The organism is Micromonospora parva, assembly GCF_000718515.1.
Lineage (GTDB): Bacteria > Actinomycetota > Actinomycetes > Mycobacteriales > Micromonosporaceae > Micromonospora > Micromonospora parva.
Window position 1 is genome coordinate 1 of sequence record NZ_JNZS01000023.1, and the last position, 55616, is coordinate 55616.

Genomic DNA, 55616 nt, shown 5'->3' on the forward strand with positions numbered 1-55616 from the left:
GTGGGGTGGGGCGGGGCGGGTGGGGTGGGGTGGTTAGCTGCGGCGGAAGGCGTAGCGGCGGGCTTGGCCGGCCTGTTGGCTGCGGCCGCTGCCGGAGCGGTTGCCGCCGCCCTGCGGCGGACCGGCCGTCGGTGCCTTCGGCCGCCCGGTTGGCTTCGGCAGGTCTGCCACCTTCGGCGCGTCGACAACCACCGGCACGTCGACCGCGTCCGGCAGGTCGACCGGCAGCACCACCTCGTCCGGGACGGCCGCCGACTGCGCCAACTCCACCAGCGCCCCCGGCTTGGCCAGCGCTCCCGGCTCCACCAGCGCCGCCGGCTCGGCCAGCGCCCCGGGCTCCATCAGCGCCGCCGGCAGGGACGGGTCGCGGGACGGCAGGGCGGGTGGCAGCGGGCCGTGGCCGGCCGCCGGGTCGACGCCGAGCGGCGTCGCGCTGGGGGTACGGGTCTTCTTCGGGTTACGCCTGGCAGGCATCCGGGCCTCCTTCAGTGCCGACCGGCACGGCCGGTCCCGCGCAGCGGCGGTCGGTCGGATCGGCTGGTGACCGCCGTCGCGCGACGGTCGAGTGGGGAAGGGACTGCTCACCGGTGTCGGGCAGACCGTCGCCGCCGAACGGCGGGGAGGGGGATGCGGGACGCCCGGGAGCGCACGGACCGCGACGCGGGACGGCGGGCCGGCTCGGAAGTGGGGCGTCAGTTACGCATGTCCGTACCGTAGCCACTGCCGCACCGGCGCGCATCCGTTTTTCCTGGCACCATCGGCTCATGCTGATCGCGTTCTCGATCACCCCGCTCGGCGGTGACGATTCGGTGGGTGACCTGGTCGCTGAGGCGGTTCGGGTGGTCCGTGCGTCCGGCCTGCCCAACCGGACCGATGCCATGTTCACCACCGTCGAGGGTGAGTGGGACGAGGTGATGGCGGTGGTGAAGCGAGCGGTCGACGTGGTCGCCGCGCGGGCACCCCGGGTGAGTGTGGTGCTCAAGGCCGACGTCCGGCCCGGGGTCACCGACGCGCTCACCGGGAAGATCGCCCGTATCGAAGCCCGTCTCGCCGAAGGCTGACGCGCGCGGCGGGCAATGACGACAGGTTTCCCTGTGCGGGGCTCGCCGACCATCGTCGGGCGTCGAAACCGCCAGCGTCATCGTCCACATCACGTGCAGTAACGCGACGTCGGTCACTGGTCCGTATCGGCTCACATCACGGTAAGTTTCCAAACGCTGATAGTGGTGTGACGAGAGGTGGCGGCACGGATGGCTGATCAGGCGAGGGCTCAAATCGGGGTGACCGGGCTGGCGGTGATGGGTCGCAATGTGGCTCGCAACCTGGCTCGCAACGGCTTCACGGTGGCAGTGCACAACCGCTCGCCGGAGCGCACCCGCAGCCTGGTCGCCGAGCACGGCGACGAGGGCACGTTCGTGCCGGGCGAGACGATGGCCGATTTCGTGGCGTCGCTGGAGCGGCCCCGCGCTGTCATCGTGATGGTGAAGGCCGGCGCGCCCACCGACGCGGTGATCGACGAGTTGGTGCCGCTGCTCGACGAGGGCGACATCATCGTCGACTGCGGTAACGCCCACTTCGCGGACACTCGTCGCCGTGAGGAGGCTCTGCGGGCGCAGGGGCTGCACTTCAGCGGCACTGGCGTCTCCGGCGGCGAGGAGGGCGCGCTGCGCGGGCCGAGCATCATGCCGGGCGGTTCCGCCGAGTCGTACGCGAAGCTCGGGCCGATGTTCGAGAAGATCGCCGCCCAGGTGGACGGTGTGCCGTGCTGCATGCACGTCGGGCCGGACGGCGCCGGGCACTTCGTCAAGATGGTGCACAACGGCATCGAGTACGCCGACATGCAGCTCATCGCCGAGGCGTACGACCTGCTCCGGGCCGGCCTGGACGCGACGCCGGCCGAGATCGCGGAGATCTTCCGGGAGTGGAACAACGGCGAGTTGGAGTCGTTCCTCATCGAGATCACCGCCGACGTGCTGGCACACACTGACGCGGCGACCGGCCGCTCCTTCGTGGACATCGTGCAGGACCGGGCCGAGCAGAAGGGCACCGGTCGGTGGACCGTGCAGAGCGCCCTGGACCTGGGCATCCCGATCACCGGGATCGCCGAGGCGACCTTCGCCCGCTCGCTCTCCGGGCACGTCGACCAGCGTGAGGCGGCCCGCCGGGCGTTCCCCGACGCGGGTGAGAAGTGGCAGGTCACCGACCGGGAGACCTTCATCGAGGACGTCCGCCGGGCGCTGCTCGCTTCCAAGATCGTCGCGTACGCGCAGGGCTTCGACCACATCCGCGCGGGCAGCCAGGAATACAACTGGGACATCGATCTCGGGGGCACCGCGACGATCTGGCGGGGCGGCTGCATCATCCGGGCCCGCTTCCTCAACCGGATCCGTGAGGCGTACGACCAGCAGCCGGACCTGCCGACGCTGCTGGTGGCCCCGTACTTCGCCGAGGCGGTCAGCGCCGGTGTGCCGAGCTGGCGACGGGTGGTGGGCGACGCGACCCGGGCCGGGGTGCCGACGCCCGCGTTCTCGTCGTCGCTGGCGTACTTCGACGCGTTGCGCGCCGAGCGGCTGCCCGCGGCGCTGATCCAGGGTCTGCGGGACAACTTCGGCGCGCACACCTACCAGCGGGTGGACCGCGACGGCTCGTTCCACACCACCTGGGCCGGCGACCGCACCGAGTCCCCGGCGTAGCCTGCGCAGCACCCCCGCGCCCCGCGCCCCGCGCGCCCGGCGCCCCGCGCGCCCGACACCTCGGGCGCCCGACACCCCGCGCGCCCAGCGCCCAGCGCCCAGCGCCCAGCGCCCAGCGCCCAGCATGATCGTGCTGGATCCATGATGTAGTGGCCTCCGCGAAAGGCGGAGGCCACTACATCCATGTTCCAGCGTGATCATGGGAGGGCGATGCGAGCCGGCGGCGGTCAGGCGACCGTGGCGTGCATCTCCCAGACGAGGATCTCGGCCGGTTCGTCGGCGGTGACCCGTCGGCCACCGGTCATGGTGAGCCGGGCGGCGTCGCCGGTGCCGAGCGGGCCGCTGCCCTCCAGCGTCACGGTGCCGTTGGGCACGTAGAGGTGCACATAGGGCGCGTCGGGGATGGTGACCTCGTCGCCGGGCGCGAGGCGGGCGGCGTGCAGGGTCGCGTACCGGTTGCGGATGCGGATCGCGGACGCGCCGTCGTAGCGGTCCATCCCGGAGGCGATCGGCACCAGACCGCCGCGCAGCAGCTCGTCCTCGATCTCCAGCTGCTCGTAGCCGGGGTCGACGCCCTGCTCGTCGGGGAGCACCCACATCTGCACGAAGTGCACCGGGTCGCTGTGCGGCTCCTGGTTGTTCAGCCGCCAGGCGTCGTTCTTCTCCGAGTGCAGGATGCCCGTGCCGGCGCTCATCCGCTGGGCCAGACCCGGGTAGATCACCCCGGAGTGCCCGGTCGAGTCCTGGTGCACCAGCGAGCCGCGCAGCACCCAGGTCACGATCTCCATGTCCTGGTGCGGGTGGGTCTCGAAGCCGGCCCCCGGCCGGACCACGTCGTCGTTGTTGACCAGGAGCAGGCCGTGGTGGGTGTTGGCCGGGTCGTAGTGCCGGGAGAACGAGAAGGAGTGCTTGGAGTCCAGCCAGGAGATCCGGGTGGCGAAGCGATCATCGGCCCGCCGGATGTCGACGGCGGGCGCGGGTGCGGTCACCAGGCACGCTGCCCGGCGTCGGGGGTCGACGGCGCCCAGCCCAGGGCCGGCTCACCGATGGCCAGTTCGGCGATCTCACCGCTGCGCAGCGACGGCGTGTGGCCGAACTCGGCGCAGTGCTGCTCGGCGATCTCGGCGCAGATCTCGGCCACCTGCTCACAGATCGGGTCGCCCAGATCGGCGGCGTTCAACGCCATGATCATCTTGAATCGGAGATCCCGCATCTCGCCCCCCGCCGCCGTCGTCCCACCACCTCCGGACCCTACCCGCCGCCCTTGCGCAGGACCCCGAAACGAGCACACCACCCCGGCTCGGCACACCGCTTCCCACCCGCGCGTCGGCCGGCAACGTCGTCTCGCCATCGAGGGATACGACGGCGCCGCCCGCACGGGGTGCGGGCGGCGCCGGGGAGAGCTGGGGGGTTGGTCAGAAGAAGCGGCGGCGCTTGGCCTTCTGCGGACGGATCAGGTCCGCACCCTTCGTCAGCAACCGGGTCGCCCCGGAGGGACCACGCCGGGCCTCCAGGGTGTGGCTGAGCCGGCGGGCGCCGGCAGCGGCCAGCGGCACCGCGATCGCCATCACCGCCCACTGGGCAATGCGCTTCTGGATCATGTGGGTTCACCTCCGTCAGTGGCTCCTGACGACTCTGATACCCAGAGTGACGTGCGGGTAAGCGCGTCGGCTCAGATAACCGGGGCGACCGGGTTGGGCAGCGCGCCGCCGAAGCGTCGGTCCCGCTGCGCGTACAACTCGCACGCGTACCAGAGGTGGCGGCGGTCGAAGTCGGGCCAGAGCGTGTCCAGGAAGACCAACTCGGCGTACGCGGTCTGCCAGAGCAGGAAGTTGGAGATCCGCTCCTCCCCGGAGGGGCGCAGGAACAGGTCCACCTCCGGGACCTCCGGGTGGTAGAGGTACTTCGCCACGGTCTTCTCGGTGACCTTCGCCGGGTCCAGCCGGCCGGCGGCCACGTCCCGCGCGATCGCGGCGGCGGCGTCACCGATCTCGGCCTGCCCGCCGTAGTTCACGCAGAACTGCAGGGTCAACGTCGAGTTGTCGCGGGACATCTCCTCGGCGGTCTGCAGCTCGGAGATGACGCTCTTCCACAGCCGCCCGGACCGGCCCGACCACACCACCCGGACACCGAGGTCGACCAGCTGGTCACGACGGCGACGGATCACGTCCCGGTTGAACCCCATCAGGAACCGGACCTCGTCGGGCGAGCGCCGCCAGTTTTCCGTGGAGAACGCGTACGCCGACAGGTACGGGATGCCCATCTCGATGGCGCCCTCGATGGTGTCGAAGAGGCTGTGCTCCCCCGCCTCGTGCCCCTTGGTGCGGGGCAGCCCGCGGTCCTTGGCCCAGCGGCCGTTGCCGTCCATCACCACCGCCACGTGCCTCGGCACCGCCTCGGCGGGCAGCGCCGGGGGGCGGGCCCCGGACGGGTGTGGCACCGGCGGGGTCGGCTCGCGCCGGCCAGCCTTCTTCGATCGGATCACTCGGTCACTCCCTGTTCGCGCCGTCCGCCCCGGCCTCGACGTCGCCACGTGGCCGGAGCACCACGGCCCCGGTGCCTTCCGGCGGCGAGGCCGCGCCGGCCGCCGAGGGACCCCGGTCGACCAGCGGCAGCGAGCGTAGCGCGCGCTCCAGGTGCCACTGCAGGTGAGCCGCGACCAGCCCACTGCACTCCCGACGTACGGCGGCGTCGGTGGCGTCGGCGATCACCCAGTCGCCGGTGGTCAGCGCGGACATCAGATCGATGGTGGCCGGCGCGGGATGAGCCGCCCCGGGTGGCCGACAATCCGGACAGACCGCACCACCGGCCGGTACGGAGAACGCCCGGTGCCGCCCGGGCGTGCCGCAGACCGCGCAGGCGACCAGCGCCGGTGCCCAGCCGGCCAGCGACATCCCCCGCAGCAGGTACGCGTCGAGCACCAGGGTGGTGGCGTGCTCGCCCCGGGACAGCGCCTTCAGGGCGCCCACGGTGAGCTGGAACAGCCGCAGCGACGGCTCCCGCTCCACCGGGGTCAGCCGCTCCGCGGTCTCGGCGATCGCACTGGCCGCCGTGTAGCGCGGATAGTCACCCAGGAACCGTTTGCCGTACAGGTCGATGCCCTCGACCTGGCTGACGGTGTGCAACGAGCTGCCCTGGTTGCCCTTCGGGTCACCGGCGAGCTGGAGGTCGACGTGGCCGAACGGCTCCAGCCGGGCACCGAACTTGCTGGTGGTGCGGCGGATCCCTCGGGCCACCGCGCGCAGCCGGCCGTGCCGGCGGGTGAGCAGGGTGATGATCCGGTCGGACTCGCCGAGCTTCTGCACACGCAGCACCACCGCGTCGTCGCGGTAGAGCTGTCGGCGATACCCGGCCATCGGGCCATTCTCCCTCGGGGTGTGAAATCAGGGTTGGTTCGGGGTGCAAGCGCGGATGAACCCCGATGCGGCCGAGTCGTGCCCGGCCGTAGCGTGCTGCTCATGCAACTGCGCCTGACCCCCACCACCCCCCGCCGGCGTCGCGTCGCCGCTCCCGTCGCGCTGGGACTCACCGCCACCCTCATCGTGCTCGCCGGGTGCGACAACCTGTCGTTCCGCCGGCTCGACTACGACAACACCGAGGCGGTCCGGATCACCACGGTCCGGGTCTCCGGTGGCTCGGGTGACGTGGTGGTGCGGGGCACCGGCCCGGCGTCCGAGGTGCGGATCAAGCGGGTGGTGCGTTACCAGGGCGGTGAACCGGACAACACCCGGTACGAGATCAAGGGCACCGAACTGGTGCTGGACACCGACTGCGGCTCGCGGTGCAGCATCTCCTACGAGGTGACGGTGCCGGAGGGCGTGGCGGTGCAGGGCGAGACCAGCTCCGGCAACGTCGAGCTGAGCCGGGTCGGCGCGGTGGAGCTGCAGGTGAGCTCGGGCGACGTGCGGATCTCCGGCGCGTCGGGCGCGGTCGGGGTGGAGGCCCGCTCGGGCAACATCGAGGTGAGCGAGGCCACCGCGGCGGTACGGTTGCGTGCCTCGTCCGGGGATATCACCGCACGCCGGCTGGCCGGCACTGTCGACGCCGAGGCCAACTCCGGCAACGTCGACGTCCAGCTCGACCAGCCCGCCTCGGCCCGGGTGCACGCCTCCAGCGGTGATGTCACGCTGCTGGTGCCCCAGGGCAGCTACCGGGTCCGGTCCAACGCCGACTCCGGCGACGAGACCGTCACCGTCGCCGACAACCCGGCCGCGTCCCTGGTGCTCGACGGTTCGGCCAACAGCGGCAACCTCACGATCAGCCAGCGTTGAGCGTGACGCTGGCCTCCTCCCGGGCCACCCGCTGCGCCGGCACCACCGCTCGACCGCCGGTCGTCCCGGCACCGTCCGACGTGTCGCCGCCCGGCTGGGCCGCCTCGTCGGCGGGCTGCGCCGCGCCACCGGGGATCAGCTCCGGGCGGCGGCGGGCGGCGACGTCCTCGACCCAGCCGACGGCCAGTGTGACCAACCCGACCAGGGCGAAGACCAGCAGCACCCGGATGGCCAGGCCCACCGGGTCCTGGTGGGACCAGCCCACCACGTCGACCAGTGGAGTGAGCGCCACCACGAACGGCATGTGCCAGAGGTAGACGGTGAGCGCGCGCCGGTTGAGCACGGTGACCGCCCGCTCGGCCAGTCGGCTCCGGCTCAGCCAGGAGACCCCGGCCGGTGCCCGACCCAGCACGATCAGGATGAATGCGGCCGACCAGAGGGCGTTGCCGAGGTGGTTGTCGTTCAGGTCGTACCCACGCGGCCCGGGATGCCCGACGATCCAGGCACCGCCGCCCACGGCGAGAGCGAGCGCCAACGGGTACAGCAGCCAACCGGAAAGTCGGCGCAGCATCCCGGCGTGGTGGGCGAAGCCGAGCAGCCACGCTCCGAAGTAGAGCCCGAACTCGCGCAGCACCGGCGGCGCCGGGTAGATCCCCACCTCGATCATCACCAGCAGGAGGTACGGGGCGAGCAGGGTCGGCAGCGGAGCACGCCGGAACAGCCAGAACGCGACCGGTGAGGCGAACACGAACCACAGGTAGTCGCGCAGGTACCAGATGACGCTCAGCGCCAGCGCGCCCCAGTGGTTGGCCGGCGGGTCGGCCACCGGGAACAGCCACAGCAGCACCCGGGGGCTCACCGGCAGCCCGGTGAACAGCATCGCTGGCACGAAGACCACAGCGACCACCCACAGCGACGGCAGCAGCCGACGCAGCCGACGCCCGACCGCCGCCGGCCCGGAGCGGGTCAGCGAGGCGGCCATCAGCGAGCCGGCCAGCGCGAACATCACCGACATGGCGGGGAAGACGAGGGTGAGGGTCGCCCATCCGGTGACGTGGTAGACGACGACTCGAACGATGGCCAGGGAACGGAGCAGATCGAGATACCGGTTGCGCATCAGCCTGCATCTGGGTCGGGGACGCGGGGCGTAACTCCCCTACCCTGCGCGGTGCCCGCGCGAAACGGTCACCACCCCGACCAAACGTGATCCTTTCCACCCAGCTGACCGAAATGACCTCTGGCTAATCGAGATCCAACTGCCGGAACACCGACGATTGCGGGGCCGGCGGCTCAGCCGGCCCCGCAACCACCGTGAGGGACGATGACTGAACCACTGGCCAGCCCGATCCTGACCCTCGGTCCGCCGGGCGGTTACCACGCCCGGGTCGATGTCACCGAGCGTGCCGAACTGCGCCGCGTCGAAGCCCGACCGGACCACCCCATCCCCATCATGGGCGTGGAACGGTTCCGGGTCCGCTTCTGGGCCGCACGTCCGGGCGAGGGGTGACCGGATCACCCGGCCGGTGAATGCTGGTGGATCAGAAACCCAGCTTGCGCAGCTGCCTCGGGTCACGCTGCCAGTCCTTCGCGACCCGCACGTGCAGGTCGAGGTAGACCCGGCTGCCCAGCAGCTCCTCGATCTGCTTGCGGGCGGTGGTGCCGACCTCCTTGAGCCGACTCGCCTTGTGCCCGAGCACGATGGCCTTCTGACTGGGCCGCTCCACGTACAGGTCAGCGTAGATCTTCATGACCTGGCCCTCGGGGATCATCTCCTCCACGACCACGGCGATGGAGTGCGGCAGCTCGTCGCGGACCCCCTCCAGCGCGGCCTCCCGGATCAGCTCGGCGACCAGCACCTGCTCGGGGTCGTCGGTGAGCATGTCGTCCGGGTAGAGCTGCGGCGACGGTGGCAGGTAACTGGTCATCACGTCGACCAGGGTGTCCACCTGGTGCCCGGACACCGCGCTCACCGGCACGATCTCGGCGAACTCCCCCATCTCGCTGACCGCGAGCAGCTGCTCCGCCAGGCGACGCTTGTCCACCAGGTCGGTCTTGGTCACCACCGCCAGCACTGTCGCCTTCAACCCGGCCAGCTCACCGGTGATGAACCGGTCACCGCGCCCGACCGGCTCGTCGGCCGGGATGCACAGGCCGATCACGTCGACCTCGGTCCAGGTGGACCGGACCAGGTCGTTGAGACGTTCACCGAGCAGCGTACGGGGGCGGTGCAGGCCCGGCGTGTCGACGAGGACCAGCTGCGACTCCGGGCGGTGCAGCACCGCCCGGATGACGTGCCGGGTGGTCTGCGGCTTGTTCGAGGTGATGGCGATCTTGGTGCCGACGATGGCGTTGGTGAGCGTCGACTTGCCAGCGTTGGGACGACCGACGAAGCAGCCGAACCCGGCCCGGTACGGTCGCGCCTGCGGATCCTGCACCGGGCTCACTCGGTCACCGTGCCGAGCACCGTGCCGTCCGGAGCGGCCACGTGGACCGGCGCGTCGGCCGCGAGGTCCCGCACCGCCGCGTGCCCGGCACCGTCCAGCGTCGACGCCTCGGTCACCACCACCGCTGCCTCCAACCGGCTCGCCCCGGCCGCCACCGCCGAAGCGACAGCCAACTGCAACGCGGTGAGCGTCAGCGACGGCAGCGCGACACTTGCCGCCGCGTACGTCCGGCCGTCCTGGTCGCGGACCGCGGCACCCTCCACGGCACCGACCCGGGCGCGGGCTCCCCGGGCCAGGACGACGAGCTTGCCGTCCTCGGCGCTCAGCGCGCCCGACGCGGTGGGGGTGGGCCGGGCGACAGGCGCGGCGGGTGTGTCAGGCATCGGCGGGTTGCCTCTCGTCGTCTCGGTAGTTGTCCGTGTCGTCCCCGGGGCCGGCGTGCTCGCCGCGCCCCGCGGTGTCCTGCTCGTGGCCCGGCTCCACCCGGCTGACCAGCACGGTGTCGATCCGGTTGCGCCGGCCGGTGGTGCCCTCGGCGACCAGGCGGAGGCCGGCGACCTCGGCCTCGGCACCCGGGATCGGCACCCGCCCCAGGGACTGGGCGAGCAGGCCGCCAACCGTCTCCACCTCGTCGGTGGGCAGGTTGGTGTCGAACATCTCGCCGAGATTCTCCACCGGCAGGCGGGCGGTCACCCGCACCGAGGAGTCCCCCAGCCGTTCGACGGGCGGGCGCTCGACATCGTACTCGTCGGTGATCTCACCGACGATCTCCTCCAGGATGTCCTCGATGGTGACCAGACCGCCGGTACCGCCGTACTCGTCGACCACGATGACCAGGTGGTTGCGGGCCGCCTGCATCTCGGACAGCAGGTCGTCGACCGGCTTGGACTCCGGTACGAAGGTCGCCGGGCGCATCAGCTCGGCCACCGGCAACTGCTCGGCCCCCGGGTCTCCGCCGCGGGAGCGCCGGATCAGGTCCTTGAGGTAGAGCACACCCAGCACGTCGTCGACGCTCTCGCCGATCACCGGGATGCGGGAGAAGCCAGAGCGCAGGAACAGCGCCAGCGCCTGCGCGAGCGTCTTGCCCTCCTCGATCCACACCATCTCCGTACGCGGCACCATCACCTCGCGGGCGATGGTGTCACCGAGCGCGAAGACGGAGTGGATCATCTGGCGCTCGCCGTGCTCGACCACGCCGCGTTGCTCGGCCAGGTCGACCAGTTCCCGCAGCTCCACCTGGGAGGCGAACGGGCCCTCCCGGAAGCCGCGCCCCGGGGTGACCGCGTTGCCGATCAGGATCAGCAACGACGCGAGCGGGTTGAGCGCCCGGCCCAACCAACGGACCAGCGGCGCCACCGCACGACCCACGGCGTAGGCGTGCTGCCGGCCGAGGGTGCGCGGGGCGACGCCCACGACCACGAAGCTGACCACTGTCATCGCACCGGCGGTCACCAGCGCGGCCCACCAGCCGGCGCCCAAGCTGTCCACCGCGACGAGCGCCACCAGCGTGGTGGCGGTCAGCTCGGCGAGCAGCCGCAACAGCAGGAGCAGGTTGAGGTGCCGGACCACGTCGCCGGCGACGACCTGGAGGGTACGGGCGCCGCGCACACCGTCGCGGGCCAGCTCGGCGGCGCGGGCGGGTGAGACGGCGGCGAGGGCCGCCTCGGTCATCGCGATCAGGCCGGCCAGCACCACCAGGCCGGCCGCGAAGACGATCAGCTGGAAGTCGGGAAGGCCGGCGGTGGCGCCGGCCGCCAGTAACGGAGGAGTTGACATCACTGGGTGCGGGTCGACCGCCAGCTCGCCAGCAGCCGAGCCTGGAGCGCGAACATCTCCCGCTCCTCCTCCGGCTCGGCGTGGTCGTAACCGAGCAGGTGCAGCACCCCGTGCACGGTGAGCAGGTGCAGCTCGTCGGCCGACGCGTGCCCGGCGGTCGCCGCCTGCTTGGCCGCCACCTCGGGGCAGAGCACGATGTCGCCGAGCAGTGCGGGCTCGCCGCCGGCCGGTGCGGACTCACCCGGGCCGTGGTCGACGCTGCCCTCGTCCATGGGGAAGGCGAGCACGTCGGTCGGGCCGTCGCCACCCATCCAGCGGTGGTTCAGCTCGGTCATGTAGTCGATGTCGACCAGCAGCACTGACAGCTCGGCGAGGGGGTTGACCCCCATCTCGTCGAGGGCGTGCCGGGCGACGGCGAGCACGGCGTCGGTGTCGACGTCGACACCGGACTCGTTGGCGATCTCGATGGACAACTGCTTTCCTCTGCTTTAGCGGCGGCGGCCGGCCCGGCCGCCCTGGGCGGGTCGCCCAGGCACGGCGTGAACGCCCTGCGCCTGCTGATTCTCCCGCTCGGCGTCCCAGCGGGCGTACGCGTCGACGATCTCGCCGACCAGCCGGTGGCGGACCACGTCGGAGCTGGACAGCTGCGAGAAGTGCACGTCGTCGACGTTTTCCAGGATCTCCCGGACCACCCGCAGGCCGCTGCTCGTCCCGCCGGGAAGGTCCACCTGGGTGATGTCACCGGTCACGACGATCTTCGAGTTGAAGCCGAGCCGGGTGAGGAACATCTTCATCTGCTCGGGCGTGGTGTTCTGCGCCTCGTCCAGGATGATGAACGCGTCGTTGAGCGTGCGGCCCCGCATGTAGGCCAGCGGCGCGACCTCGATCGTGCCGGCGGCCATCAGCTTCGGGATCGTCTCCGGGTCGAGCATGTCGTGCAGCGCGTCGTAGAGCGGGCGAAGGTAAGGGTCGATCTTCTCGTTGAGCGTGCCGGGCAGGAAGCCCAGCCGCTCGCCCGCCTCGACCGCCGGACGGGTGAGGATGATCCGGTTGACCTGCTTGGCCTGCAACGCCTGGACGGCCTTCGCCATCGCCAGATAGGTCTTGCCGGTGCCGGCCGGGCCGATGCCGAAGACGATGGTGTGCGTGTCGATCGCGTCGACGTACCGCTTCTGCCCGAGCGTCTTGGGGCGGATGGTGCGCCCGCGCCGGGAGAGGATGTTGAGCGTCAGAACCTCGGCGGGCCGCTCGGCGCTGCCCTGCTCGAGCATGCCGACGGTACGCCGGACGGCGTCAGTGGTCAGGGTCTCGCCTTTCTCGATGAGTTCGAGGAGCTCGCTGAAGACCCGCTCGGCGAGAGCGTTGTCCGCGGGGTCACCGGTGATGGTGATCTCGTTGCCGCGGACGTGCACGTCACTGGTGACCGAGCGTTCGACGAGTCGGAGGATCTCGTCGCCCGCGCCGAGCAGATTCACCATGATCTTCGGGTCGGGCACGGTGATCCTGGTCTGCACCCGGGGCGGGCCGGGAGGTGGGGTGCCGGTCATAGGTCGGGCCGAAGGGCCCTGCGCCACCTGCTCTCGATCTCGGCGCCGGCCTGCTGGCCTGGCGTGCGGACGTTACACCCATCGTATCGGTTCAACACGGGCCGCATCGCGCCCATTTCCGCTGGCCGCGATCAACCCCCGGCCCGGAAGTCGTACCGGTCGAAGGTCTCCTGGTGGCGGGTGAACCGGTACGTCGCCCAGTGCATCCGGACCACCACGCCGGCCTCGTCCCGGGTCAGTCGCAGCAGCTCACCGGCCTCCCGACCGGAGACCACCCGGAACACGTCCGGCTGGTCCGCCAACGGGGTGAAGATCGCCGGCGGTCGTCCGGCCGGGTCGGCGACCCCGCGCGCCCGCAGGGTGCCGTCGTGCCAGGAGAAGACATACTCGCTGCCCTCGCCCCACCAACGGCCGAGCGCACCCCGCAGGGCCGCCGGAGCGGGTGCGCCGGGCCGCCAGGGCTCGATCTCGGCCGGATCGTGCTCGACCGCCGCGGCGAGCAGCCGGTGCGGCAGGTCGAACACCTCGGTCGCCGTGCCGGACGAGCCGAGCACCGCGGCGCCCATCGCACCTGCCGTGCCGTCACCACCGCGACGGCCGTACACCCCGGCGAGGAAGCCGGGCATCGCCCCGTCGTGCCCCACGTGCATCACCCGTTCCCCCTGTGGGATCAGGATCAGCCCGAGCCCGAAGCCCGCGCCCCAGAGCGTCTCGTCAGTGGTGGTCAACGGCCAGCGCATCTCCTCCAGGGTGGCCGGGGCGAGGACCGCGCCGGCCGGGTCCAGGGCAGCCGGGTCGGCCAGGAACGCCGCCCAGCGGGCCATGTCGGTGGCGGTGCTCCACAGCTGGGCGGCCGGGCCGACCGCGCCGAAGTCGGTCGGCGGTTCCGGGTGCGCCTCGTCGGAGTACGCGTCGACCAGGAACCCGGTGGCCGCCGTCGGCCGTGGGGTCACTGTGGTGTCGGTCAGCCCCAGCGGCGTCAGGATCCGCTCGGTGAGGGCCTGCGCCCAGCTCCCGCCCCGTAGTCGGGCGACAAGTTGACCGAGGACTGCCATACCCAGGTTCGAGTAGTGGAACCGGCGGCCGGTCGGCAGCACCCGCTCGGCGCGGTCCAGCTCGGCGACCAGTTGGTCGGCGTCCGGTGCGCGCAGGCTGTCCCAGACGTCGCCGAACGGCTCGCGTTGCAGGCCAGCGGTGTGCGACAGCAACCGGCGTACGGTCAGCTCACCGTGCGCCGGGAGGTCGAGGTGCCGGCCCACCGGGTCGTCCAGGTCCAGCAGCCCGTCGTCGCGGCACTGCAGGACCAGCACCGCGGTGAACGTCTTGGTGACCGAGCCGATCCGGAACTGGGTGCCCGGTCCCAGCGGGTTGTCGGTGCCGGTCCCGCCGACGGTACGGGTCCAGAGCGGTCGGTCGGCCCGGTGCAGCGCCGCCGACACCGCCGGCACCCGGGCGTCGGCCTGCACCCGCCGGACGAGTCGGTCCAGGTGCTCGTGCACGCGGCTGTCCGGCACGCTCACCCGAGGTCCCGGGCCAGCATCGGGCCCAGCGGCGCGCCACCGAGCAGGTGCGCGTGCACGTGGAACACCTCCTGCCCGCCGTACGCGCCGGTGTTGAACATCAGCCGGAAACCGTCGCCGAGCAGGCCCTCGTCCTCGGCCACGGCGGCGGACGTCGCCAGCACGTCGGCGGCGAGCGCCGGGTCACCCTGGGCGAGCGTCGCCACGTCGGCGTAGTGCTCCTTCGGAATGACCAGCACGTGCACCGGCGCCTTCGGGTCGATGTCACGGAAGGCGAGCGTGGTGTCGGTCTCCCGGACCACGGTGGCCGGGATCTCCCCGGCGACGATGCGGCAGAACAGGCAGTCGGATCCCATCGGGGCAGTGTAAGGAGTAACGGGCCGGTGCCGCCGTGGCGCGGTCCGCGCCGCCGGCCCGTTCGCCGGCATAGAAACGGCTGAGGCAGGATGGCCGGCATGACGGATCGGGCGGTACTCGTGACCGGGGCCTCGCGCGGGATCGGCAGCGCGGTGGCAATGGCGTTCGCGGCCAGCGGTGACCGGGTGGCCATCCACCACCGCGACTCCGCCGACGCGGCCGAGCGGCTGCGCGCGCGGCTACCCGGCGCCGGGCACGTGGTGGTCCGCGCCGACCTCACCGATCCGGACGCGGTCCGGGCCATGGTCGACCGGGCCGCGGAGCTGCTCGGCGGGCTGGACGTGCTGGTCAACAACGCCGGGACGTACGGCGACCGCGACGACCCGCACCCGGTCTTCGGCGCCTCGTACGAACAGTGGCAGAACCGCTGGCGGCAGGTGCTGGAGACCAACCTGACCGGTGCCGGCAACGTCATCTGGTGCGCCGCCCAGCACATGCGGGAGCGCGGCGGGCGGATCGTCAACGTCTCGTCCCGGGGCGCGTTCCGCGGCGAGCCGCACCAGCCGGCGTACGGTGCCAGCAAGGCGGGGCTGAACGCGTTGGGTCAGTCCCTCGCGGTGGCGCTCGCGCCGTACGGCATCACGGTGGCAACCGTCGCGCCGGGGTTCGTGGCGACCGACATGGTCACCGAGTACCTGCGCGGTGAGGAGGGCGCCGCCATCCGGGCGCAGAGCCCGTTCGACCGGGTGGGCGAACCGGAGGAGATCGCCGCGGCCGTGCACTGGCTGGCCTCGCCGCAGGCCACGTGGGCCTCCGGCACGATCGTCGACCTCAACGGCGCCTCGTACCTGCGCAGCTGACCTCGCGACCCGAACCCGCTGCGGCGTCCGCCCGACGGACCGGCGGTGGGCCGCGGCCCCCGACCGACCGGCGGTGGGCCGCGGCCCTGCGGGCCGACGGCGAACACCACATTGAGCGTGATGCCTGTCAGTCATCGTGATGACCCAGAGGCATCACGCTCAATCGAGCGGGCGGCTCCGATCCGGCCGGACCACAAGCCAGCGCGCGGCGGAACACCAGCGGCCGAAACGAGCGACGGGCCACCAGCGGCCGCAACGAGCGGCGGCGTCAGGGGTGGCCAGCTACCAGCGGCCGAGGCGGGTGGCGAGCACGCTGAGCGCGGCCACGCCGGCCGTGGAGGTACGCAGGACCTCCGGCCCGAGGCGTACCGGCCGGCCACCGGCCTCGCGGAAGGCTGTCAGCTCAGCCGGGGCGATGCCACCCTCGGGGCCGACGACGAGGACGATCTCCCCGGCCGACGGCAGGTCGACGCCGGTCAGCGGCTCCTCGGCCTCCTCGTGCAGCACGAACCCGGCGGCGGCACCGGCGATCCGGCGGGCCACCGTGGCGGTGGACTCGTCCGGCGCACCGGCCACCACCGGTAGCCACGGTCGGCGGGCCTGCTTGGCCGCCTCCCGGGCGGTGGCCACCCACTTCTCCCGGGCGCGTACGCCCCGGTCGCCGCGCCACTGGACCACCGAACGCGATGCCGCCCAGGGGACGATCTCGTCCACCCCGACCTCGGTCATCGCCTGCACGGCCAGCTCGCCCCGGTCGCCCTTGGCGATGCCCTGCACCGTCACCAGCCGGGGTACGGGCGCGTCCGCGTACCCCCGGGAGGTGACGGTGACCTCCAGGCTGCCCCGGCCGACGGCCGTGACCACGGCGGCGGCCGTGCCACCCCGGCCGTCGGCGAGCAGCAGCTCCTCGCCGACGCGCAGCCGCTGCACGGTGGCGGCGTGGTGCCCCTCCGGGCCGTCCAGGGTCAGCGTGTCGCCGGTGGGCAGCGCCTCGACCAGGAACAGCGGCGCGGACACTCAGGCGTGCCCGTTGAACGCGTCGCGCATCCGGGAGAAGAAGCCGCCCTGCTTGGACAGCTCGGCGACCTCCTCGCCACGGGTCTTGGCGAAGTCGCGCAGCATCTTCTCCTGGTCGGCGTCGAGCTTGGTCGGGGTTCGCACGTCCAGGTGGACGTAGAGGTCACCCCGGCCGGTGCCGCGCAGGTGCGGGACGCCTCGGGCGCGCAGCCGCAGCGTGCTGCCCGGCTGGGTGCCGGGCTTGACGTCGACCGGCTCCTCGCTGTCCAGCGTCTTGATGGTCAGCCGGGTGCCGAGCGCGGCGGCGGTCATCGGCACGGTGACCCGGCAGTGCAGGTCGTCGCCCTTGCGCGAGTAGACGTCGTGCGGACGTTCGTGGATCTCCACGTAGAGGTCACCGGCGGTGCCGCCGCCCGGGCCGACCTCGCCCTGCTGGGCCAGCCGGATCCGCATGCCGTCCTCGACGCCGGCCGGGATCTTGACGGTCAGCGACCGGCGGGTGCGCACCCGGCCGTCACCGGCGCAGGTGGGGCAGGGGTGCGGGATGGTGGTGCCGTAGCCCTGGCAGACGGTGCACGGCCGGGCGGAGACCACCTGACCGAGGAACGTCCGCTGCACCGACTGCACCTCGCCCCGACCGCCGCACGCCTCGCAGGTCGCCAGGTGCGTGCCGGCGGCGGTGCCGGCACCGGAGCAGGTGGTGCAGAGCACAGCGGTGTCGACGGTGATCGGCGCCTCGACGCCGAACGCCGTCTCGTGCAGGTCGAGTTCGAGTCGCAGGATCGCGTCGGCACCCGGGCGGGTACGCGGCCGAGGGCCACGGGCGCCACCCGCCGCGCCGCCGAAGAACGCGTCCATGATGTCCTGGAAGCCGACGAACGGGCCGGCTCCACCGGGGCCGCCCGGGCCACCGGCGCCGCCCCCCGGGGCGAGCGGGTCGCCACCCAGGTCGACGATCTGCCGCTTCCGGTCGTCCGAGAGGACCTCGTACGCGGCGTTGATGTCCTTGAACTTCTCCTGAGCCTCCGGGTCCGGATTGACATCCGGGTGGAACTGGCGTGCCAGCTTGCGGTAGGCGCGCTTGATCTCGTCATCGGAGGCTTCCCGGCTCACACCGAGAATGCCGTAGTAGTCCCTGGCCACTGCGTTCCGTGTCCTCATGTTCGTCTCGCGTTGCGCCGGTCGGCGGCCGCAGCCGGCCGCATCGGCCCTGACCAATCAGTTCTGGGCCAGCAACTCGCCCACGTAGCGTGCCACGGCGCGCACCGTGGCGATGTTGCCGGGGTAGTCCATCCGGGTGGGCCCCAGCACCCCGAGCCCGCCCACGATGGTGGTGCCCGGGCCGTAGCCGGTGCTGACCACCGAGGCGGCGCGCAGGTTGTCGAACTCGTTCTCGTCGCCGATCAGCACCCGGGTCGTGCTCGGCTCGGTCTCACCGATGAGCTTGAGCAGCACGACCTCCTCCTCCAGCGCCTCGAGGATCGGCCGCAGCGAGCCCTGGAAGTCGAGCAGCCCGCCCCGGGTGAGGTTGGCGGTGCCGGCGAGGGCGATCCGTTCCTCGTGCCGTTCGACGAGCGTCTCCAGCAGCACGCTGGCGAGCGTGGTCATGGTCGGTCGCAGCCCGGTCGGCGCTTCCTCGACCAGCGCCTGCACCAGCGGTGGCGTCTCGGACAGCCGGGCGTTGGCGAGCTTCTCGTTGATCAGTCGGCGCAGGTCGGTGACGTCGTCGGCGGGCACCGGCCCGGGCAGCTCCACGAGTCGCTGCTCCACCCGGCCGGTGTCCGCGATCATGACGAGCATCAGCCGGGTGGTGGAGATCGGCACCAGCTCCAGGTGACGCACCGAGGAGCGGGCCAGGCTCGGGTACTGCACGACGGCGACCTGCCGGGTGAGCTGGGCGAGCAGCCGCACCGTGCGGTGCACCACGTCGTCGAGGTCGACAGCGCCGACCAGGAAGCGCTCGATGGCCCGGCGCTCGGCCGGGCTGAGCGGCTTGACCCGGGACAGCCGGTCGACGAAGAGGCGGTAGCCGCGGTCGGTGGGCACCCGGCCGGCACTGGTGTGCGGCTGCCGGATGTAACCCTCCTCCTCCAGCACGGCCATGTCGTTGCGGACCGTCGCCGGGGAGACCCCGAGCTGGTGCCGCTCGACCAGCGCCTTGCTGCCGACCGGCTCCTGGGTGGAGACGTAGTCTTCGACGATGGCGCGGAGCACTGCGAGTTTCCGGTCGTCGAGACCCATCCTCCGCACCTCCTGTCGCACGTCGGCCGCCGGCGCCCTGGGCCGGCCGAGCCGTCCTGGCACTCGACTGTAGCGAGTGCCAGTCTACGTCGGCAGGCCCGCCGACGCGATGATCAACGGCCACCGGTCGGTGCGGCCCGCGCCACCGCACTGGGCCGATCGGCCCGCACTGCCGGGCGGTGTCGCTCTGGTGCGGCGTTGCCACGGGCCCCTACCGTGACATCCATGACTGAACCTCCTCGCCCTCCCGGTTCGGGTGAGCCCGGCAACTACCCGCCGGAGCCGACCTCCCCGGGCCCGTTCCCGTCGGCCGAGCCGCCCACCGCACCACTGTCGGGCGCACCCGGCCCGGCCGGCTATCCCCCGGCCGGTGGCTATCCGCCTCCCACCGGTGACCAACCGACGTCAGGTGGCTACCCTCCGGCAGGCGGCTACCCCCCGCCCGGGGGCTACCCGCCCGGCGGCTATCCGGCCGGTGGGGCCTACGGCAGCCCCGGCGGCGGCTACGCCACCAACGAGGACAAGACCTGGGCGTTGGTCGCCCACTTCGGCGGCGCGCTCGGCGCGCTGATCAGCTTCGGTCCGCTGGGCTTCGTCGCCCCGCTCATCGCCTACCTGGCCCGTGGCCAGCAGTCGCCGACCGTCCGGGCGCACGCCCTCGCCGCCCTGAACTTCCAGATCCTCTGGTCGATCATCGCGTTCGTGCTGCTCTTCGTGAGCTGGTGCCTGCTCTTCCTGCCCAGCATCGCCGTCGTGGTGATCCAGATCCTGTTCGGGATCATCGCCGGCGTGAAGGCCAACGAGGGCACCCCGTACCGCTACCCGATGACCGCCAACTTCATCAAGTGAACCGGGCCGGCCGCTCCCCCGGCCGGTTCGGCACACCGCCCGCCCTGCGCTCAGGGCAGCAGATCGCGGACGACCGCGTCGGCGAGCAGTCGCCCGCGCACTGTGAGCACCGCCCGGCCGGCGGCGTACTCGTCGGCGGCCAGCAGGCCGCCGGCCAGCGCCCGCTCCGCGCCGGCCCGCCCGGCGGCGTCGAGCACCGCCAGCGGGAGACCGCTGGCCAGCCGCAGCCGCAGCATCACGTCCTCCATGTGCGCCTCGTCGACAGTGAGCACCTCCCGGGCCAGCCCGGGAGACGCACCGGCGGCCAGCCGCTGGGCGTACGCGGAGGGGTGTTTGACGTTCCACCAGCGCACCCCGCCGACGTGGCTGTGCGCCCCCGGGCCGAGGCCCCACCAGTCCGCGCCGGTCCAGTAGAGCAGGTTGTGCCGGCACCGGGCCTGGTCGCTGCGGGCCCAGTTGGAGACCTCGTACCAGGAGAACCCGGCCGCGTCGAGCGCGGCCTCCGCCGCCAGGTAGCGGTCCGCGGCCACGTCGTCACTGGGGTACGCCAGCTCGCCGCGCCGCATCCGGGCGGCGAGCCGGGTGCCGTCCTCGACGATCAGGGCGTACGCGCTGACGTGGTCCACCCCGGCGGCGACCACCTGCTCCAGCGAGGCGGCGAAGTCCTCGGCCCGTTCCCCCGGAGTGCCGTAGATCAGGTCCAGGTTGACGTGCGCGAACCCGGCGTCGCGCGCCTCCAGGGCGGCGGCGGTGGCCCGGCCGGCGCTGTGTGTGCGGTCCAGGATCGCCAGCACCCCCGGGGAGGCGGACTGCATGCCCAGCGAGATCCGGGTGTAGCCGGCCGCCCGCAGCAGCTTCAACGATTCCGGGGTGACCGACTCGGGGTTGGCCTCGGTGGTCACCTCGGCGTCGGCGGCCAGCCCCCAGGTGCGGTCGATCCCGTCGAGGATGCGGGCCAGGTCGTCGGCGGGGAGCAGGGTGGGCGTGCCACCACCGACGAAGACGGTGTCGACCCGGGGCGGCGGGTTGTCGCCCAGCACCCGGGCGGCGAGCGCCAGCTCGGCCAGGACGGTGTCGGCGTACCCCTCGCGGCTGGCACCGCCGCCCAGTTCGGCAGCGGTGTAGGTGTTGAAGTCGCAGTAGCCGCAGCGACTGGCGCAGAACGGCACGTGCACGTACACGCCGAAGCCGCGCGCGCCGACCGCTGCGGTGGCGGTGGCGGGCAACGATCCGTCGACGGGGACGGTCTCACCATCTGGAAGGACGCCGGGCATGGCCACTAGTGTGCCCGGCATGACTTCTCCCGACGTCCTCGTGCGGGTCGCCACGGCCCGTGGGGTGACCACCCTCACCCTGGACAGCCCACACAACCGCAACGCGCTCTCCACCGCCCTGATGACCCAGTTGCTGGCCGGGCTGGCGGACGCGGTGGCCGACGAGGCGGTCCGAGCGGTAGTGCTCGACCACACCGGCCCGGTTTTCTGCTCCGGGGCGGACCTGAAGGAAACCGCCATGGCGTACGCCAGCGGGACGGTTCCGGCCGGCATGTTGGGTGATGTGCTCGCCGCGGTCTGGGAGTGCCCGAAGCCCGTGCTGGCTCGGGTGGCCGGGCCGGCGCGGGCCGGTGGCCTCGGCCTGATCGCCGCCGCCGACCTGGCCGTCTGCGCCGACGAGGCGACGTTCGCGTTCACCGAGGTCCGCATCGGGGTGATCCCGGCGGTGATCTCGGCGACCGTGCTGCCCCGGCTGCACCCCCGCGCCGCCGCCGAGCTGTACCTGACCGGCGACACCTTCGACGGTCGCCGGGCCGCCGAGATCGGCCTGGTCACGGCGTCGGTTCCGGCGGACGGGCTGGACGACGCCGTGCGCGGCTACTGCGACTCGCTGGTGCGCGGCGCGCCGGGCGCGTTGGCCGGCGCGAAGGATCTGCTGCGCCGGCCGGCCACCGCCGAGCTGCGTGCCGAACTGGCCCGGCTCTCCGCCGTCTCGACCGGTTACTTCCTGTCCGACGAGGGACGCGAGGGGGTCACCGCGTTCCGCGACAAACGTCCGGCGCGCTGGGTGCCCGCTCAGGACGACTGAGGGTCAGGGGCGCCGCCGGGAGCCGCGGCGCCCATGCTCGGCTCACCAGGCGGTCGCGCCGCCGTCGACCGGGTAGTTCGCCCCGGTGATGTACGACGCCCGGTCCGAGGCGAGGAAGACCACCAGCTCGACGACCTCCTCGGGGCGCGCGAAGCGCTTGAGCAGCGTCTTGGCGGTGATGGCGTCCCGGGCCTCCTGGTTGTCACCGAGGTCGCGTTCGCTGGCCGGGGTGAGGGTGGGCCCGGGGCTGACCGCCACGGCGCGGATCCCGTGCGGGGCGCCTTCGAGCGCGAGCTGTCGGGTCATCCCGATGATGCCGGCGTTCGCGGCGGTGTGACCGACCATCGGCGGCACGTGGCCGCCGATCGTCCCGGCGATGGAGGCGGCGCTGATGATGACGCCGCCGCCGCGCCGGACCAGGTGCGGCCAGGCGAACTTCGACACGAAGTACGGAATGTCGAGTTCCCCGGTGATGGTGTAGCGCCAGTCCGCCACGGAGAAGTCGGGCATCGGGCCGAAGCGGAGCGCTGCCGCGTTGTTGTAGACCACGTCCAGTCCGCCGTAGGCGGCGGCAGCGTCGTCGACGAGCGTGCGTACCTGCTCGGGGTCGGTGAGGTCGACCGGCGCGATGCCGGTCATCTCGCCCCCGGCGCGGCGGACGAGGTCGACCGTCTTGTCGTTCGCGGCGACCTGGAGGTCGGCCCCGACGACCTTCGCGCCCTCACGGGCGAACGTCAGCGCCGCGACGCGGCCCAGACCACCCCCGGTGCCGGTGATCAGCACGACCTTGCCGTCAAGCGTTCCCATGACACTCCTCCTCGTTCGGTGACCGACTCGCCCAGGTGGTGGCGGTCGGTCGGATTGACATGTCAACAGGGATAAGTCCTTGACTGGTCAATCGCTTCCCGCCATCGCGCACCCGGTGACACTCCCGACAGGCCGGCACCGGGCACGTGACAGAACCAGCGAGCAGGTGAGATCGCCACCGAAGCGGGAACGTCGCCAACCGGTACGCGACAACGGAGCCGACCCGAACCGGTCCGAGGCGCCCGAGTCGGGCCCGAACCGCTCGGACGACCCGGAGGGGGCGTGCGGGGACGTACGCTTGGCGGACTGTCGATCTGGGGGTGTGGGTGCGAACTCGGGCAACCGTGGCGGGTGGAGTGGTGCTCATCCTCGTCGCCGTGATCGCGATCTGGCTCGTCGTACGGCAGGTCGGCGACAACCTCACGCTGCCGCTGGTGGCGCGGAAGTGCACGGTGCAGGCCGATGGTCGGGTCGCGCTGGACGCCGACCAGATGGCCAACGCGGCGACCATCGCGGCGATCGGCGCGAAGCGTGGCATGCCCGAGCGGGCCGTCGTTGTCGCGCTCGCCACCGCGTACCAGGAGTCCGGATTGCGCAACCTCGCTGACGGCGACCGCGACTCGGTCGGCCTGTTCCAGCAGCGACCGAGCCAGGGCTGGGGCACCCCGGCGCAGATCCGCGATCCGCGCTACGCGGCCAACCGGTTCTACGCGGCCCTCAAGAAGGTGCGCGGCTGGGAGAAGATGCGCGTCACCGATGCCGCCCAGCGGGTGCAGCGCTCGGCGTTCCCCGAGGCGTACCAGAAGTGGGCCGACGACTCCGAGGTGCTCAGCCGGGCACTGCTCGGCGACGCCAGCGGCGCTGTCGCCTGCACCGTGGGGCGCACCCCGGCGATGTACGGCGCGGCTGCGGCGGCGCAGCTGACCCGCAACCTGGTGCTGGACTGGGGATTGAAGGGCACCGACCCGACCGACCCGACGGGGTTGGCGGTCACCCCGGGCGACCAACGCGACGGCTGGCGGTACGCGCACTGGCTGGTGTCACACGCCCAGGACCACGGGGTGAAGCGGGTTCGCTTCGGCGACCTGGAGTGGACCGCGCGCAACGGCTCGTGGGGCCGGGTGGACGGGCAGCAGAGCCCGGCCGGTCAGGTGGTGGCCGAGGTGTTCAACGAGGGTTGACCCGACCCGGATCTCCTAACCGGCAGTGACCGCACAATCCGGCAAAATGCATTAAACCCGGCTATTGATCGCCTTGATCTCACTCTGTGCGTTTCTCTCGCTGCGTGGGGTCCCGCTGCGACCCAATCCCCCAACACACCCTCCCCGATGCCTGGGCCACCGCGTTACGATCGGCGGCCTGTGCCAGAAAAGGTTTCACCTCATGGGGAGGGGTACGACGCGGTGTTCGATTACGGCGACCGGACCGGTTACGAACCGATCAGCGACATTGACCGCAAGGAGTTCCACGAGCAGGGTTTCCTCCTGCTGCGCAACGTCCTGACCGAGGACCACCGGGCGGCGCTGGAGGCGGCGGTCGACCGCGTCTACGCGGAGGAGCAGGCGAAGGGCACCACCAAGAAGGACGGCACCCTGCACCTGCTGGGCTTCCTGGAGCGCGACGAGCTCTTCGGTGAGCTGCTGACCCACCCGATCGCCTTCCCGTACATGTGGGGGCTGGCCGGCTGGAACATCTACACCCACCACAACCACCTGGACGTCACCCCGCCGGCCGCCGAGCCGGAGAAGCCGTACTGGGGTTGGCACCAGGACGGGTACCGGCAGAACTCCGACCCGGAGACGATGGACCCGAACCTGCCCCGGCCGATGTTCTCGCTGAAGGTCGCGTACGTGCTGTCGGACCTGTCCGAGACCGGCCGTGGCGCCACCAAGGTCATCCCGGGCAGCCACCTGTGGAACTCGCTGGACCGTCCCAAGGACCTCAGCGTGCACAACCCGGACCCGGAGGGCACGGTGGAGATCACCGCCAACCCGGGCGACGCGTTCATCTTCGACCGCCGGCAGTGGCACTCGCGCTCGACGAACCTGTCGACCATCACCCGCAAGATGCTCTTCGTCGGCTACACCTACCGGTGGATCCGTCCGCTGGACGAGCTGCACCCCGACGTGAACGGCGAGTGGTACCGCAACCGCACCCCGGTGCAGCGTCAGCTGATCGGTGAGGGCACCCACACCGCCAACTACTGGGGCATCAACTGGGACGGGTACGTCGACGACGAGATCCCGCTGCGCAAGGAGCTCAAGGAGCGCGGTCTGCTCGACCGCAGCATCCCCTGGCTGCGCTGATCACCTGCGTCTGAGAACGGCCCCCGCCATCGCTGGCGGGGGCCGTTCCCGTATCCGCTTCCGGGCCACCGGGCGCCGCGGTGTCGGTAGCGTGACGGGTAGGCAGAGCCGGGGCGCAGCGCCTGGCCGGGGCGCGGGGTGGCACAGGAGGCAGCCGCAGTGACGTCCGCTCCGCTCCCCCGGATCCTCCGCCGTCGCGGCGAGCCGGAATACCCGACCTTCCTGGAACTCTTCTTCGACCTGGTCTACATCTTCCTGCTCTCCCGGCTCTCCGCCAGCCTGGGCGAGGACCTCACCGTACGGAACGCGGCGCAGACCGCCGTCCTGCTGCTGGCCGCCTGGTGGGTCTGGGTGCTCACGGCGTGGCTCACCGACCTGTTCGACCCCCGACTGCCGATCATCCAGGCGACCGTCCTGCTGGTCATGCTCGGCACCCTGCTGATGGCGATCGCGACACCGCACGCCTTCGGCAGGTACGGGTGGCTCTTCGTCGCCGCGTACTTCGGCATCCACCTGGTCCGCGACGCCGTCCTGATCCCCGGCACCCGGGTCAATCGTCCGATCCAGGCCCGGAGCATCAGGGTCTTCTTCTGGTTCGGCGTGACCGTGGCGCCCTGGGTGGCCGGGGTGTTCGTGGACGGGACGGCTCGGCTGGCGCTCTGGTCGCTCGCGGTGGTGGTCGACCTCGGCTCGGCACGGTTCGGCTGGCCGACGCCGGGGCTGGGGCGCACCGAACTCGCCAGCCAGATCTTCACCGGGGTGCACCTCTCCGAGCGGCACCGGGCGATCTTCATCGTCGCGCTCGGCGAGTTGATCCTGAGCACCGGCATGGGGCTGGCCGGCAGCGGGTTCACCGCCGGTCAGGTGACCGCGAGCGCAGTCGCGTTCGTCAGCGCGGTCCTGCTGTTCCAGCTCTACTTCCAGCGCGTCCAGCGGATCCTGGCCCCACCGAGCGTCACGACCGTGGAGAGGGTCCGCTCCGGCACCTCCACCTCGTACACGCACCTGGTGATGGTGGCCGGGGTGGTGTTGGTCTCGACCGGCACCTCGATGGTCATCGCTCGGCCGTCCGGTCACACCCCGGTGGATGTGATGGTTGCCATCCTCGGCGGCCCGGCGCTGTTCCTGCTCGGCAGCGTGCTGTTCGATGCCGTGGTGACGGCCCGGATTCTCTGGTCCCGGGTGCTGGCGATCGTGCTGCTGGCGGGCGTGTTGCTGGGCGCGCTTGTCGCGCCCGGCGCGTTCCGGCTGCCGCCGTTGACAGTCCTGGTGGTGGCGAACCTGGTCCTGCTGCTCACCCTGGCCGGGGAAGGCCTGGCTGCACGGCGCAGACCGGCCGAGGTCACCACGGCGGCCCGATGAGAGGTCGCCCCACCGGCCGCGCGGAGTCTCACCCCAGCATCGGCGGCGCCGGGGTACGGGTGTGTCGTCGGGTGCTGGCCAGGTTCGCCACGGCGATCAGGGCCAGCACGATCATGGCGAGCAGGGCGACCAGGATCGGCGGCAGCACGGGCGTGGCCGGCGCCAGGCACCCCAGCAGCACCACGCCGGCCAGCCGGGAGCGCGAGATGCGTCCGAACACGGTGAAATCGAGGAGGCCCCGGCCGAGCAGGTACAACGCGGGGCTGCCGAGGATGACAGCGGCCCACGACGGCGGGGTCTCACCCAACGGTCGATTCACCACGAGGTCGCTGGTGACCGCCGCGCCGGCGATGCCGGCCACCATGATCAGATGGGTGATCGCGGCGGACTGGGTGAACAACGCCGGGTCGGTCGACCGGACGATCGCGTCGGTCAGCAGCTCACCGGCGCGGTAGATGTAGATCCGCCACATCAGCACCACCGTGCTGAACACCACGAGCAGCGCCCAGGCGCTCTCCAGCGTGTACTGGCTCCTGCTGAAGGTCGTCCCGGTCACGAAGATCGACACCCCGAGCGCGATGATGACGAACTGCCGGTAGCGCTCGGCCACCCGCGCGTGGACCAGCCGCCAGTCCCGGGGTCGTGAGCGGCCGATCCGGGGTAGCGGCCAGCCGCACACCGCCCCGACGTACTCGACGACGACCGCGAGCGCCCAGATCGGCAGCTGGCCCGAGCCGCCCACGAGCGCCCCGCCGATCCATCCGACGGCGGTGATGGACTTCCAGGTCTGGATCCGGATCGTCGAACGCCGCAGGGGCCAGCCCTTCGAGACGACAACGGCGTAGTAGGCGGTGGTGCTGAGGGGAATGATCACGAAGGTGATCGCGAAGAGCAGCGCACGATCGCCGTACGCGTCGGCCGCGGTCGCCGCCAACAGCAGACTGGCCGCCGCCACCCAGATGAGATGCCCCTGCCCTGATGGACGGCTCAGGTCGATGGTGTCCGCCGTCCACACGGTGAGCGCCCAGATCATCGTGAACGCGAGCAGCAGCACCAACGCCTCGGCGAGGCCGGTCCAGGTCAGGTCGTTGGCGAGCATGTTCGCCAGGGTGACCAGCGCGAAGACGTAGACGAGGTCGAAGAAGAGTTCCAGAAACGCCGGACGTTCCAGGTCCGGATCGGCGGGTGCCGCTGCCGTGGCGCCGCCGTCCGTTGCCATCGACATCGCGCTCCACCCGGCCTCCACCGCACGCCCCCAAAGGGGACAATACGGGCAACTGCTCGGGCTCGGCCCTGTCATCCGTTTCTTACCGTCCGCCGGTCACCCCGACACTGGCGTGTCGTCCCGGCGGCACGGGACGGTCAGGTGACGTCCCGGCGCAGGGGCAGCAACACGGCGATCGCCGAGGCGGCCACCGCGTACGCGGTGAGCAGGAGAGCCCCGGCCGCCGGTGGGAGGAGGTGGACGGCGCCGCTGCCGAGTTCCGCGGAGATGGCGTCGGCGACGTAGGTGAAATCGGTGAGCGCGGCGGTGGCTCCGCCGGGGAGGATCGGGTACAGCGTGTTGACGCCCGGGATCATCATCAGCACCGGCTCCCCCACGTACAGATAGCCGGTCACGACACACAGCGCCGCGATCTGGTGGTGGACGAGGGCGCCCACCCCGGCCCCGAGGAGCAGGTAGACCACCATCGCGACGGCGATACGGCCGAGCAGCGCCAGCACTGTGGTGGCTGGCAGACCGAGTGCGACGCCGCGGGCGGCGGCGACGGCGAACAGCGCCACCGCGGCGGTGCCCGCGAGGACGAGCCCATAGGCGAGACCGACCACCGCGTACGTGGCGAGTTTGGCGGCGAGCACCCGCCCACGGCGCGGCGCGAACAGGAAGGTGACCGCGGCGGTGTGGTGTCGGTGCTCGGAGGTGACCGCGAGGGCCCCGGCTGCGGCCGGCACGAACGCGGTGTAGCCGAGGATGCCGAGGATCGCGCGGAGGCCGGCCTCGGTGTCCAGACCGGGCATCGGCGGGTCGAAGTTCTCCGGCCCCGCCAGCGCCATGGCCCCGAACATGCCGCCGCCCAGCGCAGCGGCGGCGAGCAGCAGGCCGCCCCACATCCGGGTGGCCAGCAGCCTGCGGAACTCCGCTCTGATCAGGAGGTTCATCAGCTGACCGCCTTGTCCCTGGTGAGGTGGAGGAAGAGTTCTTCGAGGCTGGTGGTCTCGACGACCAGCTCGTGCACCCGCACGTGATGGGCGGCGGCGAGGTCGGCGAGGCCCGGCGCGTCCAGCCCCCGTACCCGCAGCCGGTCGGGCCCGGCGGCTTCGACGTGCGGTGCCGGGCCGCCGTTGGCGGGGCCGGCCGTCAGGACGGCAGCGAGCGCGGCCGCGTCGGGTGAGGTGACCAGCACCGCCGGCGGGCCGGCGAGCTGGGAACAGGGCCCGGCGGCGACGAGTTCGCCACGCCGGATCACCACGACGTCATCCACGAGCTGCTGGATCTCGCCGAGCGCGTGGCTGGAGATCAGGACGGTACGGCCCTCGTCGGCGAACTGGCGCAGGAAGCCGCGTAGCCATGACACGCCCTCCGGGTCCAGGCCGTTGCCGGGCTCGTCCAGCAGCAGGACGCGGGGGTCGCCGAGCAACGCTGTGGCGAGGTTGAGCCGCTGCCGCATGCCCGTGGAGAATCCTCGGGTGCGCCGGTGTGCGGCCTCGGCGAGGCCGAGCATGTCGAGCAGGTCGGTGACGCGGCTGTCCGGGTATCCGCCCATCGCGGCGTAGACGCGCAGGTGGTCACGGGCGGTGTGTCCACTGTGGAACGCGTTGGCGTCGAACACGGCGCCGACCGTGCGCGACGGCCGGGCCAGTTGGCCGTACGTCCGCCCGCCGATCGTGGCGGTGCCACCGGTCGGCGACACCAGCCCGGTCATCATGCGCATCGTGGTGGTCTTGCCGGCGCCGTTCGGGCCGAGGAACCCGGTGATCACGCCGGGTCGCACGGTGAAGCTCAGATCACGCACGGCGGTGACGTCACCGAAGCGCTTCGTCAGGCGCGACACCTCGATCGCGAGGTGGTCGCCGGTCACGCGCGGGCCGCCATGGCACGCGTGATCGCCTCCACGAGGCCCGGCGCGGCGGGGCTGGAGAGCACCACCTCGTCGAACTCGCCGTCGAACGCCGCCCGGTCCAGAACGAGGTGCAGCCCTGGTTCCGCCCGGCGGGCCGCCACGAGCTGCCGAGGACCCCCGTACAGGCCCCACACTCCGATCTTGGCGAAGCCGGACACCACGTATCCGCGGCGTGCGCCACGGGCCAGGCGGAGCGGGCTGTCCACCAGGGCGACGTGCCGCACCGCGGTGAGGGGCGGTGCGAACCGCTCCCGCCCGACCCAGACCCGCTCCCATCCGGTGAATCGAATGTCGATCACATCGTTGGTCACCATGACCGATGCCATCAGTCTTCCCCTCTCGTCGTGTCGGAGTCGTCAGTCGACGCGGGTGCGCGCCTGTCGACCGTCGGCAGATCGGTGGGCAGCAGGACGGTCGCCAACAGTCGCGGTATCCGCCCGCCGCCGGGTTGGTTGCCGAGCAACGGGCCCACCAGTGCGTTGAGCCCGGCGGCGAACTCGCCCAGTTCGGCGTCGGTCAGGTGCAGCACGAGTTGCTGGTAGCCCACGCCGTCGGCGGTGAAGTCGATCCGCTCCCGGGTGAGATAGCGGGAGAACTCCGACAGCAGGCTCGACATGAACGCCGTGAAGTAACGGGCGTGGTCCTCCCGCGTAGCCGTGGCGAGGGCCGCAGGGTCGAGCGTCGCGCCGCGCGCGGGCAACGCGTACACCCGCTCGACGGCACCGCGCACCCTGCGTTCATCGATCACCTCGACCAGCCCGGCCTTGACCAGGATCGCCAGGTGCCGGTACATCGTGGCCTGTGGGACATCGGGCAGCAGCTCAAGCAGGCCCTGCGTGGTCAGGCGGGTGCCCGCGACCGCACGCAGGATCCGGATCCGCACCGGGTGCAGCGCCAGGTCCGCCCAGCGTTCTCTCGACATCTCCACGCCCGAACGTTATCACTATTGATAGTGATAACAAAGCGTGGCGTTCCACCCGGGTGGGCCCTTCGGCCCTCGATGTCAGTTACGGGTGGCGAGACGCCGGCGGACCTTGTCCCGGATCGACTCCGGCAGGTCGGGTGCCTCCAGCAGGCGGGGCAGCAGCTCCGGCTCTAGGGTGGTGGCCCGAAACACCTCACCGATGGTCACCCCGTGCGCGGGCCGGTCCACCACGTCGACCGGGTCACCCGGGCCCACCTCCCCCTCGCGAAGCACCCGCAGGTAGGCACCGGGCAGCGCCCGGACGGTGAACCGCTTGATCAGATCCGGTACGCCCCAGAAGCCGGCGAAGGTGGCGCACGGCGTTCGCGGCTTGGTCACCTGGAGCACTGCCGATCCGACCTGCCACTGCTCACCGATCACCGCGCCGGTCAGGTCCACCGCGTACGTGGTGAGGTTCTCGCCGAAGCCGCCGGGCCCGATACCGCGCCCCAGTTCGGTGGCCCACCAGGCGGCGTCCTCTTCCGCGTAGGCGTAGACCGCCTGGTCCTCGCCCCCGTGGTGGGCCCGCTCGCCGATGAAGTCGCCAACCACCCCGTCGACGCGGAACAGCACAGGCGAGTCCACCGACCGCTTGTCGATGCCGCTGCGCCCGCTCGCGTCGCCGGCCCACTCCGCCTCGGTCACCACGCCGAGGTTCACCGCTGCCACCCTGCCCGTCATGACGGTCAGCCTAGCGGGGGCCGGCGGGGTCGACCCGCCCTCAAGATCGTCTACCGGTACCGGGGCGACCCTCAGCCCTTGACGGCGCCGGCCACCAGACCGGAGACCATCCGACGCTGCACCAGCAGGAAGAAGATGATGACCGGCAGGGTGAACAGGGTGGACGCGGCCATCACCGGACCCCAGTTGGTGTCGTCGCGACCGAAGAAGAAGGTCATCGCCACCGGCAGCGTGTAGCTGCCCTGGTCGTTGATGAACGTCAACGCGAAGATCAGCTCGTTCCACGCGGTGATGAAGGAGAAGATGCTGGTGGCCACCAGGCCGGGCGCGACCAGCGGGAAGAGCACCCGGCGGAAGGTCTGGGCCCGGCTGGCCCCGTCGATCGCCGCCGCCTCCTCCAGCTCCTTCGGCACCGCCGCGACGAAGCCGCGCAGCATCCAGACCGCGAACGGCAGCGAGAAACCCAGGTACGTGAGGATCAGGCTGGGCAGGGTGTTGTAGAGCCCCAGCCGCTGGATCATCAGGAACAGCGGGATGACCAACGCCTCCAGCGGGATCATCTGCACCACCAGCAGCATGATCAGAAAGCTGGTCCGCAGCTTGAAGCGGAACCGGGCCACAGCTGTCGCGGCGAGCAACGCCACCAGACCGCTGAGCACCACTGTCGAGACGGCGACGAGTGCGCTGTTGAGGAAGAAGTCGAGGAAGCTGACACCGGGGATCAGGTTGCCGGTCAGGATCTCCCGGTAGTGCTCAAGCGTCGGGTGGGTCGGCACCGGCTGCGGGGTGGCCGAGAAGATCTCCCTGCTCGGCTTCAGCGAGGTGGAGATCATCCAGTAGACCGGGAACGCCGCGAAGAGCGCGACCAGCAGCCCGGCGCCGTTGAGGGCGACCTTCTTCACGACTCGTCCTCCTGCCTGAGCACCATGCGTACGTAGAAGCCGGTGACCACCAACAGGATCAGCGTGAGGATGACCGCGATGGCCGCGCCGAGCCCGTACTTCGGCGGCGGAGAGAACGCTTCGGCGTACGAGTAGATGGCAAGCATGAACGTCGGCCGGTCCTGGGTGCCGCCGGCCAGCACGAACTGCTGGGTGAAGACCTTGAAGTCCCAGATCGTGGAGAGCACGATCAGGATTCCGAAGACCGGGCGCAGCAACGGAAAGGTGATCTTCCAGAAGACCCGCCACGGGCTGGCGCCGTCCACCCGGGCCGCCTCGTGCAGCTCACTCGGCACGCTCTTCAGCCCGGCGAGCACGCTCACCGCGATGAACGGGAACGAGTGCCAGACCACCACCAGCGTGAGGATGGCGAAGAAGAGCAGTGGCGAGTTGAACCAGCCGTAGCCGGTCCAGTCGCTGCGCCCGAACAGGCCGTTCGAGAGCCCGTCCGGCAGCGCGTTGAACAACCAGGTGACCAGGCCGCTCGTATCGTCGAAGATCCACTTCCAGACGATGGTGCCGGTCAGCGCAGGCGTGGCCCAGGCGAGCATCACGCAGCTCGCCACGAACGTCGCCATCTTGCGACCGAGCCGGTTGAGCAGCAACCCCACCAGGGTGCCGAGCACCATCGTGAGCAGCACGTTGGCCGCGGCGAACAGCACCGTGTTGCGCAGCACGGTCAGGAAGAACGGATCGGAGAGAATGTCGGTGTAGTTACCGAGCCCCACCCACGGCCACTCCCGATCGCCGCGTAGTTGCCGGACGCTGTTCAGCCGGTAGAAGGACATCACCACCACCTGGCCGAGCGGCCAGAGCAGCAGCACCCCGATGATCAGCAGGGCGGGCAGGAGCAGCAGGTAGGGCAGGCGGTCCACCCGGCGACGGCGCCGCGCGGGGGTGTCCCGCGCGGCGGCCGCCTCCGGCACCTCGGTCAGCGTGCTCACTTGGCGTTGAGGATGCTTTCCATCTCGGTGGCCGCGTCGGCGGTGGCCTTCTCGACCGTCTTCTGACCCTTCATCACCGAGCTGTTCATCGCCTGGGTCACCGTCTTCGTCCGGCTGACCTCCACCCACTTCGGGGTGAGCGGCGTGAGCTTGGTGTTCTGCATCGTGGTGGCGAACGCCGCCATCACCTTGTCGTTCGCGTACGCGTCACCGGACACCAGATCCTGGTAGACCGGGAAGAAGCCGAGGCTGCTCGCGAAGCTCTGCGCGTTCTTCTTGTTCAGCAGCACGGTCAGGTAGTCCCAGGCCAGGTCCTGCCGCTCGCTGTCCTTCCAGATCGCCACGTCCGAGCCGCCCGCGAAACCGGGCGCCGCCTTGCCGTCCGGGCCGGGGATCGGGAACGTACCCCAGACCTTCTCGATCTCGGGGTTGTCCTTCTTGATGGCACCCTGCTGCCAGCTGCCGGCGAAGGCCATCGCGGCCTTGCCGGTGGCGAACTGGGTACGCGCGTCGATCTCGTTCCAGCCCGCGGCGGCCGGCGGGGCCACCTTGTGGACGGTCACCAGGTCGGTCCAGAACTTGACCGCCCGCTGCGCCTCCGGCGTGGTGTAGCCGGACTTCCAGGTGCCGCCCTGGTTGCTGGCGATCTCACCGCCGGCTCCCCAGAGGAAGGAGTAGAAGGGCAGCTCGGAGTTGCCCGGCAGGGCGATGCCGTAGGTGCCCTTCTTCTTCGCCTGCACGGCCTTGGCCACGCTGACCAGGTCGTCCCAGGTCTTCGGGGGCTGCACGCCAGCCTCGGCGAACCAGTCGGTGCGGTAGTAGATGGCCCGCACACCCGCGTACCAGGGCACGCCGTACTGCTTGCCGTCGAGCTGCGCGTTACGCACCAGGTCGGGCAGCAGGTCCTTGCCGTCCGCCCAGCCACCCATCCGGCTGCTCACGTCGGCGAGCGCCTCCTGGGCGGCCCACCCCTGGGTCTCGGTGTTGCCCAGCTCGGTGATGTCCGGTCCCTCACCGCCGGCGAGCGCGGCCTGGAACTTCTTGGGCGCCTCCAGCCAGGGGATGTACTGCACGACCACATCGGTGTCGGGGTGCTTCTGACGGAACTCGGCCTCGACCCCGTCGAGGAAGGAATTCTGCGCGTCCCCGCCCTCGCCCATCATCCAGACCGTGAGCTTGCTGTCGTCGGCCGCGTCGTCGCCGGAGCCCCCACAGCCGGTCAGCACCATCGCGGCCGAGGCCACCATGGCGGTGACCGGGGCCAACCGCTTCCACCTGTTCACGCCACTTCTCCCCTCGCGCCGCCTGGAACTAACCTTCTCCGCCGCACCCTAGTACGGAGAATTCCTTTACGACAGTGGGTGGCGCTGGCCGAAGCGTGGCGAACGTACCGCAGCGCCCCACCGGCGGGCACTCCGACGTCGGGCCAAAGTTGGGCGCTTCAACACGAAAGAGCGCCCGGCGTGGCCGGGCGCTCTTTCGAGTGGTGCTGTCCCACCGGTGGTGGGGTGTTACCAGATGATGCCGGGTCGTTATCGGGTGATGCTGCGGCGGCGACCCACGCCGGCCACCAGCGCGACAGCGATCGCGGCCACCACGACCTGCACCAGCAGCTCGCCCCAGTCGACACCGTTGGTCTCGGTCGCGATGCCGATGGCCCGCGCCAGGACGGTGCCCAGCAGTGCCGCACCGACACCGATCAGCAGGTGCAGCCAGATCGGCATGTTCTGCCGGCCCGGAACGACCAGGCGGCCGAGCGCGCCGACGATGAGACCAACAACGATCGCAGTGATGATGCCCCACACGGTGAGCTCCACGGCCACCCTCCTTCAAGAATGTCTGACACACGGTGCGTGTGCTTCCTGTCGTGACCGTTAATTGCCCGACCCACCCAAATTCCAAACCGACTTCACTCACCAAACGATCACGATCTGGCCGACAGGAGCACGTTCCACCGCAGGCCCCGACCCCCGCCCACCGCCCACCGGCCTCCGGACACCGGACACCGGCCCCGGCCTCCGGGCACAGACAACCGGCACGGGCCACCCGGCCCATTCCCGGCCAGCCCGGCCACCGGGGACCCACCCACGACCACTGGCCGCGTTCAACAAGGGGTCGCCGCATTCGGCGGTGTCGTCGTTCGACCGGAGCTGGCAGAGATACGGGGCTGCGGCGTGCCAGTGCGGCGACCCGGAACCCCCGGCTCCCCCGGGAACCGAAACGATGACCGCGGTCCGGCTCGCCGCACGCCTGGCAAGTCGCCAGCAGACTCGGGAGGCTGCGCCGCGTAGACCGCGAGCTGCACGCCGCGGACCTTCGGCCGCACAGACAGACATCGGGCCGCCTGCCGAAACGTCGGGCGGGAGGCCGTCGCGACGGTACGAAGACGGCGACGCCCACCCGTGGCGGGCGGAACGTCGATGGGCGCCCGACCTGTCGGCCGGGCGCCCATCGATGGTGTCGCTGGTAAGGGTTGGTGCCGTGGTGTTACCGGGTCACGCGGCGGCGGCCACCCACACCGGCCACCAGCGCGACAGCGATCGCCGCGACCACGACCTGCACCAGCAGCTCGCCCCAGTCGACACCGCTCGTCTCGGTCGCGATGCCGATGGCCCGCGCCAGAACGGTGCCCAGCAGTGCCGCACCGATACCGATCAGCATGTGCAGCCAGATCGGCATGTTCTGCCGGCCCGGGACGACCAGACGGCCGAGCGCGCCGACGATGAGACCAACAACGATCGCAGTGATGATGCCCCACACGGTGAACTCCACGGTCGCCCTCCTTCTAAGAATGTCTGACACACGAGCTGTGTGCTTCCTGTCGTGACGGCTAAGTGCCCGGCCCCCCGAAAACCCAAACCGACTCACCCCGAAGAAGAGCGTCACTCGTCGATGCTCCAGCGACGCGTCGATTGGCCCGTGAGTGCGTCCACACAGGTAGGAGGCGGTTTCGTCGACCCACCGACCCGACGACAGCGACGGAAAAAATTGCCGCACCGACGGTCGCACCGCCGCACCACAGCGCCGAGCCCCAGCACCCCGCGCCCCAACACCCGCACCACAGCGCCCCGCGCCACAGCGCCGACGCTCCCAGCACGAAGCACCCCGCCCCCCGCGCCAGTGGAGACGGTGCCGACGCCGACGCCCACACCACGCGGGGCGACCGGGACGCCCTGAAACGCGACGCGCCCGGGCGTGTGACACCCGGGCGCGTACAGCGTCGTGAACTACTTCTTGCCGGCGGCCTTGCCGTCGCCGGAGTCGGAGGAGAGGGCGGCGATGAAGGCCTCCTGCGGCACCTCGACCCGGCCGACCATCTTCATCCGCTTCTTGCCTTCCTTCTGCTTCTCCAGCAGCTTGCGCTTGCGGCTGATGTCACCGCCGTAGCACTTGGCGAGCACATCCTTGCGGATCGCCCGGATGGTCTCGCGGGCGATGACCCGGCTGCCGATGGCCGCCTGGATCGGCACCTCGAACTGCTGGCGCGGGATCAACGTGCGCAGCTTCGCGGCGATGGTGACGCCGTAGTTGTACGCCTTGTCCTTGTGCACGATGGCGCTGAACGCGTCCACCGGCTCGCCGTGCAGCAGGATGTCCACCTTCACCAGGTCGGACGCCTGCTCGCCGGAGGGCTCGTAGTCCAGCGACGCGTAGCCCTTGGTGCGGCTCTTCAGCTGGTCGAAGAAGTCGTAGATGATCTCCGCGAGGGGCAGCGTGTAGCGCAGCTCCACCCGGTCCGCGGAGAGGTAGTCCATGCCGAGCAGGGTGCCGCGCCGGCCCTGGCACAGCTCCATCACCGCGCCCACGTAGTCGTTCGGGGTCAGCACGGTGGCCCGGACCACCGGCTCGTACACCTCGGCGATCTTGCCGGTGGGGTACTCGCTCGGGTTGGTCACCACGATCTCCTCGCCGTCGTCCGTGATCGCCCGGTAGACGACGTTCGGGGCGGTGGAGATCAGGTCGAGGTTGTATTCGCGCTCCAGCCGCTCCCGGATGATCTCCAGGTGGAGCAGGCCGAGGAAGCCGCAGCGGAAGCCGAAGCCGAGCGCGCCGGAGGTCTCCGGCTCGTAGTCCAGCGCGGCGTCGTTGAGCTTGAGCTTGTCCAATGCCTCGCGCAGGTTCGGGTAGTCGGACCCGTCGATCGGGTAGAGGCCGGAGTAGACCATCGGCTTTGGGTCCTTGTAGCCACCCAACGCCTCGGCCGCCGGCCGGCTGTTGATGGTGACAGTGTCACCGACCCGGGACTGCCGGACGTCCTTCACGCCGGTGATCAGGTAGCCGACCTCGCCGACGCCGAGCGCCTCGGCCTTGACCATCTCGGGTGAGATGACGCCGATCTCCAGCAGCTCGTGCACGGCGCCGGTGGACATCATCTTGATCCGCTCGCGGGCGCTGATCCGACCGTCGATGACGCGGACGTAGGTGACGACGCCGCGGTAGACGTCGTACACCGAATCGAAGATCATCGCCCGGGCGGGCGCCTCGGCGTCGCCGACCGGTGGGATGAACTGCCGGACGATCTCGTCGAGCAGGTGCGGGACGCCCTCGCCGGTCTTGCCGGAGACCCGGATGCAGTCGGCGGGGTCGCCGCCGATGAGGTGGGCCAGCTCCTCGGCGTACTTCTCCGGCTGCGCGGCCGGCAGGTCGATCTTGTTGAGCACCGGGATGATGCGCAGGTCGTTCTCAAGGGCCAGGTAGAGGTTGGCCAGGGTCTGCGCCTCGATGCCCTGGGCGGCGTCGACCAGCAGCACAGCGCCCTCGCAGGCGGCCAGCGACCGGGACACCTCGTAGGTGAAGTCCACGTGCCCCGGGGTGTCGATCATGTTGAGCACGGCGTGCTCGCCGGCCCGCTCACCCTCGCGGATCGTCCACGGCATGCGGACGGCCTGACTCTTGATGGTGATGCCGCGCTCGCGCTCGATGTCCATCCGGTCCAGGTACTGCGCGCGCATCTGCCGGGGGTCGACCACGCCGGTGAGCTGCAACATCCGGTCGGCCAGGGTCGACTTCCCGTGGTCGATGTGGGCGATGATGCCGAAGTTCCGGATGCGACCGGGGTCGGTGGCACCAGGGGCGTTCGCGCCGGGATCGAGCTTCGGTGGCACAGCGGTCCGTTCTGGTCGGCTGACGTGAACAGGCCGGCGCGCCGCCGACCCCCTCTATGTTCCCACGCCGCCGGGGTGCCCCCACTGCGCGGGCGATGGATCGGCCCGAGAACCCCTCACTCCATCGGCGGCTCGACGAAGAGCGCGGCCAGCCGGGGCAGCCGCCGGCGCGCCTCGTCCTCGTCGTCGAAGTCCCAGAAGTCGTTGAGGTCGGGCGTCCGCACCGGGTCACGGTCCGCCGGCAGGTCGGTAGCGGTGGCCTTGCGGTACGCGTCCCAGGGCACCGAGAGCATCTGCTCGGCGGAGAACTCCTCGCCGGTGAGCGAGGCCGCCCGCACCTGGGGCAGTTCGGCCAGCGAGTCCGGTTCGGCGACAGCGCGGGCGAAGACGGCACGCCCCTGCGTCATCAGCCAGCCCCGGAAGTGTTCGAAGCCGTCGGCCGAGGCACCACCGTTGATCAGGTACGCCGCGCCCCACAGATCCGCCTTGTGCGAGGCGGCGAGCACCCGCGTCTGATGCCGCGCGTACCCGATGATGTCCTCCGGGTCGCGCTCGGCGAGCAGCGCGACGGCCCGCGCGGCGACCGGGCCGGGCTCACCACCGCCGCCCGCCCGCGCCTCGTCGATCAGCTGCCAGAAGTCCTCGGTCCTCATGGCTTGGCAGTCTGGCAGTGCCGCCGCGCGTCGTGCACGTACCCCAGGGCAGCATGGTGGGGTGTCCTCGCCCCAACTGCCGCCGGTGCCGTACCACGCGAGCGCCCAGCGCCCGTCGTGGCCGGCGTTACCGGCGGCGCTGCGGGCCGCGGTCGCGGACCGGCTCGGCGCGCCGGTGGTCACCGCCCGGGTCGCGGGCGCGGGCTTCACCAGAGGTTTCGCCGCCGTGCTCGACACCGCCGACGGTGCTCGGGCCTTCGTCAAGGCCGCACCCGCCGCCGAGCAACCGCATCTGGTCGACTGGTACGCCCGAGAGGCCGCGATCCTCGACCGGCTGCCGGTGGACCTGCCGGCGCCCCGCCCCCGGTGGACCCTCTCCGCGGCCGGCTGGTTCGTGCTGTGCACCGACGCCGTCGACGGGCACACCCCGAGCCTGCCCTGGGTGCCCGCCGAGCTGGACGCCACCCTGGCCGGGTACGCGCAGATCGCCGCCGCCCTGGCCGACCCGCCGGCCGAGCTGACCGCGCTCGGCCTGCCGCGCCTGGCCGACCTGGCCCGGTCGGACATCCTCTGGTGGGAGGAGGTCGCCGCCGGTCGCGAGCCGACCCCACCCCTGCCCGCGCCGCTGCTGGCCCGGCTGCCCGAGCTGGTGGAGTTGGAGTCGCTCCTCCCCCGGTACGCCGCCGGGGCGACCGGTCTGATCCACGGCGACCTACGGCTCGACAACGTGTTGATCGGGTCGGACGGCCGAGCCTGGTTCTGCGACTGGACCTGGGTCTGCTCCGGGCCCGCCTGGTTCGACCTGGCCGGCCTGCTGCTCACCGCGTACGCCAGTGGGCTGGACGCGGACCGGCTCTTCGCCACGCACCCGGCGTGCGCGGGCGCGCCCGCCGACGCGTTGGACGCCGCGCTCGCCGCGCTCGCCGGCTACTACCTCACCGGCGCCACGTCCGCACCGCCCACGGCCTCGCCGCACCGGCGCGCACACCAGCGATGGAGCGGCGAGCAGTCGCTCAGCTGGCTGGCCGACCGCCAGGGCTGGCAGTGACGGCGGCCCGGCGGCCCCGGCGGCCCGGCGGCCCCGGCGGCCCGGCGGCCCCGGCGGCCCGGCGGCCCCGGCGGCCCCGGCGGCCCGTGATCGACTCGGGTTTCTTGAAGTCGGGCTGTCAGCCGTGGTCGGATGGCCCGGTTTGCAGGAAGGCGAGTGGATCAAGCGTCGAGCGTCCGGATGAGCCCGCGAACCGGGCGGAGGCGGTTTCGGCCGAGCCGTTTTGGCTCGTCCCGGGCGACCTGGTAACCTGGCTCTTCGCGCAGCGGTGACGCATGTTCGTCATCATGCGCAATAAGCTGACCAACCCGAGCTATCAAGACGAGGCTGTCGCGTGGCGAACATCAAGTCCCAGATCAAGCGCAACCGGCAGAACGAGAAGGCCCGGCTGCGCAACAAGTCGGTCAAGTCGTCGCTGAAGACCGCCGTCCGGAAGTTCCACGAGGCTGCCGAGGCCGGTGACGTCGAGAAGGCGACCGCGCTCATGCTGGACGCCTCTCGCAAGCTGGACAAGGCCGTCAGCAAGGGCGTGATCCACTCCAACCAGGCCGCGAACCGCAAGTCCGCGATCGCAAAGCGCGTGGTGGCGCTCTCCGCCTGACGACTTCACCGTCAGACTGATTCGGAAAGCCCCGGGCCCAGGCCCGGGGCTTCCGTGTGTCCTGGTAGTCGTCGGTCGGCCGACGTGCCTCCTCGAACAGCGCCGGCCCAGCGGCCGGCCGGGCTTCTCCGGGCCGGCCGTTCGGTGCGGGCCCCTGCCGGGGTCGGTGCTCAGTCTGACGGGTTGGCCCGCCGCTGCGGTGGCGGCGGGTCGGCGGTGATCACCACGCCGGGAACGCTGTGCGAGATCCACTCCACCCGGGCTCGGCCGACCACCGGTTCCATCTGCCGGCGAAACCGGTCCCGTTCCTGCTCGGGTACGAGCGCGGCGGAGCGGACCACGACCGCGGCCACCATGTCGTTGAGCTTGACCATGGCCGCCACCACGACCGGCAGCACCAGCACCGCCCACCAGCTGACCAACTCGGCGAGGGCGAGCAGGACCGCCAGGGCGATGGCACCCTCGAAGAAGAGGAAGCACAGCACGCCACCGGGGTTGACGAACCGCAGGCCGAGGAGCCGGGCGTAGAGCGGCCGGTACCGCTCCTCGTCCACGGACATGGTGGCCCACACTGGGCGGTTCGCCCCCGTCACCTGGTGCTGCCCTGCCGGGCCGCCGCAACCGAGAAGACCGCACGTTCCAGGGCGTACGCCCGGTCGTCGGACCCGCCCTTGACGGCCGCGTTGCACTCGGCGGCGACCTGCATGGCCCGGACCAGTCCCTCCGGCGTCCAGCCCCGCCCCTGTCGCTGCGCCCGCTCGATCTTCCAGGCGGGCATGCCGAGGCTGCTGGCGAGCTGGTACGGGCTGCCCCGCCCGGCCGACGCCACCCGGGCCACCGTCCGCACCCCGTCGGCCAGCGCGTCGGCGATGGGCACCGGGTCGACCCCGACGTGCAGGGCCCACCGCAGTGCCTCGAGCGCGGCCGGCACGTCGCCGACCATTGTGGCGTCCGCCACGGTGAAGCCGGTCACCTCGACCCGACCCCGGTAGTAACGGGACACCGTCTCGGCGCTGATCCGCCCATCGGTGTCGGCGATCAGTTGGGAGCAGGCGGCGGCCAGCTCGCGCAGGTCGTTGCCGACGGCGGCGATGAGCGCCTCGGCGGCGTCGTCGGTGCACTTCCCCCCGGCCCGGCGGATCTCGTCACGGACGAAGGCCACCCGCTCGCGGTGCCCCTTGAGCTTGCCGGCCGGGACCACCGTTGCGCCGGCCGCCCGCAGGCCGTCGGCGAACGCCTTGCCCTTCGCGCCGCCCAGATGCAGCACCAGCAGTTGGACGTCCGGGTCGGGGTTCTTCGCGTACGCCAACAGCGCGGCGACCAGGTCCTTGCGGGCATCCTGGCCGGAGCGCAGGATCAGCAGCCGCCGTCCGCCGAACAGTGAGGGGCTGAGCATCTCGGCGATCTCACCGACGGTGAGCGCACTGGCCTGGTACTCGCGGACGTCCACCTCGGGGTCGACGCCGCGAACCTTCGCGACAGCTTCGGTGACCGCGCGCGTGGCGAGCAGTTCCTCGTCACCGAGGACGAGCAGAATGGGGGCGAGGCTGGCGGGGGTCACGTCGCCCATATTCGCACGGCCTGCGGCGGGATCGTGCCTGCTCATTCGCTGCTTGGTCGGCGCAGCCCGCACACAGTGCAAATCAAGACATCTAACTCAATTCCCTCCTTAATCCGCAAATCGTTCATCGAATCGGAGTGCGGCTCAGGGCTGCCGGCCCGCGGGCAGACCTCGCCGGGCCACCGCCAGACCGTTGCCCGTTCGGACCGCCGCCACATCGCCGTCCGTGTCGGTGCGCAGCACCCGGACGCCGCCGCTGTTCAGGCGGGCGAGCAGCCCCGGGCTCGGGTGCCCGTAGGTGTTGCCGGTGCCCACCGGCACGAGCGCCACCGCCGGCCGCACCGCGTCGAGGAAGCCCGGGTCCTGATACGCCGAACCGTGGTGCGCGACCTTCAACACGTCCGCCCTCAAGTGGCCGGGCGCCGCCCGGGTCACCATCGCGTGCTGCTCCTCGGTCTCCGCGTCGCCGGCCAGCAGGATCCGCACCCCGGCCACCGTGGCGCGCAGCACCAGTGAGTTGTTGTTCGGGTCGGATCTGGTCCCCGCCAGCGGGTACGGCGGGCCGAGCACCAACAGGTCGACCCCGCCCACGGGATGGCGAGCGCCGGCCACGGTGGTCAGCAGCGCGGCCCGCCCGCCGGTGGCCGCCGCCCGGACCAGGTCCCGGCCGCTCTCCGGGTCCGTCGATGACGGCGTCAGCACGGCACCCACCCGCCGCCCCCGGAACACCCCGGCCACCCCGCCCACGTGGTCCACGTGAAAGTGGCTGATCACCAGCAGCGGCACCTCCCGCACGCCGAGCCGACGCAGGCAACCGTCCACCGCACCTGGTTCCGGCCCGGCGTCCACCACCACGGCCCGGCCGCTGCCGGCCGGAAGCACCACGGCGTCGCCCTGCCCGACCGCACAGGCCACCACCACCCAACCGGCGGGCGGCCAGCCGGCGGCCACCAGCCGCACCGGCAGGGCACCCAGCACCGCGGCGACACCGACCACCGCGACCAGCCGGCGGACGAGTGGTCGGCGCACCGCGATCAGCAGCGCGACTGTCAGCCCGGTCAGCAGCAGGGCCCCCGGCACCCCACCCGGCCACGGCAGGGTGCCGCCCGGCAGCCGAGCCCCCTGCCGGGCGATGAGCACCAACCACCAGGCCGGCCAACTCGCCAGCCACGCGACGAACCCGGCACCGGCCGGCCAGATCGGCGACACCAGTGCCGCCAGCACGCCCAGCACTGTGGCCGGCGCGATGGCCGGCACCGCCAGCAGGTTCGCCGGCACCGCCACGAGGCTGACCGTGCCGGAGATGCCGGCGACGACCGGGCCGCAGGCAAGTTGGGCGGCCGCCGGCACGGCCAGCGCCTCGGCCAGCCCTGTCGGTACGCCTCGCCGCCGCAACCCGTCCCGCCAGCGCGGCGCGAGCAGCAGCAGGCCACCGGTGGCCAGCACGGAGAGCGCGAACCCCGGGTCCCCGGCCAACTCCGGGTCGACGAGCACCAGCACGGTCACGGCAGCGGCCAACGCGGGCAGCGCCGCCCGAGGACGACCGGCGGCGAGCGCGGCGAGCCCGATCGCCCCCATCGTGGCGGCCCGTACGACGCTCGGCGACGGGCGGACCAGGATGACGAACCCCACCAGCGCCACCGCACAGAGCGCGGCGGCGAGCCAGGGACCGGCCCGTGCCCACCGGGCCAGCAACAACACCGCACCCACCACAATCGCGACGTTGGAGCCGGAGACCGCGTTGAGGTGGGTCATCCCGGTGGCTCGGAAGTCCTCCTCGACGGCGGGCGGTAGTCGGCTGGTGTCGCCCACCACCAGACCGGGCAGCAGCCCACCGGGGTCGTCGGGCAGCGGCGCGCAGGCGCGTTGCAGGCCGGTACGCAGCACCCCGGCGGCCCGCTGCGCCCAGGACGGCGCGCCGTGCCGCTGCGGTGGACTGTTGGTGCTGAGCACCGCCGCGGTGAGGTCGCCTCCGCGCGGAACGCCGAGCCGGCCGTCGGCGGTGAGGCGCTGCCCGGGCAGCAGGCCCCGCCAGGCCGGGTCGGTCGTCAGCACGAGCAGCCGCACCGACGCGTGGATCCGCCGGCCGTCCGGGCCGGTGAGCCGGACCAGCTGCGTCGACACCAGCAACATGCCCGGCCGACCGGCGCTCCGGATCGGGCGGGGGTCGTCCCGGACGACAAGGTCGGCGGTGACCGGAGCCCGTTGCTCGGCGAGGGCCCGGATCGGCGGCGCGTCGCGGACGGCGAGCCGGGCGGCGGTGGCCGCACCACCGCAGACCACACCGAGGCCCACCGCCACCGCCACCCACCCGTAACGCCGCACCACGGCTTGGGGACCGCCGAGGCGGCCCAGCAGGTGCCCGGCCCCAACCGTCGTCAGCCCGGCCGCCGTGCCGGCCACCAGCAGCACGGTGCGGCTGCCGAGGTGCAGGCCGGCGAGCGCGGTGAGCCAGGCCGCCACGGCGAGCCCCGCCAGTCGCAGGTCCGGCGGCTCGGATCCGGCCCGACCAGCCGGGGGCGCGGTCTGCGACTGCTCGACCGGAGGGCCGGGCTGGGCGATGCGAGGCGGCGGTGGACCAGCGGCGGGCCCGCTCACACCGTCACCAGATCCTTGAGCTGCTCGTAACGGGCATCGCCGATCCCGTCGACCTGGCGTAGGTCGCCGACGGACGTGAACCCGCCGCGCTGATCCCGGTGGGTGAGGATGCGTTGGGCGAGCACCGGACCCACCCCGGGCAGTGCGTCGAGCTGCGCCAGCGTCGCGGTGTTGAGATTCAGCGGCCCGACGGCGGATGCCGCACCGCCCGCCGCCGGCCCGGCCGCGCCGCCCGGCACCGGCGGTGGTGTCACCCCGACCACGATCAGCTCACCGTCGGTGACCTTGCGGGCGGGGTTGAGCAGCGCCACGTCCACCCCGGGCAAGGCGCCCCCGGCCGCCTGCACCGCGTCAGCGAGACGGGACCCGGCCGGTAGACGTACCAGACCGGGCTTGCGGACCTTGCCCGCGACCGCCACCACCACCTCGCCGGAGCTGGACACGCTGGGGCCACCCGACGGTGCAGCCGACGCGGCGTCGCTGAGCAAAGGGGCGACCGGTTCCGACTGTGGCCGGGCCTGCCAGGCCCAACCTGCCGCAGCCAGGACCACCACCACGGCGACCACCGCCAACGCCCGCACACCGCGTCGCCCGGGGTCGAACGCCCCCGGGCCGGGCAACCGCGACCCGGGTGGGAGCGCGAGGCCGCCCGACGCCGGCTCCGCGACCGGCGCGGCAGGCTGGAAAGGCAGCCCGTCCGCAGGCAGCGCGCCGACCAGAGACGACGGGGGTACGCCCGTGAGCGGCGCCGCCGGCCGGGGCGACGGCGCGACAGCCGCCTCCGTCAGCCGGCGCAGGCGCTGGCGTACCTCTGTCTCCTCGTCGTGCGACACAGCGCGACGCTATGGCGGCGGCCGGGACGGTAGAGGGTGACGACGGCATCCTGTGGACAACCACCCCCACTGTGGACAACGCCCTGATCATGCCCCGATCTGCTATGGCGGAGCCGAATCGCCGCGCGTGGCCTGGGTAACCGGGCTCCAGACCACGCGCATGCTGAGGGTGACGCCGTCGCCCCCTACAGGTACGGCCGGGTGATGATCTCGATGGCGTGGCCGGCCGGGTCGAAGAAGTAGAAGCCCCGCCCACCGTGCTCGGTGTTGGTCTCCCCCTCCCGCTTCAGCTGCGGGTCGGCCCAGTACGTGATGCCACGCCCCTCGACGAACGCCAGGCACCGCACGAACACCTCGTCGTCGACGAGGAACGCGTAGTGCTGCATCTGGATGTCCACCGGCGGCTCGGCGAACTGGAGCAGTACGCCGTCGTCCAACCGCACGTTGGCGAACGGCCCCCACGAGGGGGCCTCCGGCAGGTCGAACAGCTCGCGGTAGAACGCGGCCGAGGCGCTCTTGTCCTTGCTCGCGATGATGGTGTGGTTGAACGTGACTGTCATGCGTACGGTCTTCTTTCCGGTCGATCCGATGACCCGACCGCAGGCCCACAGCGTTCACCCAGCCACGCAGATGACGAAGCCCCGGGGGCACCGACGCCCCGGATCCCGCACGAGAGACGCGGACGACGCGTCGATCTCGGCGTGGTGGCTGAAGTAGCCAGAACCTCCGGGGGGTAGGCCCATCTGGGGCGCGCACGGAGGCTAACACAGCGGCGCGGAGCAGCTGCCCCCCGAGAACCTGTCAGCGGGCCTCCGGGTCGAGGCCGAGCACGGCCCGTCCCCCGTCCACCGGCAGTGTCACCCCGTTGATGAAGCTCGCCGCGGGTGACAGTAGGTACGCGACCGCCTCGGCCACCTCGTCGGTACGCCCGATCCGGCCCACCGGGTGCAGCCGGTTCAGCTCGGTGGTGATCCACTCAGCCTGGGACGGCTCCTGAGCGGCCAGGAACTCTGCGTGCCGTTCGGTGGCGATCGAGCCGAGCGCTACCGCGTTGGCGCGGATGCCGTGCCGTCCGTACTCGACGGCCAGCGCCCGGGTCAGCCCCTCCACGGCGGCCTTCGCCGTCGCGTACGGCAGCGCACCGGGCACCGGTCGGCGGGCCTGGTGCGACGAGACGTTGACGATCGCGCCGCCGCTGGCGTGGGCCAGGAAGTGGCGGACGGCGACCGCGGCGCCCACCACCGCCGGGCGCAGGTTCACGGTGATCAGGTCCAGCACCGTGTCGGCCGACGCGGAGTGCAGCGCGGCGTCGCGGAACACCGCCGCGTTGTTCACCCAGCCGGTCAGCGGCGCGGCCCGGTCCGCCAGCTCGACGGCGCGTTCGGCCACCTGCTCGTCGGCGGCGTCGCCGAGAACCGCGACGAGCCGATCGGCGGCCGGGTGGCCGGCCAACCAGTCCACAGCCTCGGCGTCGCGTTCCAGGACGACGACGGTGGCACCGGTGGCCACCAGCCGTTGCACCACAGCCCGGCCGACACCGCGCCCACCCCCGGTCACCACGTACGACGTGGGCACTGCTCAGCCCTGCGGGCGGCGGTGGACGACCACGCAGGCCAGCCCTGGCCCGGCGTGCGCCGCGATGACGGCACCCGCCTCGGAGACGTAGGTGTCGTGCAGCCGGTCGCCGAACCGTTCGGTCAGCGCGGCACGCAACGCCTCGGCCCGTTGCGGTGCGGCCAGGTGGTGCACCCCGAGGTCCACGTCGTCGTCGCCGGCCGCCTCGACGGCCAGGTCCACGAGGCGGGCCACTCCCCGGCTGGCGGTGCGGACCTTCTCGCGCAGCACGATCGCCCCGTCCGGCATGTGCATAATCGGCTTGACGGACAGCGCGGTGCCGACCAGCGCCTCGGCGGCGTTGATCCGGCCGCCGCGACGGAGGAACTCCAGCGTGTCGACGTAGAACCAGACGGTGGTGCGGGCCACGGCGGCGAGCGCCGCGTCGCGTACCACGGCAAGATCGGCGCCGGCCTGGGCTGCGGTGGCGGCGGCGATGGCGGGAAAGCCCAGTCCCATGCCGGTCGAGCGGCTGTCCACGACCTCCACCCGGCCGTCCAGGTCGGCGGCGGCCAGCCGGGCGGCCTCCACGGTGCCGGACAGCGCGGCGGAGAGGTGCACCGAGACGATCCCGTCGGCGCCGGCGTCGAGCAGTTGGCGGTACGTCCGGGCGAACTGCTCCGGTGCCGGGCGGGAGGTGGTCGCGGTGACCCGGCGGGCGCTCAGTGCGACTGTCGCGTCGGACGGCTGGGTCTCCACCCCCTCCAGCCCTTCCGCGCCGTTGAGGACGACGGTCAACGGCACGACGGTCAGCCGGTGCGCCTGCACCAGCTCGGGCGGAAGGTAGGCGGTGGAGTCGGTGACAACCGCGACGGGCATGCCCGGCACGCTAGCCGATCGAGGCCGCGAACGCCGAGGCGCGATTGCTCAGACCGCGTCGACGGCGACCGGTGCGGTGATGAGGCCGACGTTGTGCGCCCGCAACTGCCATCCACGGACGTCGTCGTGACGCAGTTCGGTCCAGTGGCAGTTGGCCAACGAGCCGACGGTGCGCAGCACGGCATTGTCCCAACCGAGCAGGTGACCGATGCCCTGCCGGGAGCCGCCACCGTGCGTGGCGATCACCACGGTGCCGCCCGCGGCCGCTTCGGCTGCCTCCTGCAACGCGACACCGACCCGTTCGCCGAGGTCGTGCAGGGGCTCCAGGCCCGCCCCCGGGTCGGGGTCGCCGGCTCGCCAGCGCGCGTACTCGTCGGGAAAGCGCGCGGCGACCTCGGTGAGGTGCAGACCCTGCCACTGGCCGAAGTGCCGCTCACGGAGCCGGGCGTCGGTGCGGACCGGCAGCCCGGTCAGCGCCGCGAGCGCGGCGGCGGTGTCCGCGGCGCGGCTCAGGTCGCTGGCCACGATCGCGTCGGGCCGCAGCGCCGCGAGCAGCGGGGCGGCGGCGCGGGCCTGGTCGCGGCCCAGCTCGTTGAGGGGTACGTCGGTCTGCCCCTGGACGCGGTTGGCGGCGTTCCAGTCGGTGTTGCCGTGCCGCCAGACGATCAGTCGGCTCATTCGGCGGCGGCGGACCCGCTGGCGTCGGCCTCGACCAGGTCGCGATCGACGAACGGGATGGTGGGGCAGTCCTTCCAGAGGCGGTCGAGCCCGTAGAACTCGCGCTCCTCGGTGTGCTGGACGTGCACCACGATGTCGACGTAGTCGAGCAGCACCCAGCGGCCACCGCGCTCGCCCTCGCGCCGCACCGGCTTCGCCTTCTCCGGAAGCTCCAGCAGGCTCTCCTCGATGGCGTCGACGATGGCCAGCACCTGACGCTCATTGGGGGCGGCGGCGAGCACGAACGCGTCGGTGATGGCGAGCTGGTCGCCGACGTCGATGATCGTGATGTCCTGCGCCTTCTTGTCGGCGGCGGCCTGGGCGGCCGCGATAGCCAGCTCGTGAGCGCGTTCGGAAACTGTCACCGTTCTCCTTCGATCAAGCGTGCGATCCTCCAAGCGTCTCATACCCGACGGCATCGCGATCGTGCAGTTCTGCCCGGTTAGCTGCACAAACCTGGGCATAACGGGTGCGCTCAGCGCTGATAGAGGCTCCGCTTGGCGATGTACTGCACCACACCGTCGGGCACCAGATACCAAACCGGCTCACCTCTGGCGACCCGGGCGCGGCAGTCGGTCGACGAGATGGACATCGCGGGCACCTGGATCAGGCTGACGGTGTCCGCCGGAAGGTGCTTGTCGCTCAGCGGGAAGCCGGGCCGGGTCACCCCGATGAAGTGCGCCAGCTCGAAGATCTCGTCCAGGTCCTTCCAGGACAGGATGCGTTGCAGGGCGTCCGCGCCGGTGATGAAGAAGAGCTGCACCTTCGGGCCGTACTCAGCCTGGAGGTCACGCAGCGTGTCGACGGTGTAGGTGGGTCCGCTGCGGTCGATGTCGACCCGGCTGACCTGGAAGCGGGGGTTGGAGGCGGTGGCGATGACGGTCATCAGGTACCGGTCCTCGGCCGGGCTGACCGGCTCGTCGGCCTTCTGCCACGGCTGGCCGGTGGGGACGAAGACCACCTCGTCCAGGCCGAACCGGTCCGCCACCTCGCTGGCCGCGACGAGGTGCCCGTGGTGGATCGGGTCGAAGGTGCCACCCATGATCCCGATCCGCCGGATATCTTCCTCCACCCAGTGATCGTAGGCCGAGCGTCGTTGACGACCGTCCCGGCCCGGCACCGTCGGCCCGTGCGTCGCCGGACATCGGTGCGACAGGGGGTCGCGGCAGCCTGCACGGCGGCGTATATTCGTAGACGAGTAGCCGTCGACGAGCGAGGGGGTCGTCGTGCCGAAGCGGCGCAAGGTCGGCAACCTGCTGGCGCTGGCCGTGCTGTCCGCCCTGGTCCAGCGGCCCATGCACCCGTACGAGATCGCCACCGCACTCCGCGCCTGGGGCAAGGACCAGGACATGGAGTTCAAGTGGGGGTCCTTCTACACGGTGATCGGCAACCTGGACAAACACCACCTGATCGAGGCGGTGGAGAGCCTGCGCGAGGGCCGCCGCCCGGAACGCACCGTCTACCGGATCACCGACGCCGGGCGGGCGGAGCTGATCGACTGGGCCCGCGAGCTGGTCTCCACCCCGATGGCGGAGCACCCCCGCTTCCGGGCCGGGCTGTCAGTGCTCGCCGCGTTGCACCCCGACGAGGCCACCGACCTGCTGCGGCAACGGCTCTCCCGGCTGGAGGACGCGATCCGCCAGGACCGCGAAACGCTCGACGCGCACCTGCGGGAGATTCCCCGGCTGTTCCTGGTGGAGTCGGAGTACGACCTCGCCATCCGGGACGCGGAGGCAGCCTGGCTACGGGCCCTGCTCGCCGAGCTGACCTCGGGAAGCTACCCCGGCCTGGACACCTGGCGGGCCTTCCACGAGACCGGCGAGATGCCCGCCGAACTGACCGATCTGGCCGAGAGAACCAGCACCGACAGCCGCGGGGGTGATCCCACCGGCTGAAAGAACGGCCCCGGCGAGGTGCGCCAACACCTCACCGGGGCCCTGACCCCGAACCGACGCCTGGGAAGGCACCCGGCCCGAAGCGGCAACCACGAGGATAACCGGGCTCCCTCCCAGGTCCGCGTGCCCGCGCACCGACCACACCAGGTCCGCGCGTCGGCACCGACCACACCAAGGGAGAGACCATGACCACGGTACGAACCGCGACCGTCATCGGCGGTGGCATCGCCGGGCCGGTGACAGCGCTCGCGCTGCGCCGCGCCGGCATCACCGCAACCGTCTACGAGGCGTACCCGAGCACGGCCACCGGCATCGGCGGCACCCTCGCCCTCGCGCCCAACGGGATGGCGGCGCTGCGGACGGTCGGCGTCCACGACGCGGTGACGGCGATCGCCACACCGATCGGACGCAACGCCCTGGCTGTCGGCCGCCGACGCATCGACCTGCCCACCCTGACCGGGGTGCCGCCGCTGCACGTGGTGCACCGGGCCGAGCTTCACCAGGTGCTGCACGATCAGGCGTCCGCTGAGGGCGTGCCGTTCGCGTACGGCAAGCGGCTGGTCGCCGCCGAGCAGACCGGCGACGGCGTGATCGCCCGTTTCGAGGACGGCAGCACCGCCACCGCCGACATCCTCGTCGGCGCGGACGGAATCCGCTCCACGGTCCGGAGTCTCATCGACCCGGCCGCGCCCGGCCCTCATTTCACCGGGTTGCTCGGCTTCGAGGCGGTGGCCCGACACGAGGTCGACGCCGAGCCGGGCACGATGACGTTCGCGTTCGGGCGACAGGGCTACTACCTGTACTGGCCGGAGCCCAGTGGCGGCACCCGGTGGGGGGCCAACCTGCCGCAGCAGCGGCCGATGAGCCTGGTCGAGGCCCGGGCGGTGCCGGCGGAGCAGTGGCTGGACACGCTGCGCAGCAGCTACGGCGACGACGACCCGGGCCGGGACCTGATGGCGACCAGCAACGCCGCCGACCTCCAGGTGGTCGGGTCGTTGCAGATCATGCCGCCGGTGCCGCACTGGCATCGGGGCCGGATGGTGCTGGTCGGCGACGCGGCGCACGCGCCGTCGAACAGTTCGGGGCAGGGCGCGTCACTGGCCATCGAGAGCGCCGTGCAACTCGCCCGCTGCCTCCGCGACCTGCCGGACGTCGAGGCGGCGTTCGACGCGTACGTGCGGCTGCGTCGTACCCGGGTGGAGAAGGTGGCGGCGCGCGCGGCCCGGATCAACCACGCGAAGGCTCCCGGGGCAGTCGCGCGGACGCTGATGCCGTTGCTGATGCCACTGATGGTGCGCACGGTGCTGGACCCGGAGAAGACCGTCGCCGACGAGCAGCGCTACGTCATCGACTGGGACGCGCCGGTCACTGCGGTACCCGCCCCGCGCTGAGGTTGTGGGCCAGCGGGGTGGCCGGCCGGCCACCCCGCTGGTCAACGTTCAGGCCGAGGCGGCGGCCACCGCCGTCCGGGCGACCAGCGCGCGGCGCAGGTCGTCGGCGGCGTCGGTCACCACCCGGCGCAGGCCGGGGGTCAGGTCGTCGCGGGCCAGCAACGCCGCGGCCGCCTCCCGGGTCGGCTGCGCCACGGCGTAGCGGGGGAACGCCAGGGCCGCCACCCGGTCGGCCGTCCAGGGGGTACGCCGGCGCGCGGCGGCCGGCATCTCCGCGAAGTACCGATCGACGTACGCGGCGGTCAGCTCGGCCTGCTCGGGTTGCCAGAACCCCTCGGCTGTCGCTTCCAACAGCCGGTTGGACAGGTCGTCGCCCCGCACGATGATCTCCCAGGCCGCCTGCTTCGCCGCCGGGTCGGGCAGTGCGGCCCGGCACCGCGCGGCCCGTTCCGCGCCAGCGGAGCTGACGTCTGCGGCCGCCTCGATGGCGATCTCCGCCTCGCCCGCGGCACCCAGCACCACCAGTCGGCGCAGCACCGCCCAGCGCAGCTCCGCGTCGACCTTCAGGCCGGCCGGCACGTCCCGGCCGGCGAGCCAGCCGACGAGCAGGTCGGCGTCGGTGGTGGCGGCGATCCAGCCCCGTGCGGCGGCGAGCTGCAACGACTCCCCGGCCGGCGCGCCGTCGAGCAGGCGCCGGCACGCCTCGGCGACCCGGGCCAACGCTGTCGAGCGGGTCAGCGGGTCGAGGTATCGGTCGATCAGTGACCGACTGAGCGTCAGCACGTCCTCCGCAATGATCACCTCGGTCTCGGTGGGCAGCGCGGCGACGATCAGGTCGACCAGGCCGGCGACCGGCCGCTCCCCGTCGGTCACCGCGTCCAGCGCCTCACCCCACAGCACCGCCCGGGCCAGCGGGTCGGTCAGGCCGGGCAGCACCAGCGGGACGGCCTCGGCCGACGCCGGGTCGAGACGCACCTTGGCGAAGGTGAGGTCACCGTCGTTGAGCAGCAGCAGCCGGGCCGCCGGCTCACCCGTCAGCTGACCCAGCACGGTGCGCCCACCGTCGGCGGCCGGGTCGATGTCCACCTCGTCGCGCCGGACGGTGCCGTCCGCCGCATAGCGGCCCACGCCGATCCGGTGCGGGCGCAGCACCGGGTGCGACTCGGGTGCGGTCTGCACCACGGCGACCTCGGTGTAGCGGCCGTCGGCGTCGACGGCGACCTCGGCGCGCAACGTGTTGACCTGCGGCTGGCGCAACCACAGCTCGGCCCAACCGGACAGCTCCCGCCCACTGCTGGCGGAGAGGCTGGTGAGCAGGTCGTCGAGGGTGGCGTTGCCGAAGCGGTGCGCCGCGAAGTGCGCGTTCAGGCCGGCCAGGAACGCCTCGTCGCCGAGCCACGCGACCAGCTGCCGCAGCACGCTGGCCCCCTTGGCGTACGAGATGCCGTCGAAGTTGAGCAGGCCCTCGTCGGCGTCGGCCACCTCCTGCGGGGCGACCGGGTGGGTGGAGGGGCGCTGGTCGGCTGCATACCCCCAGGCCTTGCGGCGCATGGCGAAGGTGGTCCAGGACTGGTCGAAGCGGGTCGCCTCGGCGGTGACCCGGGTGCCCAGGTATTCGGCGAAGGACTCGTTCAACCACAGGTCGTCCCACCAGCGCATGGTGACCAGGTCACCGAACCACATGTGGGCCATCTCGTGGGCGATGGTGCCGGCCCGCTGCTCGCGCTGGGTGTCGGTGACCGCCGAGCGGAAGATGTAGTCGTCGCGGAAGGTGACGATGCCCGGGTTCTCCATCGCCCCGGCGTTGAACTCGGGCACGAACGCCTGGTCGTACTTGCCGAACGGGTAGCGCTCGGTGAAGAGCTGGTGGAACCGGTCCAGGCACTGCCGGGTGACGGTAAAGATCTCGTCGGCGTCGGCGTCCAGGTGCTCGGCCTGCGACTGGCGGCAGTAGATGCCCAGCGGTACGCCGTCGTGCTCGGCCCGCCGGACGTGGTACGGCCCGGCGATCAACGAGAAGAAGTAGGTGGCCAGGGGCGCGCTCGGGGCGAACTCCCAGCGCCCGGGGGCCGGGTTGGCGGCCAGCTCGGCGTTGCCCGCGACGAGCCACTGCGGTGGTGCGGTCACCGAGAGGGTGAACGGGGCCTTGAGGTCGGGCTGGTCGAAGGCGGCGAAGATGCGCTGCGCGTTGTCGAGGAAGGACATCGCGTAGAGATAGGTCTCGCCGTCGGCCGGGTCGACGAAGCGGTGCATCCCCTCGCCCGCGTTGGAGTACGCCATCTCCGCCTCGACGACGAGCGTGTTCTCCGCGGCCAGGTCACCGATCGGCAGCCGGTTGTCGGTGAGCAAATCGAGGTCGAGGTCACTGTCGTTGAGGCGTACCCCGAGCAGTTTGGCGGGCTTGACCTCGGCGAAGGTCGCGGCGCCGGCGGTCGCCCGGAACCGGATCTCGACGCGGGAACGGAACACGTCACCGTCACCGGTCAGGTCGAGGTCCACCTGATAGGACTCGACAGTAATCGCCGCGCCACGCGCGGTCGCCTCTACACGGGTCAGGCTCGGCATCCGCTTATCCTGCCCGATGGGGATCGGCACCCGGTCACCAGACGACCCTCGGCACTGGAGGAAAGAACCATGGCGCAGCACCCCAAGGGCGACTTCGACCTCTCTCGGGCGGTCTGGCAGCGGGCCGAGGGGGACACCTCCGACAGCGCCGTTGAGGTCGCGTTCGTCGACGACCTGATCGGCATGCGTAACTCGGCCGAGCCGGACGGGCCGGTGCTGGTCTTCACCCAGGCCGAGTGGGACGCCTTCGTGGCCGGCGCGCAGGACGGCGAGTTCGACCTGGACTGATCGCGCCCGCCGACCCGTCGGTGCTGGATCGCCGTGCCGGTGCCCGTGCTGCGGACACCGGCACGGCCACGCGGGCGGCCGGGTCGACGCCCTCCCGGGTCGACCACCCGGGGCCGCTGGTCAGTCATCGCCAGGGCCGTCGCCGCCGCCCCAGCCGAGGCCACCGGGACCGGGGGCGTGGTGGAAGCCCGGGTGGTCGGCCACGTCGACGCAGCGCTCCCCGTCCGGGCCGACCGCGCCGCAGAACAGCCGCTCGGCCCGCTGCCAGGCGTCGGCCGGTGACAGGGCCGCCGCCCCGAGTGCCACCTCCGAGCGGAGCAGGCTCAACGCCTCGGCGTACGCCACTGCCAGTTCACGCGCCTCGGCCGGGCCGGGCGCGGTGAAGCCCAGGTGCACTGTGAAGAACCGGTGCGGACGGGTGGGCCGCCGTGGTGGCCCGATCAGTGACCGCCCGTCGCGGCCTCCGCCCAGTGCTCCGGCCGCTCGCCGCTGCCGCCAGTGCGGCGATCTGTTGTCACGCATCCGCCCTCCCCGTGGTTGTCCCACCAGCAGCAAACCAGGTTCCGCCGCCCCTGGGAGGGGCCAGCCGCACCGGGGTTCAGCGGCGTCGACCGGGGTAACCGCGGTGGGCGGCGGCGACCAGCCGCGCCCGCGCGTGAGGAGACCCGATGGCGACCATGCCGGCCGACCGCAGCCCGGACAGCACCCTCGCACTGCTGCGCGCCGGTTACCGGTTCGTCAGCGAGCGCTGCGAGCGGTACGGCAGCGACGTCTTCCAGACCCGGATCCTGCTCACCCCGACCATCTGCCTACGGGGCCGGCCGGCGGCGGAGCTGTTCTACGACAACGACCGCTTCCAACGTGACACCGCGATGCCGCTGCGCGTGCAGCGGACCCTGACCGGTCGGGGTGGGGTGCAGGGCCTGGACGGGCCGGAGCACGACGACCGCAAGGCCATGTTCATGTCGATCATGACACCGACCGCGATCCGGCAACTCGGCCAGCTCTTCGACGACGAGTGGCGGACCCGGATCACCGCCTGGGAGGGCGCCGGCCCGGTGTCGCTCTACGACGAGCTGGGCCGGTTGCTGACCCGGGTGGTCTGCGCCTGGGCCGGGGTGCCACTGCCGACGTCGCAGGTCGA

60 protein-coding genes (1 of these 60 running past the window's edge) are annotated in these 55616 nt (G+C 71.8%); 16 read left to right on the forward strand and 44 right to left on the reverse strand.

Annotated features, from left to right (window positions below; genetic code table 11):
• Positions 1-33: 33 nt before the first annotated feature.
• Positions 34-474 carry a hypothetical protein gene (locus IF22_RS34020; RefSeq protein WP_156057897.1) on the reverse strand — a complete coding sequence of 147 codons (441 nt, stop codon included), beginning with the start codon at positions 472-474 and terminating at the stop codon, positions 34-36.
• 290 nt (positions 475-764) lie between these two features.
• On the opposite strand from IF22_RS34020, the gene IF22_RS0126015 reads away from it, so the two are divergent.
• Positions 765-1061, forward strand: coding sequence for a thiamine-binding protein (locus tag IF22_RS0126015; RefSeq protein ID WP_030336432.1), 297 nt, complete (start codon positions 765-767; stop codon positions 1059-1061).
• A gap of 189 nt (positions 1062-1250) precedes the next feature.
• Positions 1251-2693 (forward strand): NADP-dependent phosphogluconate dehydrogenase, encoded by a 1443-nt coding sequence (gene gndA / locus IF22_RS0126020; protein ID WP_030336434.1) that lies wholly within the window; start codon positions 1251-1253, stop codon positions 2691-2693.
• Between the two features lie 227 nt (positions 2694-2920).
• On the opposite strand, the gene IF22_RS0126025 is transcribed toward gndA, so the two are convergent.
• From IF22_RS0126025 to recO, 5 genes are all read right to left on the reverse strand, one after another.
• Positions 2921-3682, reverse strand: coding sequence for a pirin family protein (locus IF22_RS0126025; protein WP_030336436.1), 762 nt, complete (start codon positions 3680-3682; stop codon positions 2921-2923).
• A complete protein-coding gene (locus IF22_RS0126030; protein WP_030336439.1) occupies positions 3679-3906 on the reverse strand; it encodes a hypothetical protein in 228 nt (75 codons plus the stop codon). Before IF22_RS0126030 ends, IF22_RS0126025 begins: the two co-directional genes overlap by 4 nt.
• 202 nt (positions 3907-4108) lie before the next feature.
• Positions 4109-4294 carry a hypothetical protein gene (locus IF22_RS0126035; protein ID WP_030336441.1) on the reverse strand — a complete coding sequence of 62 codons (186 nt, stop codon included), beginning with the start codon at positions 4292-4294 and terminating at the stop codon, positions 4109-4111.
• A gap of 71 nt (positions 4295-4365) precedes the next feature.
• The gene (locus IF22_RS0126040) at positions 4366-5178 is read right to left on the reverse strand and encodes an isoprenyl transferase (protein WP_030336443.1); all 813 of its coding nucleotides are present in this window, start codon (positions 5176-5178) and stop codon (positions 4366-4368) included.
• Between the two features lie 4 nt (positions 5179-5182).
• On the reverse strand, positions 5183-6049 hold the full coding sequence (recO, locus tag IF22_RS0126045; RefSeq protein ID WP_030336445.1) for a DNA repair protein RecO: 867 nt from the start codon (positions 6047-6049) through the stop codon (positions 5183-5185).
• Positions 6050-6151: 102 nt separating this feature from the next.
• On the opposite strand from recO, the gene IF22_RS0126050 reads away from it, so the two are divergent.
• Entirely contained in the window at positions 6152-6964 is an 813-nt protein-coding gene (locus IF22_RS0126050) for a DUF4097 family beta strand repeat-containing protein (RefSeq protein WP_081884043.1), read from the forward strand.
• Here the strand turns inward: IF22_RS0126050 and IF22_RS0126055 are convergent.
• Positions 6951-8081 (reverse strand): acyltransferase family protein, encoded by a 1131-nt coding sequence (locus IF22_RS0126055; protein WP_051708794.1) that lies wholly within the window; start codon positions 8079-8081, stop codon positions 6951-6953. The two genes, IF22_RS0126050 and IF22_RS0126055, sit on opposite strands and share 14 nt — an antisense overlap.
• Before the next feature lie 204 nt (positions 8082-8285).
• On the opposite strand from IF22_RS0126055, the gene IF22_RS0126060 reads away from it, so the two are divergent.
• Positions 8286-8471, forward strand: a complete 186-nt coding sequence (locus IF22_RS0126060) for a hypothetical protein (RefSeq protein WP_030336451.1) — start codon at positions 8286-8288, stop codon at positions 8469-8471.
• A gap of 31 nt (positions 8472-8502) precedes the next feature.
• Here the strand turns inward: IF22_RS0126060 and era are convergent, their stop codons facing one another.
• The 7 genes from era to IF22_RS0126095 all read right to left on the reverse strand — a co-directional run bounded on the left by era (position 8503) and on the right by IF22_RS0126095 (position 14607).
• On the reverse strand, positions 8503-9399 hold the full coding sequence (era, locus tag IF22_RS0126065) for a GTPase Era (RefSeq protein ID WP_156057903.1): 897 nt from the start codon (positions 9397-9399) through the stop codon (positions 8503-8505).
• Between the two features lie 5 nt (positions 9400-9404).
• Entirely contained in the window at positions 9405-9791 is a 387-nt protein-coding gene (locus tag IF22_RS0126070; RefSeq protein ID WP_030336454.1) for a hypothetical protein, read from the reverse strand.
• Entirely contained in the window at positions 9784-11208 is a 1425-nt protein-coding gene (locus IF22_RS0126075; protein WP_156057900.1) for a hemolysin family protein, read from the reverse strand. Before IF22_RS0126075 ends, IF22_RS0126070 begins: the two co-directional genes overlap by 8 nt.
• Complete coding sequence (gene ybeY / locus IF22_RS0126080; RefSeq protein WP_030336457.1) at positions 11184-11657, reverse strand: rRNA maturation RNase YbeY; 474 nt, start codon at positions 11655-11657, stop codon at positions 11184-11186. The genes IF22_RS0126075 and ybeY overlap by 25 nt, the downstream gene beginning before the upstream one ends.
• A gap of 15 nt (positions 11658-11672) precedes the next feature.
• Positions 11673-12731 carry a PhoH family protein gene (locus tag IF22_RS0126085; protein ID WP_030336459.1) on the reverse strand — a complete coding sequence of 353 codons (1059 nt, stop codon included), beginning with the start codon at positions 12729-12731 and terminating at the stop codon, positions 11673-11675.
• 131 nt (positions 12732-12862) lie between these two features.
• Positions 12863-14251 carry a serine hydrolase domain-containing protein gene (locus tag IF22_RS0126090; protein ID WP_051708795.1) on the reverse strand — a complete coding sequence of 463 codons (1389 nt, stop codon included), beginning with the start codon at positions 14249-14251 and terminating at the stop codon, positions 12863-12865.
• The gene (locus IF22_RS0126095) at positions 14248-14607 is read right to left on the reverse strand and encodes a histidine triad nucleotide-binding protein (RefSeq protein ID WP_030336463.1); all 360 of its coding nucleotides are present in this window, start codon (positions 14605-14607) and stop codon (positions 14248-14250) included. Before IF22_RS0126095 ends, IF22_RS0126090 begins: the two co-directional genes overlap by 4 nt.
• Before the next feature lie 99 nt (positions 14608-14706).
• On the opposite strand from IF22_RS0126095, the gene IF22_RS0126100 reads away from it, so the two are divergent.
• Positions 14707-15468 (forward strand): SDR family NAD(P)-dependent oxidoreductase, encoded by a 762-nt coding sequence (locus tag IF22_RS0126100; protein ID WP_030336465.1) that lies wholly within the window; start codon positions 14707-14709, stop codon positions 15466-15468.
• Between the two features lie 282 nt (positions 15469-15750).
• Here IF22_RS0126100 and IF22_RS0126105 read toward each other — a convergent pair whose 3' ends face one another.
• The 3 genes from IF22_RS0126105 to hrcA all read right to left on the reverse strand — a co-directional run bounded on the left by IF22_RS0126105 (position 15751) and on the right by hrcA (position 18726).
• Positions 15751-16485 (reverse strand): 16S rRNA (uracil(1498)-N(3))-methyltransferase, encoded by a 735-nt coding sequence (locus IF22_RS0126105; protein ID WP_030336466.1) that lies wholly within the window; start codon positions 16483-16485, stop codon positions 15751-15753.
• On the reverse strand, positions 16486-17628 hold the full coding sequence (gene dnaJ, locus IF22_RS0126110; RefSeq protein ID WP_030336468.1) for a molecular chaperone DnaJ: 1143 nt from the start codon (positions 17626-17628) through the stop codon (positions 16486-16488).
• A 75-nt stretch (positions 17629-17703) separates the two neighbouring features.
• On the reverse strand, positions 17704-18726 hold the full coding sequence (gene hrcA, locus IF22_RS0126115) for a heat-inducible transcriptional repressor HrcA (protein ID WP_030336470.1): 1023 nt from the start codon (positions 18724-18726) through the stop codon (positions 17704-17706).
• A gap of 225 nt (positions 18727-18951) precedes the next feature.
• Between hrcA and IF22_RS0126120 the strand changes: the two genes are divergently transcribed.
• The gene (locus tag IF22_RS0126120; protein WP_030336472.1) at positions 18952-19575 is read left to right on the forward strand and encodes a DUF4870 domain-containing protein; all 624 of its coding nucleotides are present in this window, start codon (positions 18952-18954) and stop codon (positions 19573-19575) included.
• 50 nt (positions 19576-19625) lie between these two features.
• Here the strand turns inward: IF22_RS0126120 and hemW are convergent, their stop codons facing one another.
• On the reverse strand, positions 19626-20849 hold the full coding sequence (gene hemW / locus IF22_RS0126125) for a radical SAM family heme chaperone HemW (RefSeq protein WP_030336474.1): 1224 nt from the start codon (positions 20847-20849) through the stop codon (positions 19626-19628).
• A gap of 19 nt (positions 20850-20868) precedes the next feature.
• Here hemW and IF22_RS0126130 point away from each other — a divergent pair, with 19 nt between their 5' ends.
• On the forward strand, positions 20869-21657 hold the full coding sequence (locus IF22_RS0126130) for an enoyl-CoA hydratase-related protein (protein ID WP_030336476.1): 789 nt from the start codon (positions 20869-20871) through the stop codon (positions 21655-21657).
• A 42-nt stretch (positions 21658-21699) separates the two neighbouring features.
• Here IF22_RS0126130 and IF22_RS0126135 read toward each other — a convergent pair whose 3' ends face one another.
• Complete coding sequence (locus IF22_RS0126135; protein ID WP_030336478.1) at positions 21700-22464, reverse strand: SDR family NAD(P)-dependent oxidoreductase; 765 nt, start codon at positions 22462-22464, stop codon at positions 21700-21702.
• A gap of 320 nt (positions 22465-22784) precedes the next feature.
• Between IF22_RS0126135 and IF22_RS0126140 the strand changes: the two genes are divergently transcribed.
• The 3 genes from IF22_RS0126140 (at position 22785) to IF22_RS0126150 (ending at position 26132) form a co-directional block, all read left to right on the forward strand.
• Complete coding sequence (locus IF22_RS0126140; protein WP_030336480.1) at positions 22785-23645, forward strand: hypothetical protein; 861 nt, start codon at positions 22785-22787, stop codon at positions 23643-23645.
• Between the two features lie 222 nt (positions 23646-23867).
• Positions 23868-24770: a phytanoyl-CoA dioxygenase family protein gene (locus IF22_RS0126145; protein WP_030336481.1), complete on the forward strand. Its 903-nt coding sequence runs from the start codon at positions 23868-23870 to the stop codon at positions 24768-24770.
• A 159-nt stretch (positions 24771-24929) separates the two neighbouring features.
• On the forward strand, positions 24930-26132 hold the full coding sequence (locus IF22_RS0126150; protein WP_030336483.1) for a low temperature requirement protein A: 1203 nt from the start codon (positions 24930-24932) through the stop codon (positions 26130-26132).
• A 28-nt stretch (positions 26133-26160) separates the two neighbouring features.
• On the opposite strand, the gene IF22_RS0126155 is transcribed toward IF22_RS0126150, so the two are convergent.
• From IF22_RS0126155 to IF22_RS0126215, 13 genes are all read right to left on the reverse strand, one after another.
• The gene (locus tag IF22_RS0126155; protein ID WP_167337344.1) at positions 26161-27357 is read right to left on the reverse strand and encodes a low temperature requirement protein A; all 1197 of its coding nucleotides are present in this window, start codon (positions 27355-27357) and stop codon (positions 26161-26163) included.
• Between the two features lie 137 nt (positions 27358-27494).
• Positions 27495-28292 carry an ABC transporter permease gene (locus IF22_RS0126160; RefSeq protein ID WP_030336487.1) on the reverse strand — a complete coding sequence of 266 codons (798 nt, stop codon included), beginning with the start codon at positions 28290-28292 and terminating at the stop codon, positions 27495-27497.
• Complete coding sequence (locus IF22_RS0126165; RefSeq protein ID WP_030336489.1) at positions 28292-29212, reverse strand: ABC transporter ATP-binding protein; 921 nt, start codon at positions 29210-29212, stop codon at positions 28292-28294. Before IF22_RS0126165 ends, IF22_RS0126160 begins: the two co-directional genes overlap by 1 nt.
• On the reverse strand, positions 29209-29580 hold the full coding sequence (locus IF22_RS0126170; RefSeq protein ID WP_030336491.1) for a hypothetical protein: 372 nt from the start codon (positions 29578-29580) through the stop codon (positions 29209-29211). The genes IF22_RS0126165 and IF22_RS0126170 overlap by 4 nt, the downstream gene beginning before the upstream one ends.
• Positions 29580-30176 (reverse strand): helix-turn-helix domain-containing protein, encoded by a 597-nt coding sequence (locus IF22_RS0126175; protein ID WP_030336492.1) that lies wholly within the window; start codon positions 30174-30176, stop codon positions 29580-29582. The genes IF22_RS0126170 and IF22_RS0126175 overlap by 1 nt, the downstream gene beginning before the upstream one ends.
• A gap of 81 nt (positions 30177-30257) precedes the next feature.
• Positions 30258-30899 (reverse strand): MOSC domain-containing protein, encoded by a 642-nt coding sequence (locus IF22_RS0126180; RefSeq protein WP_030336494.1) that lies wholly within the window; start codon positions 30897-30899, stop codon positions 30258-30260.
• A 71-nt stretch (positions 30900-30970) separates the two neighbouring features.
• The gene (locus IF22_RS0126185; RefSeq protein ID WP_030336496.1) at positions 30971-31801 is read right to left on the reverse strand and encodes a carbohydrate ABC transporter permease; all 831 of its coding nucleotides are present in this window, start codon (positions 31799-31801) and stop codon (positions 30971-30973) included.
• Positions 31798-32784 carry a carbohydrate ABC transporter permease gene (locus IF22_RS0126190; protein ID WP_030336498.1) on the reverse strand — a complete coding sequence of 329 codons (987 nt, stop codon included), beginning with the start codon at positions 32782-32784 and terminating at the stop codon, positions 31798-31800. Before IF22_RS0126190 ends, IF22_RS0126185 begins: the two co-directional genes overlap by 4 nt.
• Entirely contained in the window at positions 32781-34067 is a 1287-nt protein-coding gene (locus tag IF22_RS0126195) for a sugar ABC transporter substrate-binding protein (protein WP_030336500.1), read from the reverse strand. The genes IF22_RS0126190 and IF22_RS0126195 overlap by 4 nt, the downstream gene beginning before the upstream one ends.
• Positions 34068-34316: 249 nt before the next feature.
• Positions 34317-34601 carry a GlsB/YeaQ/YmgE family stress response membrane protein gene (locus IF22_RS0126200; RefSeq protein ID WP_030336502.1) on the reverse strand — a complete coding sequence of 95 codons (285 nt, stop codon included), beginning with the start codon at positions 34599-34601 and terminating at the stop codon, positions 34317-34319.
• Between the two features lie 670 nt (positions 34602-35271).
• Positions 35272-35556, reverse strand: a complete 285-nt coding sequence (locus IF22_RS0126205) for a GlsB/YeaQ/YmgE family stress response membrane protein (protein ID WP_030336503.1) — start codon at positions 35554-35556, stop codon at positions 35272-35274.
• A 455-nt stretch (positions 35557-36011) separates the two neighbouring features.
• Complete coding sequence (gene lepA, locus IF22_RS0126210) at positions 36012-37889, reverse strand: translation elongation factor 4 (RefSeq protein WP_030336504.1); 1878 nt, start codon at positions 37887-37889, stop codon at positions 36012-36014.
• Between the two features lie 116 nt (positions 37890-38005).
• Positions 38006-38542 (reverse strand): DUF4240 domain-containing protein, encoded by a 537-nt coding sequence (locus IF22_RS0126215; RefSeq protein ID WP_030336505.1) that lies wholly within the window; start codon positions 38540-38542, stop codon positions 38006-38008.
• Positions 38543-38603: 61 nt separating this feature from the next.
• Here IF22_RS0126215 and IF22_RS0126220 point away from each other — a divergent pair, with 61 nt between their 5' ends.
• Positions 38604-39590 carry a phosphotransferase family protein gene (locus IF22_RS0126220; protein WP_245233741.1) on the forward strand — a complete coding sequence of 329 codons (987 nt, stop codon included), beginning with the start codon at positions 38604-38606 and terminating at the stop codon, positions 39588-39590.
• A 334-nt stretch (positions 39591-39924) separates the two neighbouring features.
• Positions 39925-40191, forward strand: coding sequence for a 30S ribosomal protein S20 (gene rpsT, locus IF22_RS0126225; RefSeq protein ID WP_030336508.1), 267 nt, complete (start codon positions 39925-39927; stop codon positions 40189-40191).
• Positions 40192-40361: 170 nt separating this feature from the next.
• Here the strand turns inward: rpsT and IF22_RS0126230 are convergent, their stop codons facing one another.
• From IF22_RS0126230 to nadD, 10 genes are all read right to left on the reverse strand, one after another.
• A complete protein-coding gene (locus IF22_RS0126230) occupies positions 40362-40751 on the reverse strand; it encodes a hypothetical protein (RefSeq protein ID WP_030336509.1) in 390 nt (129 codons plus the stop codon).
• A gap of 29 nt (positions 40752-40780) precedes the next feature.
• Positions 40781-41761: a DNA polymerase III subunit delta gene (holA, locus tag IF22_RS0126235; protein ID WP_030336512.1), complete on the reverse strand. Its 981-nt coding sequence runs from the start codon at positions 41759-41761 to the stop codon at positions 40781-40783.
• A 135-nt stretch (positions 41762-41896) separates the two neighbouring features.
• Complete coding sequence (locus IF22_RS0126240; protein ID WP_245233743.1) at positions 41897-44236, reverse strand: ComEC/Rec2 family competence protein; 2340 nt, start codon at positions 44234-44236, stop codon at positions 41897-41899.
• 110 nt (positions 44237-44346) lie between these two features.
• Positions 44347-45183, reverse strand: a complete 837-nt coding sequence (locus IF22_RS0126245) for a ComEA family DNA-binding protein (RefSeq protein ID WP_030336517.1) — start codon at positions 45181-45183, stop codon at positions 44347-44349.
• A gap of 185 nt (positions 45184-45368) precedes the next feature.
• Positions 45369-45743, reverse strand: a complete 375-nt coding sequence (locus IF22_RS0126250; RefSeq protein ID WP_030336519.1) for a VOC family protein — start codon at positions 45741-45743, stop codon at positions 45369-45371.
• A gap of 241 nt (positions 45744-45984) precedes the next feature.
• Entirely contained in the window at positions 45985-46758 is a 774-nt protein-coding gene (locus tag IF22_RS0126255) for an SDR family NAD(P)-dependent oxidoreductase (RefSeq protein ID WP_030336521.1), read from the reverse strand.
• 3 nt (positions 46759-46761) lie between these two features.
• Positions 46762-47616, reverse strand: a complete 855-nt coding sequence (locus IF22_RS0126260; RefSeq protein WP_030336523.1) for a DegV family protein — start codon at positions 47614-47616, stop codon at positions 46762-46764.
• A gap of 48 nt (positions 47617-47664) precedes the next feature.
• On the reverse strand, positions 47665-48294 hold the full coding sequence (locus IF22_RS0126265) for a histidine phosphatase family protein (RefSeq protein WP_030336524.1): 630 nt from the start codon (positions 48292-48294) through the stop codon (positions 47665-47667).
• On the reverse strand, positions 48291-48698 hold the full coding sequence (rsfS, locus tag IF22_RS0126270; RefSeq protein ID WP_030336526.1) for a ribosome silencing factor: 408 nt from the start codon (positions 48696-48698) through the stop codon (positions 48291-48293). The genes IF22_RS0126265 and rsfS overlap by 4 nt, the downstream gene beginning before the upstream one ends.
• Before the next feature lie 110 nt (positions 48699-48808).
• Complete coding sequence (nadD, locus tag IF22_RS0126275; RefSeq protein WP_030336528.1) at positions 48809-49405, reverse strand: nicotinate-nucleotide adenylyltransferase; 597 nt, start codon at positions 49403-49405, stop codon at positions 48809-48811.
• Between the two features lie 154 nt (positions 49406-49559).
• On the opposite strand from nadD, the gene IF22_RS0126280 reads away from it, so the two are divergent.
• Together IF22_RS0126280 and IF22_RS0126285 are read left to right on the forward strand one after the other, a co-directional pair.
• Positions 49560-50228: a PadR family transcriptional regulator gene (locus IF22_RS0126280; RefSeq protein WP_030336530.1), complete on the forward strand. Its 669-nt coding sequence runs from the start codon at positions 49560-49562 to the stop codon at positions 50226-50228.
• A gap of 185 nt (positions 50229-50413) precedes the next feature.
• On the forward strand, positions 50414-51619 hold the full coding sequence (locus IF22_RS0126285; RefSeq protein ID WP_030336532.1) for an FAD-dependent oxidoreductase: 1206 nt from the start codon (positions 50414-50416) through the stop codon (positions 51617-51619).
• Positions 51620-51667: 48 nt separating this feature from the next.
• On the opposite strand, the gene pepN is transcribed toward IF22_RS0126285, so the two are convergent.
• Positions 51668-54184, reverse strand: coding sequence for an aminopeptidase N (pepN, locus tag IF22_RS0126290; protein WP_030336534.1), 2517 nt, complete (start codon positions 54182-54184; stop codon positions 51668-51670).
• Positions 54185-54253: 69 nt separating this feature from the next.
• Between pepN and IF22_RS0126295 the strand changes: the two genes are divergently transcribed.
• Complete coding sequence (locus tag IF22_RS0126295) at positions 54254-54472, forward strand: DUF397 domain-containing protein (protein WP_030336536.1); 219 nt, start codon at positions 54254-54256, stop codon at positions 54470-54472.
• A 120-nt stretch (positions 54473-54592) separates the two neighbouring features.
• On the opposite strand, the gene IF22_RS0126300 is transcribed toward IF22_RS0126295, so the two are convergent.
• Positions 54593-54994, reverse strand: coding sequence for a hypothetical protein (locus IF22_RS0126300; RefSeq protein ID WP_030336538.1), 402 nt, complete (start codon positions 54992-54994; stop codon positions 54593-54595).
• 146 nt (positions 54995-55140) lie between these two features.
• On the opposite strand from IF22_RS0126300, the gene IF22_RS0126305 reads away from it, so the two are divergent.
• A protein-coding gene (locus IF22_RS0126305) for a cytochrome P450 (protein WP_030336540.1) crosses the window boundary here: on the forward strand, positions 55141-55616 show its start. The gene runs 787 nt beyond the window's last position; only the first 476 of its 1263 coding nucleotides appear in the window; its start codon is at positions 55141-55143; its stop codon lies beyond the right edge, outside the window.

Excerpts from the sequence above, each read along its gene's own strand:
- IF22_RS0126300 (WP_030336538.1), bottom strand. The coding sequence starts at position 54,994 with ATGCGTGACAACAGATCGCCGCACTGGCGGCAGCGGCGAGCGGCCGGA.
- gndA (WP_030336434.1), top strand. The coding sequence starts at position 1,251 with ATGGCTGATCAGGCGAGGGCTCAAATCGGGGTGACCGGGCTGGCGGTG.
- hrcA (WP_030336470.1), bottom strand. The coding sequence starts at position 18,726 with ATGGGTCTCGACGACCGGAAACTCGCAGTGCTCCGCGCCATCGTCGAA.
- hemW (WP_030336474.1), bottom strand. The coding sequence starts at position 20,849 with ATGCCCGGCGTCCTTCCAGATGGTGAGACCGTCCCCGTCGACGGATCG.
- IF22_RS0126050 (WP_081884043.1), top strand. The coding sequence starts at position 6,152 with ATGCAACTGCGCCTGACCCCCACCACCCCCCGCCGGCGTCGCGTCGCC.
- IF22_RS0126155 (WP_167337344.1), bottom strand. The coding sequence starts at position 27,357 with ATGTCGATGGCAACGGACGGCGGCGCCACGGCAGCGGCACCCGCCGAT.
- holA (WP_030336512.1), bottom strand. The coding sequence starts at position 41,761 with ATGGGCGACGTGACCCCCGCCAGCCTCGCCCCCATTCTGCTCGTCCTC.
- IF22_RS0126130 (WP_030336476.1), top strand. The coding sequence starts at position 20,869 with ATGACTTCTCCCGACGTCCTCGTGCGGGTCGCCACGGCCCGTGGGGTG.
- IF22_RS0126015 (WP_030336432.1), top strand. The coding sequence starts at position 765 with ATGCTGATCGCGTTCTCGATCACCCCGCTCGGCGGTGACGATTCGGTG.
- IF22_RS0126135 (WP_030336478.1), bottom strand. The coding sequence starts at position 22,464 with ATGGGAACGCTTGACGGCAAGGTCGTGCTGATCACCGGCACCGGGGGT.
- IF22_RS0126120 (WP_030336472.1), top strand. The coding sequence starts at position 18,952 with ATGACTGAACCTCCTCGCCCTCCCGGTTCGGGTGAGCCCGGCAACTAC.
- IF22_RS0126285 (WP_030336532.1), top strand. The coding sequence starts at position 50,414 with ATGACCACGGTACGAACCGCGACCGTCATCGGCGGTGGCATCGCCGGG.
- IF22_RS0126215 (WP_030336505.1), bottom strand. The coding sequence starts at position 38,542 with ATGAGGACCGAGGACTTCTGGCAGCTGATCGACGAGGCGCGGGCGGGC.
- IF22_RS0126250 (WP_030336519.1), bottom strand. The coding sequence starts at position 45,743 with ATGACAGTCACGTTCAACCACACCATCATCGCGAGCAAGGACAAGAGC.
- IF22_RS0126295 (WP_030336536.1), top strand. The coding sequence starts at position 54,254 with ATGGCGCAGCACCCCAAGGGCGACTTCGACCTCTCTCGGGCGGTCTGG.
- pepN (WP_030336534.1), bottom strand. The coding sequence starts at position 54,184 with ATGCCGAGCCTGACCCGTGTAGAGGCGACCGCGCGTGGCGCGGCGATT.
- IF22_RS0126180 (WP_030336494.1), bottom strand. The coding sequence starts at position 30,899 with ATGACGGGCAGGGTGGCAGCGGTGAACCTCGGCGTGGTGACCGAGGCG.
- IF22_RS0126170 (WP_030336491.1), bottom strand. The coding sequence starts at position 29,580 with ATGGCATCGGTCATGGTGACCAACGATGTGATCGACATTCGATTCACC.
- IF22_RS0126035 (WP_030336441.1), bottom strand. The coding sequence starts at position 4,294 with ATGATCCAGAAGCGCATTGCCCAGTGGGCGGTGATGGCGATCGCGGTG.
- IF22_RS0126085 (WP_030336459.1), bottom strand. The coding sequence starts at position 12,731 with ATGACCGGCACCCCACCTCCCGGCCCGCCCCGGGTGCAGACCAGGATC.
- IF22_RS0126055 (WP_051708794.1), bottom strand. The coding sequence starts at position 8,081 with ATGCGCAACCGGTATCTCGATCTGCTCCGTTCCCTGGCCATCGTTCGA.
- IF22_RS0126100 (WP_030336465.1), top strand. The coding sequence starts at position 14,707 with ATGACGGATCGGGCGGTACTCGTGACCGGGGCCTCGCGCGGGATCGGC.
- recO (WP_030336445.1), bottom strand. The coding sequence starts at position 6,049 with ATGGCCGGGTATCGCCGACAGCTCTACCGCGACGACGCGGTGGTGCTG.
- IF22_RS0126030 (WP_030336439.1), bottom strand. The coding sequence starts at position 3,906 with ATGCGGGATCTCCGATTCAAGATGATCATGGCGTTGAACGCCGCCGAT.
- IF22_RS0126070 (WP_030336454.1), bottom strand. The coding sequence starts at position 9,791 with ATGCCTGACACACCCGCCGCGCCTGTCGCCCGGCCCACCCCCACCGCG.
- IF22_RS0126160 (WP_030336487.1), bottom strand. The coding sequence starts at position 28,292 with ATGAACCTCCTGATCAGAGCGGAGTTCCGCAGGCTGCTGGCCACCCGG.
- IF22_RS0126260 (WP_030336523.1), bottom strand. The coding sequence starts at position 47,616 with ATGCCCGTCGCGGTTGTCACCGACTCCACCGCCTACCTTCCGCCCGAG.
- IF22_RS0126095 (WP_030336463.1), bottom strand. The coding sequence starts at position 14,607 with ATGGGATCCGACTGCCTGTTCTGCCGCATCGTCGCCGGGGAGATCCCG.
- IF22_RS0126060 (WP_030336451.1), top strand. The coding sequence starts at position 8,286 with ATGACTGAACCACTGGCCAGCCCGATCCTGACCCTCGGTCCGCCGGGC.
- IF22_RS0126175 (WP_030336492.1), bottom strand. The coding sequence starts at position 30,176 with ATGTCGAGAGAACGCTGGGCGGACCTGGCGCTGCACCCGGTGCGGATC.
- IF22_RS34020 (WP_156057897.1), bottom strand. The coding sequence starts at position 474 with ATGCCTGCCAGGCGTAACCCGAAGAAGACCCGTACCCCCAGCGCGACG.
- IF22_RS0126265 (WP_030336524.1), bottom strand. The coding sequence starts at position 48,294 with ATGAGCCGACTGATCGTCTGGCGGCACGGCAACACCGACTGGAACGCC.
- IF22_RS0126230 (WP_030336509.1), bottom strand. The coding sequence starts at position 40,751 with ATGTCCGTGGACGAGGAGCGGTACCGGCCGCTCTACGCCCGGCTCCTC.